The organism is Streptomyces sp. Tue6028 (assembly GCF_002300165.1).
Lineage (GTDB): Bacteria > Actinomycetota > Actinomycetes > Streptomycetales > Streptomycetaceae > Streptomyces > Streptomyces siamensis.
The window spans coordinates 57,152-111,507 of record NZ_MLCE01000023.1 but is presented as its reverse complement, the minus strand read 5'-3'; the positions used below and the strand labels follow the sequence as shown (position 1 = coordinate 111,507).

Sequence of the window (54,356 nt, the reverse complement as noted above, 5' to 3'; positions counted from 1 at the left end):
CGCGAACGCGGCGAGCGCCGCGGTCGCCACGGTGAGCAGGGTGGCGCCCACGGCGATCACCGTGCTGCTTCCGACGGACCGCCAGAACGCGCCCGAGCCGAGCAGGGACGTGTAGTTCGAGGTCACCCAGGGCGACGGCAGCCCGAACGGGTTGCTGGAGAGCTGATCGGTCGACTTGAAGCCGGAGACGAGCGTGTACAGGAGCGGGGTGACCATGAAGACGCCGACCACCCAGAGGACCACGTACACGGGGAGGGTGCGCAGCCTGCGCCGGCGCACGAGGCTCTTCGGGACGCCCGTCGCGCCGCTCATCGGTTGGCTCGCATGGTGGTGAGGGCTCCTTCGGTGTCACGGCGCAGCACGAAGCGCTGGTAGGCGAGGGCGAAGACCAGGCTGATGAGGAACATCACGACGCTGATGGCGCTCGCGTAGCCCATCTGATAGCGCTTGAAGCCGTACTGGACCATGCTGATCGCCATCGTCTCGGAGGCGTGGTCGGGGCCGCCCGTGGTGATCACCCAGACCAGGTCGAAGAGCTGGATGGAGAAGATGACGGACAGGAACGCGCTGATCCGCAGGGTCGGCGCGAGCAGCGGCAGCGTGATGTGGCGGAAGCGCTGCCAGGTGCCGGCGCCGTCGATGCGGGCGGCCTCGTACAGCTCGGCCGGGATGCCCTGGAGGCCGGCCAGGTAGAGCATCATGTGGAAGCCGAAGTACTTCCACGTCATGACGAGGAAGAGCGTGGGAAGGACCGTGTCCCGTCCCGCGAACCACTCCCCGCCGAGGCCGTCGAGCCCCACCGCGCCGAGCAGCCGGTCGGCGAGTCCGTCCCCCGGCGCGAAGATCATGCCGAACAGCACGCCCGTGATGACCTCGGACAGGATGTACGGGGCGAAGAACAGCATCCGGTAGACGGCCCGGCCGCGCAGCTCCTGGTTGAGCAGCACGGCCATGGCGAGCGCGAACGGCAGCTGGAGGGCGATGGAGAAGCCGATCAGCAGCCCGCCGCGCCACAGGTCCCCGAGGAACACCGGGTCCTCGAACAGCCGGGTGTAGTTGCCGAACCCCGTGACGTCCGTGGGTGAGCCGAATCCGCCCCAGTCGAAGAAGCTGACGTAGAACGCGTAGCCCATCGGCACCAGCACCAGGAGGCCGAACAGGGCGAGCGCGGGGACCGTGAAGACGACCGCCGAGAGCCAGTCGCCCAGGCGGCGCAGCACGGGCCTGCGCGGCCCGGCGGCCGGGGGCACGGACCCCGGCTCCGCCACCTTGCCGAGCTCGGGCGCGTACGGGGTCGATGTCGTCGAATGCGTCATCGGTGGCCGCTAGCTCTTCTCGCTCTTGGCCACCTCGGTGACCGAACGGGTCACCTGCTGCGGGGACTTGGAGCCCGCGATGAGTGCGGCGACGCTGTCGTTGATCTCCTGGCCGACGGCGGGGGCGTACGCCTGGTCGAGGTAGAGCTGGAAGCCGGTGGCCGAGTTCAGCGCGTCGGACACGGCGGTGAGATTGGCGTCGGTCAGCGCGGAGCGCACGTCCTTGGACACCGGGATCAGTCCGGTGTCCTTGACCAGCTTGGCGGCGAACTCCTTCTCGGCGAAGAACTTCAGGAACTCCACCGCCGCGTCGGGCGCGCCCTTGCGCACCGCGTGGCCGCCGCCTCCGCCGAACACCTCGGTGAGCGCGCCCTGTCCGCCCTCGACGGCGGGGAAGGAGAAGAAGCCGAGGTCCTTGCCGATGCCCTTGCCGGCGTCGCCCTCGACGACGGGCGCCCACTGCCCCATCAGTTCCATGGCCGCCTTGCCGTTGCCCATCGCGGCCGCCTCGCCGTTGGGCGTGGAGTAGGCCGCGCCGAGGAAGCCCTTCTGGAACGGTTCGAGGGCGACGAGTTCCTTGAGGTGTTCGCCCGCCTTGACGAAGCCCTCGCCGGTGAAGTCGGCGTCGGTGGCGGCCTTCTGCATCGCGTCGAGTCCGGCGACCCGCATCGCGAGGTACGCCCAGTAGTACATGCCGGGCCACTTCTCCTTGCCGGCCAGGGCGATGGGCGTGATCCCCGCGCTCTTCAGGGCCTTGACGGCGTCGAGGTAGGCGGACCAGGTGGTGGGCGGGCTCGCGATCTCGGCCTTGGCGAAGAGCGCCTTGTTGTACCAGAAGCCGACCATGCCGATGTCGAACGGGACGGCGTACGTCTTGTCGTCGAAGCGGTAGGCCGCCAGGGCGGCGGGCACGTACTGCTTCGTCCAGGGGGCCACCTTGTCGGTCAGGTCCTCGACCAGGCCCGCGTCGATCTGCTGCTGGAGGACGCCGCCGCCCCAGGTGTGGAAGATGTCCGGCAGCTTTCCCGAGGTGGTCAGCGCGGTCATCTTCGACTTGTACGCCTCGTTCTCCAGCGTGACGACCTTGATCTTCACGTCGGGGTGCGCCGCCTCGAACTCCCTGGCGCGCTGGGCCCACAGCTTCTTCGCGGGCTGGGTGGTGGTGATGTTCCACCACTCGACGGTGGTCTTGCCCGAGCTGTTCCCGCTGTCGGAGGAGCCGCACGCGCTCAGGGCGGCCGCACCCAGTCCGGTCGCCGCTGAGGCCGCCATGAACCCGCGGCGGGAGAGAGAGGTGTTGCCCAACGCTCGCATCGCACACCTTCCGGAAGAGAGCCGAAAATTATCGGTCGAGTGCGCACGGAAGTTACGGGCGCGCGACAGGTATGTCAACGCTCCTGACAAATATGGGAGTCGGCGGGCCACGGCCCCCTCGCCGACCTCGGGGAACGGCCCGCCGAAAGGGACGCGAGCGGCCGCGGCGGATATCCGCAACGGGATGCGGACGGGCCCCGGGGACGGCTCACCGGAAGGACGCAGGCGAGCCCGAGGACGGCTCACCGGAAGGACGCAGGCGAGCCCGGGGACGGCTCACCGAAAGGACGCAGGCGAGCCCGAGGACGGCTCACCGGAAGGGCATGGGCGGCCGCGGGCCGAGGCCCGCCGGCGTCGGGGCGGTCCGCGGCGGCGGAGACCCGAACCGGCGCGCCCGCGAGCCGGTCGAACGGCGACGGGCGGCCGGCTCAGACGGCCGGCGCCGCCGTGCTCGCCCGCACGACCAGCTCGGTCGCGAGCTCCACCCGGGGCGAGGCCGGCTCCTCGCCGAGTGCGAGCCGCAGCACCGTGCGCGTGGCCAGCTTGCCCATGTCGGCCAGCGGCTGGCGCACGGTCGTCAGCGGCGGCGACGACCAGCGGACCTCGGGCAGGTCGTCGAACCCGACGACGCTCATGTCCTCGGGCACCCGCAGGCCGCGGCGGCGCAGCGCCTCGATCGCGCCGAGCGCCATCTGGTCGCTGGCGGCGAACAGCGCGGTCGGCGGTCCGGCCAGGTCGAGCAGGGTGTTGCAGCCGTCGAAACCGGCCTGGTGGTAGAAGTCGCCCGGCACGATCAGGGCGTCGTCGACCTCGACACCCGCGCCCTCCAGCGCGGCCCGGTAGCCGTCGAGGCGGGCCCGCGAGCAGAGCAGCCGCGGGGGCCCGGCGACGAAGCCGATCCGGCGGTGGCCGAGACCCAGCAGATGCTCCGTGGCGGCCATGCCGCCGGCCCAGTTGGTGGCGCCGACGGTGGGCGCGTCCAGGGACGGCGACCCCGCGGGGTCGATGACGACGAGCGGCACACCGAGGCGCCGCAGCTCCTCGTGCAGCCGCGGTTCGAGGACGGAGGTCACCAGGATCACGCCGTCCGAGGCGCGGGCGCGCAGATTGGTCATCCACTGCCGGGCGGAGCCCGAGGCGCCGTGGATCGCGGAGACCACCGTGCCCACGCCCGCGGCGTGCGCGACGTCCTCGACCCCTCGGATGATCTCCACCGCCCAGGGGCTGTCGAGGTCGTTGAAGACGAGGTCGACGAGGGCGGCCCGGTCCCCCGGCGCGGACGGCTTGCGCCGGTAGCCGTGGTGCCGCAGCAGGTCCTCGATCCGGGCCCGGGTCTCCGGGGACACGTCCGAGCGGCCGTTGACGACACGCGACACGGTGGGCACCGAGACCCCGGCCTGCCGGGCGATCTCGGTGATCGTCACCTTGTTCCTGATGCTCTCCCGGGCCACTGCGCCCACCTCCGTCGACGTGTCAGGTCGCCCCCTACGGTTCCATACGCGCAGGCGAAACTTTGCAGGAGTCTTCCGGAAAACAGTGGTCCACGGGAAGTCCGGACCGGCCGACCCCGAGGCACCCGTCCCGGACACCGTCCGGGACTCCCCCGCGGAACGCGCTCAGGACACCGCCTCGAACCTCCACCGGTGCACCGCCCGGGTCACCAACCCCCCGTCGGGTTCGGGCAGTTCCGGCAGCACCGCGTCGTACGCGGCGTCCCACCAGGTGATGACGAGCACCCGGTCCTGGGGAGCCCGCAGGGTCTCCCGGCGCAGCGGTGCGCCGGACAGTTCCTGCGCCCGCACCCAGGCGAGCAGGTCCTCCCCGCGCCCCGGCACGGCCCGTGCCTCCCACATCAGGGCGACGGTCACGAGTACAGGTTCTCCTTGCTGACCTCGTGCACGTGGTCGTGGGAGTGGGTGTGTGCCTGGCCGGGCACGTGCGGGTCGGTCACCGGGAGGGACGAGTCGGCGGAGAGGTCCCAGTCGGAGGCGGCCCGGTTGCGCGCCACCATCTCCGCGCCGAGGGCGGCCACCATGGCGCCGTTGTCCGTGCACAGCTTGGGCCGCGGCACCCGCAGCCGGATCCCGGCCGCCTCGCAGCGCTCCGCGGCGAGCGCACGCAGCCGGGAGTTGGCGGCCACACCGCCGCCGATCATGAGGTGGTCGACGCCCTCGTCCTTGCAGGCCCGTACGGCCTTGCGGGTCAGCACGTCCACGACCGCCTCCTGGAAGGAAGCCGCCACGTCACGCACCGGCACCTCCTCCCCCGCCGCCCGCCGCGCCTCGATCCAGCGGGCCACGGCGGTCTTCAGACCGGAGAACGAGAAGTCGTACGCGGGATCGCGCGGCCCGGTGAGCCCGCGCGGGAACGCGATCGCCTGCGGGTCACCCTCCTTGGCGTACCGGTCGATGACCGGGCCGCCCGGGAAGCCGAGGTTCAGCACGCGCGCGATCTTGTCGAACGCCTCGCCCGCGGCGTCGTCGATGGTCGCGCCCATCGGCCGCACGTCGGACGTGATGTCCGAGGACAGCAGCAGCGAGGAGTGCCCGCCCGAGACGAGGAGCGCCATGGTCGGCTCCGGCAGCGCACCGTGCTCCAGCTGGTCCACGCAGATGTGGGAGGCGAGGTGGTTGACGCCGTACAGCGGCTTGCCGAGCGCGTACGCGTACGCCTTCGCCGCGGAGACGCCGACGAGCAGCGCACCGGCGAGGCCGGGGCCCGCGGTCACCGCGATGCCGTCGAGGTCACGGGCGCTGACCCCCGCCTCCTTCAGCGCGCGGTCGATGGTCGGCACCATCGCCTCCAGGTGGGCCCGGGAGGCGACCTCGGGCACGACCCCGCCGAACCGGGCGTGCTCGTCGACGCTGGACGCGATCGCGTCCGCGAGCAGCGTGGTGCCGCGGACGATGCCGACGCCGGTCTCGTCGCAGGAGGTCTCGATACCGAGGACGAGTGGTTCGTCAGCCATTGCTCTCTGTTCCTTGTCCGCCGTTTGCTGAGGGGGAGCCCGCTCCCGGGCCGCTGTCCGCAGCCGTGTTGAGTCGCATGACCAGGGCGTCGACGTTCCCCGGCTGGTAGTAGCCGCGCCGGACGCCGATGGCTTCGAAGCCGAAGCGCTCGTAGAGCTTCTGCGCGCGGACGTTGTCCACCCGGCATTCGAGCATCACCTGGGCGCACTCGAACGCGGTCGCGGCACGCAGCAGCTCGGTGAGCAGCCGGGCGCCGAGCCCGGTGCCCCACTGGTCGCGGGCGACGGCGATGGTCTGCACGTCGCCCAGGTCGCCCGCGGCGGCGAGTCCGGCGTACCCGACGAGCCGCCCCCCGTCGAGGGCCACGACGTACCGACGCGTCGCCTCGGGCCCGCGCGCGTGGGCCAGCTCGGACCAGAACATGCCCCGGGACCAGGCGTCCTCGGGGAAGAGGTCCTTCTCCAGTTCCAGTACGGGATCGATGTCCCACCAGCGCATCTCGCGCACGTCGACCCCGCCGGGCGGCGGCGTGGTCGGAGGGCGGCTTCCAGGAGACGGGTGGTCGGTCACTTGGGGGTGACCACCTTGTAGTTCTTGGGCACCTGGGCGTCCGGCCGGCGCAGGTAGAGCGGCCGGGGCGCCTCCAGTTCGACGCCCGCGGCGAGCCGTTCCGCGGCCAGCGAGGCCATCGCCGCCGCCGAGACGTGCTCGGGCGCGTGCGCGTCCGGGAAGGTGTCGGGGTAGAGCAGCGCGCCCGCTCCGACAGCGGGCAGCCCGCCGACGTCCAGGTCGCCGGGGCGGTCCACGGCGGGGTCGGTGACGCGGGTGCGCCGGTCGGCGTAGCGCGCCCAGTAGACCTCCTTGCGGCGGGCGTCCGTCGCCGCGACGAAGGGGCCGTCGATGTCGGCCGCGTACGCGAGCGCGTCGAGGGTGCACACGCCGTGCACCGGCACGCCGAGTGCGAGTCCGAAGGTGTCGGCGGTCATCAGGCCGACGCGCAGGCCGGTGTACGGGCCGGGGCCCACGCCGACGACGATGCCGGTGACGGCGTCGAGCCGGTGGCCCGCCTCGGCGAGCACGCGGTCCACGGCCGGGAGGAGCAGCTCCCCGTGGCGGCGCGCGTCGACCTGGCTCGACGAGGCGATGACGGACGTGCCGTCGTGCAGCGCGACGGTCACGGCGGGGGTGGCGGTATCCAGAGCGAGCAAGAGCACGCAAACAGCCTACGGCGCCCGAGCCGGACGTACGGCCGCCCCGGTCTCCCGCATCCCTGCTGCTACCGTCACAGCAAGGACGTACGAAGTACGAGAGGTGGGCACACAAGGTGGCTAGGAGCAGCTCGGGATTCGTGGCCGGGCTCACCGTGGCGGCGGTCGCCGCAGTCGGCTTCCTCGCCTACCAGGCGTCCGCGAGCGTGCCGGACACCCTGGGCAAGCCGCAGGCCGGCGCCTCCCCCAAGGCCGCCACCTCGAAGGCCCCCCGCGACAAGAAGAACCCGGCGGCCCTGCCCGCGCAGTCCGGCCGGGGCGAGCGGGTCGTGTACTCGACCGACGACGACCGGGTGTGGCTGGTCGGCGCGAACAACAAGGTCCGGCGCACCTTCAAGGTGACGCCCGGGACGCTGGACCCGGCCGCGGGCACCTACGCCGTCACCTCACGGGCGCGGGCGGTCTCCGGATCGGACGGCGCGCAGATCGAGCACGTCGTGCGGTTCCACCTGGTCGACGGCATCGCCATCGGCTTCAGCGCGGCGGTGAACGGCTCGACGGAAGCCCCGGACCCCACCAAGAAGCTCGGCGGCATCCGCGAGACCCGTGCGGACGGTGACGCGATGTGGTCGTTCGCGACGATCGGCGTGAAGGTCGTCGTCATCCGCTGACCGGGAGACGGGCCGCCGGACCGGTTCGCAGACCACTTGTCGGCCACCGCCTGCCGTCCACGGGCCCGGTCGCGGGCCGCTCGACCGTCCATGGACACGGTCGCGGACCACCCGACCGTCCACCGGCCCGGTCACTCGTTGCCCACGGTCCACCGGCCCGCCCGAGGGCCGTCACGGCCGCGCCGTGCCGCCCGTCGCGGGGCGTCGGCGGGCCCTCGGCGAAGAGGTCTCGCAGAACAACCCTTTCGTGGGACGTCAAGCGGCCTTGCGGGGCTGTCCGGTCACCGGAACCTCGGGGAGCGGCTCCGGCTCCCTCGGCGGGCGGGACACCGCCTCGGCCGCGGCGCACGACGCCAGCAGGTCCCGCATCGACACCCCGGCCACCCCGCGCGGCTGAGCCGGCACGTCACGTTCTGAAGCCGACATGGACGCCTCCTGGGGCTTCGGCGGCAAGCGTGGTTAGGTAGCCCTAACTACGGTCTTGCTCCATGTCACCATGCCCGGGACACCGAACGCAATATCTTGCCGACGTCTTGTCGGAACGTTCACCGGCAGCGATGCCGTCGAAGAGCGGACCGGGCGCACCCGCAGGGGTACTGCCGTCAGGACGCGAGCACGCTCAGGTCCACCGGCGCCCAGCGGTCGCCCAGGCCCGTCACGGTGACGTGCCGGACCTCGTCGGTGGTGTCGCCGACGGCGCGGTGGATGACGACGTGCAGACGGTCGTCCGTCAGCTCCTCGACCTTGCCCTCGCCCCACTCCACGACGATCACCGAGTCGGACAACGAGACGTCGAGGTCGAGGTCCTCCATCTCGTCGAGCCCGCCGCCGAGGCGGTACGCGTCCACGTGCACGAGCGGGGGTCCGTCGCCCAGCGACGGGTGGACGCGGGCGATGACGAAGGTCGGGGAGGTGACCGCGCCCCGGACGCCGAGCCCCTCGCCGAGACCGCGGGTCAGCGTGGTCTTGCCCGCGCCGAGCTCGCCGTTGAGCATCACGAGGTCGCCCGGGCGCAGCAGCTTGGCGAGCCGGCGGCCCAGCTCCTGCATCTGTTCGGGGGAGCTGACGGTGATCTGCACGCCGACTCCGTGCTGCGCGGGCTCAGCCGGGTTGTGCGGTGCTGCTGGTGCTTCCATAGCCACCCACGGTAGCCCCTGCCGGCACGGCACCCGCGCGCATCAGCAGGTCGGCAAGGCGGTCTATGACGACCTCGGGGTGCTCCAGCATCACCAGGTGCCCCGCGTCGGGCACGAGGACCAGCTCGGCGTCCGGCAGCAGATCGGCGATGGCCTCGCTGTGCTCGCTCGGCGTCACCAGGTCCTTGACCCCGGCGAGGACGAGGACGGGCAGGTCGGCGAAGCGGGCGAGCGCCTCGGTCTTGTCGTGGTCGGTGAACGCCGGGTAGAACTCGGCGACCACGTCGATCGGGGTGCCCTCGATCATCCGCTCCGCGAAGCGCTCCACGGCGGGATCGACGTCCCGGCCCGCGAACGAGTACCGCTTGATGACCCCGGCGAACAGGTCGGCCGTCGCCCGGCGTCCCCGCTCCACCAGCGCCGCCTGCTGCCCGAGCGCGCGCAGCACGCCCGGCAGCACCCGCCGTACGGCGTTGACGCCGGCGAGCGGCAGTCCGAAGTTGACCTCTCCGAGCCGTCCCGACGACGTGCCCACCAGGGCGACCGCGACGACCCGGTCGCGGACCAGTTCGGGGTACTGGTCGGCGAGGGCCATCACGGTCATGCCGCCCATGGAGTGCCCGACGAGCACGATCGGGCCCTCGGGGACGGCCGCGTCGATGACGGCCTTCAGGTCGCGGCCGAGCTGGTCGATGGTGACCGGGGTGCGCTCCTCCAGCTGGGCGGTACCCCGCCCGGACCGTCCGTGGCTGCGCTGGTCCCAGTGCACGGTCCGTACGACACCTCGCAGCGCGGCGCGCTGGAAGTGCCAGGAGTCCTGGTTGAGGCAGTAACCGTGGCTGAAGACGACGGTGACGGGCGCCGGGGCCTTGCGGCCGAAGAGCCGGCGGCGGCGCGGGGCGAGCGGGGCCTCCGGCTCGGGGTCGTCGACCTCGTAGTAGAGCTCGGTGCCGTCGTCGGCGTACGCCTTGCCGGGAGTGCCGCGCAGCGCGCCGTACGGACCCGCCGAGTCGAGCGCGAGGCGGGCCTTCCTGCGCATGCTCCGGCCGACCGTGAGCCGCTCTATGGCGACTCCCGCGGCGGCGCCCGCGGCCACGACACCTATCGCGGCACCGGCCACACCGGCCTTGCGCCAGTTCCCGGCGGAGGCGGCGGCCGAGGCCGCACTCGCGACGGCCCCCGCGCTGCTCTCGCTCACGTCCAGCTCCTCTTCGCTCTGGGCTCTCGGCCTTGCGCCACGTGCTGTTCGCTCCGGGCTCCCGGGCCTGTGCTCCTGGCCGTCCGCCCGCCGCGCCGCTCATGGCCGCCGGGGTCAGGCGCGTATCCGGCCGCCCGTGTCACCCGTCCTGCTACCCGTCTCGTTCCTCGTTCACCTTCACGTAGACGCGGGGAACGCGGGTTCCGATCCGGGTGACGATTTCGTAGGCGATCGTGCCCGCCGCGCGGGCCCAGTCCTCGGCGGTCGGCTCGCCGCGGTCGCCGGGGCCGAACAGGACCGCCTCCGCGCCGGGCTCGGGCTCGTCCCCGCCGAGGTCGACGACGAACTGGTCCATGGCGACCCGGCCCGCCACCGTGCGCCACTTGCCGCCGACCAGGACCGGTCCGGTGCCGGAGGCGTGCCGCGGGATGCCGTCCGCGTAGCCCACGGGCACCAGGCCGAGGGTGGTGTCGCCGGGTGTCGTGTAGTGGTGGCCGTAGCTCACGCCGTGCCCCGCCGGGACGTGCTTGACCAGCGCGAGCGACGCGCTCAGCGTCATCACCGGGCGCAGCCCGAAGTCGGCCGGTGTGCCGAGCTCCGGGCTCGGTGAGACGCCGTACACCGCGATCCCGGTGCGGACCAGGTCGAAGTGGCTGTCGGGAATCGTCAGTGTGGCGGGCGAGTTGGCGATGTGCCGCACCTCGGGGCGGGCGCCCCGCTGTTCGGCGTACGCCACCATCTCGCGGAACAGGGCGAGTTGGGCCTGGATGGACGGGTGTCCCGGCTCGTCCGCGCAGGCGAAGTGCGACCAGAGGCCGGTGACCTCGACGAGTCCCCGGGCCTGCGCGTCCAGGGCGTGGGCGACCAGTTCCGGCCAGTCGGCGGGCTGGCAGCCGTTGCGCCCGAGGCCGGTGTCGGCCTTGAGCTGGACGCGGGCCGCTCTGCCGACGCGTCCGGCCGCCTCCACGACCTCCCGCAGGGCCCACATGCCGCTGACGGAGACATCGAGGTCGGCCTCGACGGCGCGCTCCCAGGGGCCGCCCGGTGTCCAGAGCCAGCACATGATGCGCCCGGGCAGTCCGGCCTCCCGCAGGGCGAGGGCCTCCTCGGGCGTGGCGGTGCCCAGCCAGGTGGCGCCCGCCTCGCGCGCCGCGCGGGCACAGGGCACCGCCCCGTGGCCGTACGCGTCGGACTTGACCACGGCCATCAGGGCAGCGGACGGCGCGTGGGCACGCAGGGTCCGTACGTTGGCACGCAGGGCGGCCAGGTCGATCTCGGCACGGGCGCGCAGGGGTGCTGTCTCGTTCATCGCGCCCCCAGTGTCTCAGAGGGGTCGGACAGCCCTTCGGCGCCGGTACCGCCGGCGCCCGTCCGGCGGCTCCTCATCAGGTCCCCGGCCTGCGGCCCCACACGTACACATGGTCGCCCTTCTTCAGGACGTCCCACAGCTTGCGGGCGTCCGCGAGCCGGAGATTGACGCAGCCCCACGAGCCGTCGGGGTTGTGGACGCTGCCCCGGACGGCGTGGAAGGCCTGTCCCCCGCTGAAGAACTGGCTGTACGGCATGGGGGTGTTGTACAGCGTCGACCAGTGGTTCTCGTGCTTCCAGTAGACCGTGAACCAGCCGGTGCGGGTCCGGTAGCCGGCCTGCCCGCTGCGCATCGGCACCGGGCCCCACAGCACCTTCGTCCCCTTCTGCACCCAGGAGAGCTGGCGGGTCAGGTCCACGCAGGCGACGCGGTACGAGCGCACCGGGCACTTGCCCGCCGCGTTCGGGTTCTTCATGCCCGCGAGCTGTTGGATCCGGGTCCAGGTGACGGGTCCCGCGAAGCCGACGTCCGGTTTGATCGCGTACCGCTTCTGGAACGCACGGACGGCCCGGCAGTCGGCGGGCGACTGCTTTCCGTCCGCCTTCAGGCCGAGCCCGCGCTCCACCTGCCGCTGATAGGGGCCCGTCTGCTTGGTGCACGCCGCGGCGGCGCCCGCGACAGTGTGGTCGGACCCCGGGCCGGGGGCCACGGGTCCCGGCTCCGCCGCCGCCGGGACCGCGGGCAGGGCGACCAGTGTGGCCAGCAGCACCGCGGCGCCGCGGCGCGTCATTCGTCCGCTCATCATGCGATCAGCGAACGCAACGGGCCCGCGCGGGCGGGTGCGCCGCGCGGACCGGGTCCCCCGATCCGGTCAACACCGCTCCACGAACGCCGGAAGACCCGCGCCGGCCCGCCGCCCTCTCAGGCGCGGACGTCGCGCCACGCCTCCGGGAGGGCCTCGGCCACGTCGTGGGCGCCGGCGGGCGCGCCGTCCGCGGCGAAGCGTCCCGCGAGCCCGTGGAGGTAGGCGGCGACGCTGCCCGCGTCCAGCGGGGACAGCCCGGCCGCGAGCAGCGACCCGGCCAGGCCCGAGAGCACGTCACCGCTCCCCGCGGTGGCGAGCCACGCCGTCCCGGTCGGGTTCACCCGCACCGGCCCGCCGTCCGCGTCGGCGACCAGCGTGGTCGCCCCCTTGAGCAGCACCGTCGCCCCGTACAGCCGGGCGAGCTCCCGTGCGGAGGACAGCCGGGAGGCCTCGACCGACTCGCGCGGGACACCGAGCAGCGCGGCCGCCTCCCCGGCGTGCGGGGTCATCAGGGTGGGCGCGGTGCGGGCGCGGACGGCGGCCCGGTCGGCGAGCCGCAGTCCGTCCGCGTCCACCAGCACCGGCACGTCCGCGGCGAGCACCTCGGCGACCGCCGACGCGTCGTCCCCCGCCCCGGGCCCCACGACCCAGGCCTGGACCCGTCCGGCCCGCGCGGGGCCCCCGTCGGACACGAGCGTCTCGGGGAAGCGGGCGATGACGGCGTCCCCGGCGGGCCCGACGTACCGTACGGCGCCCGCTCCGCCGCGCAACGCGCCGGAGACGGCGAGGACGGCCGCTCCGGGGTAGCGCGCGGACCCGGCGGCGATTCCGACGACACCGCGCCGGTACTTGTCGCTCGCCGCCCCCGGCAGTGGCAGCCGGGCGGCGACGTCGGCGTGCTGGAGCGCCTCCAGTCCGGCCTCGGCGGGCAGCGTGAGCCCGATGTCGACGAGGCGTACGGAACCGGCGTACTCGCGTGCCGGATCGACGAGCAGCCCCGGCTTGTGCGTCCCGAAGGTCACCGTGAGATCGGCGCGGACGGCCTCGCCGAGGACCTCTCCGGTGTCCGCCTCGACGCCGCTGGGCAGGTCGACGGCGACGACGACCGCGCGGGAGTCGCGCAGGAGCGCGGCCAGCGGTGCGGCGTCGGGGCGCAGTCCGCCCTTGCCGCCGATGCCCACGATGCCGTCGACGACAAGGTCGGCGCGGCCGATCGGCTCCTCGACGGCCCGCGGCGCGGCCCCGGCGCCGTCGGCCGGGACCCCCGATGTCACGGCACCGCCCGCGCGGCGCAGCGCGGCCAGTCCCCCGGGGTGCGTCCGGTCGGGGGCGAGCAGCACCGCCGTGACGCCCGCCCCGCGGCGGGCGAGGCGCGCCCCCGCGTAGAGGGCGTCGCCGCCGTTGTCGCCACTGCCGATCAGCAGCACCACCCGGCTGCCGTACACCCGCCCCAGCAACTCCGCGCACGTCGCGGCCAGTCCGGCGGCGGCGCGTTGCATCAACGCTCCCTCGGGCAGCCGTGCCATCAGCTCCCGCTCGGCGGTTCTCACGGTCTCCACGCTGTACGCAGTACGCATACGCCGAGTCTCCCGCACCGGCGCCCGCCGCGCGGCCCGCGCGCGTCACCCGCGCCCGCCCCGCGCACCGGGCCGGGCTTGGGGGGTTTCGTTCGGATCAGGTCGGATCAGGCCGCGGCGTCCGGTGCGGTGCATCGCAAGGCGGAGGATCACCTGCGTACTGGGTGTACTCGGGTGCTCCGACAACGCGGCGAGGTGCCGTGCCGGGCGTCGCGGACCCGGGCCGATCCAAACGAAACCCCCTACCCTTCGGCCACCACCACCGCCGAGGCCACCCCGGCGTCATGGCTCAGCGACACGTGCCACGAGCTCACGCCGAGTTCGGCCGCCCGGGCGGCCACCGTGCCCTTCACCCGCAGGCGCGGCTGGCCGCTGGTCTCGACGTAGACCTCGGCGTCGGTCCAGTGCAGTCCGGCCGGGGCACCCAGCGCCTTGGCGAGCGCCTCCTTGGCGGCGAAGCGGGCGGCCAGCGAGGCGATGCCCCTGCGTTCGCCGCTCGACAGGTACAACTCCTGTTCCACAAAGACCCGTTCGGCCAGTCCGGGCGTGCGTTCCAGCGCCGCCCGGAACCGGTCGATCTCGGCCACGTCGATACCGACCCCGATGATGCTCATGCCCCGCACCCTAAAGGGGCGGGCCGTGCCACGGGCCCGCTCACTCCACCGTCACCGACTTGGCGAGGTTCCGCGGCTGGTCCACCTCGTTCCCGCGGGCCGTCGCCAGCTCGCAGGCGAACACCTGGAGGGGAACCGTGGACACCAGCGGCTGGAGCAGGGTCGGGGTGGCCGGGATGCGGATCAGATGGTCCGCGTACGGGACCACCGCCTCGTCGCCCTCCTCCGCGATGACGATGGTGCGGGCGCCGCGGGCCCGGATCTCCTGGATGTTGGACACGATCTTGTCGTGCAGGACCGAGCGCCCGCGCGGGGACGGCACCACGACCACGACCGGCATGTCCTCCTCGATGAGCGCGATCGGCCCGTGCTTGAGCTCGCCCGCCGCGAAGCCCTCGGCGTGCATGTACGCCAGTTCCTTCAGCTTGAGGGCGCCTTCGAGGGCGACCGGGTAGCCCACGTGGCGGCCCAGGAAGAGGACGGTGTCCTTGTCGGCGAGGGAGCGCGCGAGTTCCCGTACCGGCTCCATGGTCTCCAGGACCCGCTCGACCTCGCGGGAGATCCGGGACAGCTCGCGGATGACGGCCTGGATCTCGTCACCCCACTTGGTGCCCCGCACCTGGCCCAGGTAGAGCGCCACCAGGTAGCAGGCGACGAGCTGCGTCAGGAACGCCTTGGTGGACGCGACGGCGACCTCGGGGCCGGCGTGCGTGTACAGCACGGCGTCCGACTCTCGGGGGATGGTCGAGCCGTTGGTGTTGCAGATCGCCAGCACCTTGGAGCCCTGCTCGCGGGCGTGCCGCAGCGCCATCAGGGTGTCCATCGTCTCGCCGGACTGCGAGATGGCGATGACGAGGGTGCGCGGGGCGAGGATCGGGTCGCGGTAGCGGAACTCGCTGGCCAGCTCGACCTCGCAGGGGATGCGCGTCCAGTGCTCGATGGCGTACTTCGCGATCATCCCCGCGTGGAAGGCGGTGCCGCACGCGACGATGACGACCTTGTCGACCTCGCGCAGCACCCCTGTGGGAATGCGCACCTCGTCCAGGGTCAGCGAACCGGCCGTGTCGATGCGCCCGAGCAGGGTGTCGGCGACCGCCTTGGGCTGTTCGGCGATCTCCTTGAGCATGAAGTAGTCGTAGCCGCCCTTCTCGGCGGCCGAGGCGTCCCAGTCCACATGGTACGAGCGCACTTCGGCGGGCCGGCCGTCGAAGCCGGTGACGGTGACGCCGTCGCGGCGCAGCTCCACGACCTGGTCCTGGCCGAGTTCGACGGCGGAGCGGGTGTGGGCGATGAACGCGGCGACGTCCGAGGCGAGGAAGGCCTCGCCCTCCCCGACACCGACGACGAGGGGCGAGTTCCGGCGCGCCCCGACGACCACGTCCGGCTCGTCGGCGTGCACCGCGACGAGGGTGAACGCGCCCTCCAGGCGCAGGCACACCAGCCGCATGGCCTCCGCGAGGTCGGCGCAGGAGGAGAACTCCTCGGCGAGCAGGTGGGCGACGACCTCCGTGTCGGTCTCGGAGGCCAGTTCGTGCCCGCGCTCGGCGAGTTCGGCGCGGAGCGCGGCGAAGTTCTCGATGATGCCGTTGTGGACGACGGCTACGCGGCCCGCGTTGTCGAGGTGCGGGTGCGCGTTGGCGTCGGTGGGACCGCCGTGCGTGGCCCAGCGGGTGTGCCCGATGCCCGTCGTGCCGGTCGGCAGCGGCCGGTCGACCAGCTCCTTCTCCAGGTTGACGAGCTTGCCCGCCTTCTTCGCGGCGGCGAGCCCGCCGTCCGATGTCACGGCGACGCCCGCCGAGTCGTATCCCCGGTACTCCAGCCGCTTCAGTCCGGCCATCACCACGTCAAGCGCCGACTGCGACCCCACGTATCCCACGATTCCGCACATGGCGGCAGCGTACGGGCCCACGCCCGCCCGTTCCCGGCATCCCGTGCCCGATATCGGAAATTGCGGCCGCCTTTCGCACGACCGCAGGGCGCCGTTGCGGGCGGCCGGGTCACCCCGCGTGACGGACCCCACCCTCCATCGCGTCCATACTCCCGTAACAATGGACTGTGATCTCTCCGGTCTCCTCCTCGTCGCCGCGGAGCGCCCACCGGTCCAAGCCGGAGGCGACTCCCTACGTCGACCTCACCCGTGCCGAGTGGAGCGCGCTGCGCGACAAGACGCCGCTCCCGCTGACCGCCGAGGAGGTCGAGAAGCTGCGCGGCCTGGGCGATGTCATCGACCTCGACGAAGTGCGGGACGTCTATCTGCCGCTGTCCAGACTGCTCAATCTGTACGTCGGCGCCACGGACGGGCTCAGAGGCGCCCTGAACACGTTCCTCGGCGAGACGGGCTCCCAGGCGGGCACCCCGTTCGTCATAGGCGTCGCCGGTTCGGTCGCCGTCGGGAAGTCCACCGTCGCCCGTCTGCTCCAGGCCCTGCTCTCCCGCTGGCCCGAGCACCCGCGCGTCGAACTGGTCACCACGGACGGCTTCCTGCTCCCCACCAAGGAGCTGGAGGCCCGCGGGCTGATGTCGCGGAAAGGTTTCCCCGAGTCCTACGACCGCCGGGCCCTGACCCGGTTCGTCGCGGACATCAAGGCGGGCAAGGACGAGGTGACGGCGCCCGTCTACTCGCACCTGATCTACGACATCGTGCCCGGCCGAAAACTCACGGTCCGGCGCCCCGACATCCTCATCGTCGAGGGCCTGAACGTGCTCCAGCCCGCGCTGCCCGGCAAGGACGGCCGCACCCGCGTCGGCCTCGCCGACTACTTCGACTTCAGCGTGTACGTCGACGCCCGTACCGAGGACATCGAGCACTGGTACCTCAGCCGCTTCAAGAAGCTGCGCGCCACCGCCTTCCAGAACCCGTCGTCGTACTTCCGCAAGTACACGCAGGTCTCCGAGGAGGAGGCGCTCGACTACGCCCGCACGACCTGGCGGACCATCAACAAGCCCAACCTGGTGGAGAACGTGGCCCCCACCCGCGGCCGGGCGACCCTCGTCGTGCGCAAGGGCGCGGACCACAAGGTGCAGCGGCTCAGCCTGCGCAAGCTGTGACCACTACGCTGCGGCCATGCTGCATCTGCGTCTGATCACTCCCGCCGACCGGACCGACGACGTGGTGCGCCTGATCGAGGGAACGGTCGGCACCGCCCATGTCGTGGTGCTGCCGGGCGCCGCCCGCAACCCGGCGGGCGACGTGGTGATGTGCGACGTCGCGCGCGAGGCGGGCGACGCGCTCATCGGCGGCCTGCGGGGGCTGGGACTCGACAGCACCGGCTCGATCGCGGTCGAGGACATCGACCTGTCGCTGTCGAGGCGCGCCGACAAGGCGGAGGAGGAGGCACCCGGCGAGGGCGCGGACGCGGTGCTGTGGGAGCACCTCCAGGACGCCACGCACGAGGAGTCGACGTTGTCGGTGACATACGTCGCCTTCATCACGATCGCCACGATGATCGCGGCCTGCGGTGTGGTCCTCGACAACGCGGTCCTGATCGTGGGCGCGATGGCGGTGGGCCCGGAGTTCGGGCCGCTGGCCGGCTTCTGCACGGCACTCGTACAGCGGCACGCGCGGCTCGCCCTGCGGTCGCTGACGGCGCTGCTCGCCGGCTTCGCGATAGCCATGGCGGCGACGGTGCTGTTCAGCCTGTTCATGGACGCGGTGGGCCTGTTCAGCGAGGCACAGCTGGAGGCGGACCGGCCCAACACGGGCTTCATCTACGCGCCCGACTGGTTCTCGTTCGTCGTCGCCGTGCTCGCGGGCGCCGCCGGCATGCTGTCTCTGACGTCCGCGAAATCCGGGGCCCTGGTCGGCGTCGCGATCTCCGTGACCACGGTGCCGGCCGCCGCGAACGCCGCCGTGGCCCTGAGCTACGGGGACATGGGCCAGACCTGGGGGTCGGCCAAGCAGCTCCTGCTGAACCTGCTGGGCATCGTCCTGGCCGGTGCCCTCACCCTGCTCGCCCAGAAGTGGTTCTGGGCGAGGCAGCGCGAGGGCAGCGAGTCCCCGGTGGCGGCTTCCTAGCCGAGCGCCGACTTCACCGCGTCGGCGAGCCGGCCGGCCACCGACCGGGCGTGGTCGATGTCGGCGGCCTCGACCATGACCCGCACCAGCGGCTCGGTGCCGGAGGGGCGCAGCAGCACCCGTCCGGTGGAGCCGAGTTCGCGTTCGGCGTCGGCGACCGCGGCGGACAGCTCGGCCGAGGTCTTCACCCGCGACTTGTCGACGTCGGGCACGTTGATGAGCACCTGCGGCAGCCGCTCCATGACGGAGGCGAGGTCCTGGAGCGTACGGCCCGTCTGGGCGACCCGGGCCGCGAGGAGCAGGCCGGTCAGCGTGCCGTCGCCGGTGGTGGCGTGGTCGAGGACGATGACGTGCCCGGACTGCTCGCCGCCGAGGGCGTATCCGTGCCGCTTCATCTCCTCCAGGACGTAGCGGTCGCCGACCGCGGTCTGCAGGAGGGTGAGGCCCTCGCGCTCCATGGCGAGCTTGAAGCCCAGGTTGGACATGACCGTGGCGACGACGGTGTCCGAGCGCAGCGCGGACCGCTCGCGCATCGCCAGCGCGAGGACGGCGAGGATCTGGTCGCCGTCGATCTCGGCGCCGGTGTGGTCCACGGCGAGGCAGCGGTCGGCGTCGCCGTCGTGCGCGATGCCGAGGTCGGCGCCGTGCTCGACGACGGCGGCCTGGAGCTTGCCCAGGTGGGTGGAGCCGCAGCCGTCGTTGATGTTCAGGCCGTCCGGCTCCGCGCCGATGGTGACGATCTCGGCGCCCGCGCGGGCGAAGGCCTCGGGCGACACCCGGGCGGCGGCGCCGTGGGCCTCGTCGAGGACGACCTTCAGGCCGTCGAGACGGTTCGGGAGGACGCCGATGAGGTGGGCGACGTACTGGTCGAAGCCCTGGTCGTAGGAGTTCACCCGGCCGACGCCGGCACCGGTGGGCCGGTCCCAGGGGGCGCCGGTGCGGTGCTCCTCGTAGACGGCCTCGATCTTGTCCTCAAGCTCGTCGGCGAGCTTGTGGCCGCCGCGGGCGAAGAACTTGATCCCGTTGTCGGGCATGGCGTTGTGGCTGGCGGAGAGCATGACGCCGAGGTCGGCGCCGAGCGCTCCGGTGAGGTACGCCACCGCGGGGGTGGGCAGCACTCCTACGCGCAGGACGTCCACGCCGGCGCTGGCCAGGCCCGCGACCACGGCGGCCTCCAGGAACTCCCCGGACGCGCGCGGGTCCCGCCCGACCACCGCCACCGGCCGGTGGCCCTCAAAGGTGCCCGCCTCGGCCAGTACGTGCGCCGCCGCCACGGAGAGCCCGAGCGCAAGCTCGGCCGTCAGATCCGCGTTGGCGACACCGCGCACGCCGTCCGTGCCGAAGAGTCGTCCCACTTGTCCTCCTGAGGAAGCTTCAGAATTCGGAAGTCATCCGATCACATGAGCCTTTGAGCGCCTTGTGCCGTTATACGCCCAAGGCTAGTGATAAACGAACGCCCCGGCGGCACTGTGGCGTGCCGCCGGGGCGTTCGGACGTACTACGAGTACGAGCAGGCAGCGAAGATTAGCGCTTGCTGTACTGCGGGGCCTTGCGGGCCTTCTTGAGACCGGCCTTCTTGCGCTCGACCGCACGGTCGTCGCGCTTGAGGAAGCCGGCCTTCTTCAGGGCGCCGCGGTTGTTGTCGACGTCGGCCTCGTTCAGCGCACGGGCGACACCGAGGCGCAGGGCGCCGGCCTGGCCGGAGACGCCGCCGCCGGAGATGCGGGCGATGACGTCGTAACGGCCCTCGAGCTCGAGCACCTTGAAGGGCTCGTTGACTTCCTGCTGGTGCACCTTGTTGGGGAAGTAGTCCTCAAGGGTGCGGCCGTTGATCTTCCACTTGCCGGTGCCCGGGACGATCCGGACGCGGGCGATGGCGTTCTTGCGACGGCCCAGGCCGGCGGCCGGCTGCGGGTCGCCGAAGCGGGAGGCCAGGGACTCCGAGGTGTACTCGCCCTCGACGGGGACCTCGGACTCGGTGGTGTAGTTCTCGATGTCGACGAGCTCAGTCTCTTCGACCGGCTGCTCAACGGTGGTCTCGGCCACGATTCTCCTCAGATTCTTTTTCGTCTTAGGGGGTGGCCGGAACTACTGCGCGACCTGGGTGATCTCGAACGGGACCGGCTGCTGCGCAGCGTGCGGGTGGTTCTCGCCCGCGTAGACCTTCAGCTTCGAGAGCACCTGACGGCCCAGGGAGTTCTTGGGAACCATGCCCTTGATGGCCTTCTCGACGGCCTTCTCGGGGTTCTTCGCCAGCAGCTCGTCGTAACGGACGGAGCGCAGACCACCCGGGTAACCGGAGTGGCGGTACGCCAGCTTCTGGGTCTTCTTGTTGCCGGAGAGGTGCACCTTGTCCGCGTTGATGATGATGACGAAGTCACCAGCGTCGACGTGGGGGGCGTAGATCGGCTTGTGCTTGCCCCGCAGGATGTTCGCGGCAGTGGTCGCCAGACGGCCCAGGACGACATCCTGGGCGTCGATGACGTACCACTGGCGAGTGATGTCGCCGGGCTTGGGGCTGTACGTACGCACGGTCGTAGCCTTCGCTTCTTCAGTGAGTGGGTCCTGACATGGCCACCACGGACGATCACGACAGCCCTGACCGCACTGCGGTGACGCATACCGCGCGCTGGTCGCTGGTCATCGGCCCCGGTGGACCGGTGTAAGGGCCCCTCACGTGAGAATGAGAAAGCCAATACACATAACGAACTGCAAGCCTACCCGCGACGGCCCGGACGGGTCAAAACGCGCGTGGGCAGGTTCGCCCCCGGCCGCGGCACCGGTGGAGGCACGCCCGGCGCGGGACGCCGGGCCGTCGCCACGGCGGCAGCCAGTACACAAAGGGTAAGGCAGTCCCGGAAGGCCCGCCGCGTCACGGGCTCCAGCCAGGGCCAGGCAAGACCGGGCACCTGCGGCACCAGGGCCATCCAGAACCAGGGGCCGCGGGCCGCCGAGCCGGGCAGCGGCAGCCCCGCGAGCAGCAGCGGCAGCACGACCAGCAGGTAGTGGTCGTACGACGGGCGGGACACCAGGAACGCGGAGAGCATCAGCAGGGTCGCGGTCTCGACGAGCCGCAGTGGCCCGGGATCGTCGCGCCGCCAGCGCCGGCGGGCGCACCAGCACCCGGCGAGCGCCGCCGCCGCGGCCAGCGCGACGGCCACCGGCCGGGGCACCCCGGCCCGCGGCAGCACCGCCGCCGGCGACGCCTCGTACAGACGTACGAACGCGTCGTGCCCCCGCAGCAGGAAGGGCAGCGTCCGCGTGACGAAACCCGCGGGATCGGGCATCAGCAGGGCCGCCGCGCCGGAGACCGCGCCCGGCAGTGCCACGAGGGCGGCCAGCCCCCGCCACTGCCGGGCGAAGAGGAAGAGGAGCGCGACCGGCGCGAGGAGCGGCTTCAGGGCGATCGCGCTCCCGATCACCACCCCGGCCGCCACCCAGCGCCCCCGCACCGCGCACAGCAGCCCCAGCGGAAGGGCAGCCGCCGCCGTCACGGTCCAGTTGCCGAGCGCCACCAGGTGACCGAAGGGTGCGAAGCCCAGCGCGAGCGCGGTGAGGCCGAGCGCGGCGAAGCGGCTGCGCGGCGACGTCCCGTGGATGCGCAGCGCGCAGACCCAGCCCGCCACCAGCAGACAGGTCACCGCCAGCGGGACCAGCACACGCAGCGCGACCTGCGGCAGGAGTGCCTGCGGCGCCGCGGCGACGACGGCGCCGGGCAGATAGAGGAAGTGCGGGTCGGCGTAGGGCGAGCCGCCGTGCAGCCAACTCCGGGCCGCCCGCACGACGATCGCGTTGTCCATCCCGCCGTCCGAGCTCGCCCGCGCGACATTTACGACGGGGACGCACAGCGCGAACGCCAGCACTGTCCACATATGCCAGGTCGCGGGCCGCACCAACCACCCGCAGATGTCACTTTTGCCCGTGTTCATGCAGGTCACGCTAGGGGCTCAAGTGCGCCCTGACGCGGAACGGCACCCCCCGACGCACGTCTAAGATGCGGCGCATGAGTTATGGGCAGGGTGGGCAGGGACAGGCCCCGTGGGATCCCTGGAAGCCGGGTTCTCAGCAGCCTCAGTGGAGCGGTCAGAACGCGGGCGGGACTCCTGACTGGGCGGCACTCGCCGAGGCGTCGGAAACGCGGAACAAGCGCCGCAGGCTGCTGTTCATCGCCGGTGGAGCGCTCGCGACCGTCGCGGTCGGCGCGGCCGTCGCCGTGGCCGTGGTCTCCGCGAACGGCAACAACCAGGCCTCCAACCAGCCTTCCAACCTGCCGGCCACCGCGGACATCCCCAACTCCAGTACCGCGCCCGCCCCGTCCTTCGAGCCGACCTCGGCCCCGCCGCCGCTGGACCCGAAGGACTTCATATCCAGCGCGAAGAAGGACACGGCCCCGCTCAGCCCGGACATCCTCTTCCCGGGTACGCAGCTCACGATGGGCGACCGCGTCTACCGCAAGGGTCCGACGGCCGACACCAAGAAGTGCGCCTCGGCCGCGAAGGCCACGCTCCCCACGGTCCTCACCAAGAACGACTGCACCCGCATGCTGCGCGTCACCTACGTCAAGGACGGCGTCGCGGTGACGGTCGGCGTAGCCGTGTTCGACACCGAGGCGGAGGCGACCAAGGCCCGGCGCGAGGCGGACAAGAAGAGCATCGTCGCCTCGCTGTCCGGAAACGGCGTCAAGCCCTTCTGCGACTCCGCCGTCTGCCGCTCGACCACCAACGTCTACGGCCGCTACGTCTACTTCACGCTCGCCGGGTTCACCGACGGCAAGAACGTGACGGCCAAGGACACCAAGGTCTTCACGACCGGCGACGACCTCGGCGAGTTCGCCTTCCGGCAGATCCGCCGTCGCGGCGAGGCCCAGGCCTCCGCCGCGGCCAACGAGTGAGGCACGCCGGCCCCGCGCGCGAGCGGCACACCGGGCGCTGACCGAGAGCCCGCACGGCGTCGGCGCGGTACCCCGGGCGGCGGCCGAGAGCCCGCCCGACGTCCGCGCGGCGCCCGGCACGCCCCGCGCCCGTCTCCCACAGCAGGCCGACAGGCGGCACGGCGAGCGGTGCAACGGGCCGCAGCCGCGTCAGCGACGGCGCTCCAGCAGCTGCACCGTGACATGGTGCAGCCGCTCGGTGCGCACCACCCTGTACCGCTCGTCCAGCACCGCGGCCGTGCTCGCCCGCAGGGGAGTGCGGGTGGCGCCCGGCCCGGTCGACACCAGCCACAGCCGCCGGCGGCCCGACAGGCAGTCGGCGGGCACGGAGCACTCGACGGCCGCGTACGAGCCGGTCTGCCGGGCCGTCCGCCGCGCCAGGACGTCGTCGGGACGGGTGCCCCCGCGCAGCTCGTACGCCATGGCCTTGCGCTCCCCGAACACCCCGCTGTAGAGGATGCCGTCTCCCGGGCGCTGGGCGGCCCGCACCACGCGCCCGGCGCCCGCGAAGTCCGGCTCGCCCGGCAGGTCCTGACGTGCCGCCAGCACCGCCGGCCACACCTGGACGACGAACCCGGCGACGGCCCCGGTCAGCAGCAGCGCGCCCGTCACCCGCCCCCGGCGGCCCGTCCGTGCCGCGCCGGTCACCAGGTCCGCGCACCGGACGGCACCGGCCGCCGCGAGCAGCAGCCAGGCCGGGACGGTGAACAGCAGGTACCGGGGCAGGAAGAGATGCAGCTGGTCGGAGGTGGCGAAGGTCAGGACGGGCGGCAGCAGCGCCCACACGCCGGGCACGGCTGCCCGGCGGCCGGCGGTCAGCAGCCCCACGGCGCCGAGGCCCAGCACCGCGACGGCGGCGGGCCAGGAGCCGAGGAGTTCCACCGGGTACTCGGCCAGATCGCTCAGGACCGGATTGTTCCAGGCGATCTGGCCGACCTGGCCGGCTCCCTCGGTCGCCATCGGGACCACCGCTGACGTCCCGAGCACCGTCGCGCACCCGAACGCCCAGTGCGCGACCGGATCACCGGCGCGCCGGGCCCGTACGACCGCGACGGCGTGGGCGGGCAGCACGCTCAGCGCGACCAGGTGGCTGAAGCCGGTCAGGGCGACCGCCAGGGCGTAGAGCGTCCAGCGCCCGAGGCTCGGCCGGTCGAGAGCGCGCAGCAGGACCAGGGTGGCGAGCAGGGCGAAGAGCACCGCGAAGGCGTAGGGACGCGCTTCCTGCCCGTACCGCGTCACCGTCGGCAGCACGGCGAACAGCAGGCCCGCCACCAGCCCCGTACGCGCGTCGGACAACTGCCGTCCGAGCAGCGCGAGCAGTCCGGCGGACGCGGCCATGGCCAGTGCCCCGGGCAGCCGCAGGGCGGCGGGCGAGGTGCCGGCGAGAGCGGTCCACAGGTGCATGACGACGTAGAACGGTGTGAGGACGACGTCGATGTGCCCGGTCAGCCGGCCGAGGTCGGGGTAGCTGAGCGTCGACGCCCACCAGGTCGCGTGCTCGTCGCGCCACAACTGGCGGTGTCCGATGCCGGGCAGGACGACGGCCAGCGCGAGCACGGTGGGCGGCCCGGACACCAGCAGGGGAACCCGCCGACCCCCGCGCACGGCGCCGCGGGCGGCGCCGGCGGTGCCGGCCGCGGCGCCGCGGGGCACGCCGGCGAGTGCGGCGCTCGGGGAGGTCATCGCTTCACCCAGATCCGGTAGTGCCCCCGGCCCTCGCCGGACGGCGCGGTGCGCGAGGGGCGGTACGCGGCGGTGTCGTCCCCGCCGTGGAAGGGCACGTGGGCGAGCAGCCGGTAGTGCGGATTCCCGCGTACCGCGTCCGTGACGACGGCGTCCACCCTCGGGTTCGTGAATCCGTCGAGCACGATCAGGTCGAACTCGCCGTCGCGCAGCGCCGCCCGGTAGGCGTCGTCGCCGGTGTGCCGGGTGTGGTTGCGGTCCGTGTACTCCATGCCGAACACGCTCTGCCACTGCCGCTGCGTGGTTCTGTCGCGCAGGTAGTAGGCGGGCACCTCCGGCGTCGAACTGAGGTAGTGGCCCGTGCCGTTCACGTCGGCGGAGATGGTCCGGATCATCAGGGACGAGTCGGGCCAGTTGCCGAAGCGCCAGTCCGCCTGCGAGATGCCCAGGCACAGCGTCGCCGTCCACAGTGCGATGCCGAGATGCGGGTGCCGCACATGCGCGCCCATCAGCCGGGTGAGGCCGACGCCGGCCATCGGAGCCGCGAAGAGCAGACCGAAGCCGATGTGCTTGAACAGCGACACCACGGTCCCCAGATGCATCTGGTAGGCGGGGGCGAGCAACGCCGTGGCGCACAGCAGCAGACCCAGCATCGCCCGCCGTCGACGGCTCGGGCCGCCGAGGCGCCGGGCAAGAGGCGACTCGTGCATGCGGCCTTGCCGGGCGTACGCGATCGCGCCGCCGACGGCGGTGAGGAACAGCAGGCCGCCCCACTCGACCGACCGCCGCAGCAGATACACGGCGCCGTCCGTGCCGTGCGCGCGGGCGGTGGTGGTGTGTCCGACGCCGGCCAGCACGTCGCCGCCGTACGCGCCGGCCGCGAGCAGGGCACCGGTGCCGAGCAGCAGGAGCAGCGGCCGCGCGAGCGCCTTGCGGCCCCGGTGCGGCTGTGCGGTGAGCAGCGCCAGACCGAGAAGAGTCGGCAGGTACAGGCCGGCCGCGTACTTCACGCCGACCGCGAGCGCCGCGACGGGCGCGGCGAGCAGCACGGCGTGGGTGGGCGCCCGGTCGGTGCGCACCACGATCCAGGTGGCCAGCGCGAGAAGGAACAGCGCGGGCGCGTCGTAGGTGGCGAAGTACCCCATGACGACGGTCGACTGGAGCACCGCGAACAGCGCGGCGGCGGCCAGCGCGGCCCGTTCGTTGAACAGCCGGCGGGTGAAGGAGTGCAGCAGCCCGGTGGTGCCCAGCATGAGGAGCAGGCTCAGCGTCCGCGCGCCGGGCAGTCCGAACCACCCGTCCACGATCGCGGCCGGCACCGGGTACAGCTGCGGCGAGCCGGAGAAGTAGGCGGCGTAGTCCATCGGCAGCGGGGTGCCGTGCAGCAGGTGCCGCAGTTCGGCGTGACCGGCCGTCAGGTAGAGGGCCTCGTCCTGGAACGCCGTGTTCTCCAGTCGCAGCGACAACGCCGCCTGGAACGCCAGGACGCACAGCAGGACCGCCCGGCCGACCCAGGTGCGCCGTGCGCTGCCCGCCATGCTCCAGGCCGCCTCCGGCACCTTCGGGAGGTGGTAGCCCGACGGCTGTTGCTCGCCGGGCTGGGCCGGGACCGGGGAGACGACACGCGGTCCGCGCTCCGTCGACGTCATCTCACCTTCCGCACGTCGAAGCCGTAGAGGTCGTCCGCGGCGAGGCGCCGGAACTCGGCGACGCCCTCCGGGTCCGTGGCGAGCCGCCAGTCGGCGCGCGCCTTGTGGTCGAACCAGGCGAACCCGATGATGTCGCGGGAGGCGCTGACGCCGTCGAAGAGGGCCCGTACGTGCTCCTTGCGGTGCGGCCCGGGCATGGCGCCGGTCTCCAGCAGGAGCCGCGGCTTCTGGCTGAACCGGTCGATCTCCGCCAGCGTCGATCCGAACAGGCCGTCGAAGGAGTGCGGGTCCCAGTCGGTGAAGTATCCGACCAGGCCGACCCAGTCGACGTAGTTGTCGCCCGGGTAGTAGGGCCGCAGGTCCTTGTGGGTGCCCGGTTCGACGATGTTCGGCGACCAGGTCCAGATCACGTTGGTGGCGCCGACGTCCTCGAAGACGTCGTGGAGGTGCCGCCAGGCCCTGACGTACTCCCGGGGCGTGGTCTCGGTGGTCCCCCACTCCTCCCAGTCGCCGTTCATCTCGTCCGCGAAGCTGATCGCGACCGGGATGTTCAGGGTGCGGACCGCCTTGGCGTACTCCTGGAGGTAGTCGTCGGATGCCCCGTCGGCGACCTGGGTGAGGGAGATGTCCCGCGGCTCCCAGGACACGACGGTGAGCGCCCCGGAGTTCCAGGCGTTGCGCACGCCGGTCGCGTCGAACCCGTCGTTCCAGGCGGCGTAGTACGCGATGAGGTTCGGCTGCTTGCCGACCGTCCGGGTCCAGTCGTGCACCGGATCCATGGAGGTCGGTGCCTTGGGCCGGGACACCCCGAGGTACTTCTTCGCGGGCTGGAGCAGCGGGCGTACGTCGTAGGGCAGCCCCTCGGGGGCCGCGGCCCCGGCACGGTGGGCAGTGGAGCCCGGGGCGCAGGCGGTCACCGCGAGGACGAGGGCGGCGAGCGGCACGAGCAGGGCGGCGGTGGCGCGCGAGACGCGCATCAGGTGGCTCCCATCGCACGGGGCGGCAGCAGGACCCTTCCGACGATCAGCGCGTAGAAGAGTCCGGAGGACAAGAGGAGGGCGAAGTCGGCGGGATCGAGCGTGAGCGTGCGCCACGCGGCGGCACCGACCCAGAGCAGCGCGGTGCCGCCGCCCCACAGCCGGACACCGGCCCGGCGCCGTCCGGTCCCGCTCCGCTTCGCCGCGGCGGAGCCGGTCGCCTGCCAGCCCATGCGCCGGCCGCGCAGGATGTCCCAGATCGCGAAGGCGTGCGCCCAGCCGTACATCATGCGGACCGCCCAGGCCTCCAGGCGGTAGGGAACGCGGTGCCAGAGCGGGAACACGACCGTGGTGTAGAGGACGCCGGGCAGGACCAGCCAGAGGTTCGCGACGACGGGCTTGTCCGGGAACGCCAGCAGCAGCAGGATCGGCACGACGGGCGCCACGAAGGTGAACAGGGCCGTGTGGATGTAGTAGAGGAAGCCCGACAGGTAGCAGAGCCGGCTGACGGTCCGCAGCCTGGCCTGCCAGAACTTGGCGCTGCCGAGCAGGCTCATCGAGCCGGCGCACCAGCGGTACTGCTGGTTGAGGAAGGCCTCGGGGTCGTCGGGGCAGACGCCCGCCGACAGCGCGACCGGCACATAGCGCAGGTCCCAGCCCAGCCGCCGCAGGTCGAAGCCGGTGTGCACGTCCTCCGAGTGCTCGATGAGGGTGGTGCCGCCGTTCTCCTCCAGCGCGGCGCGTCGGTAGACGGCGCAGCTGCCGACGCAGATCGCCCCGTCCCGGCTCTGCCGGGAGACCTGGACGGCTCGGTAGAACAGCTCCTGGACGGCCCCCGCCCCGCGCTCGATCCAGTTCTGCGCGTCGAGGACGCGGAAATACTGCGGGGACTGGACGATGGCGAGCCGTTCGTCCGCCGCCAGGTACGGGAGCAGCTCGTCGAGCAGGTCGGCGCGGGGGGCGAAGTCGGCGTCGAGAACGAGGATGTACGTGCCGTCGGTGCGTTCGAAGCCGAAGTGCAGGTTGCCGGCCTTCTTGAACCAGCCGCGGTTGCTGCGGGTGGCGTAGCGGAAGCCGAAGTCGGCAGCCATCGCGCGCAGTTCGGGACTGGCCGAGTCGTCGAGGACGAACGGTTCGCAGACGCCCGGGTAGTGGTCGGCGAGCGCGCGCACGTGGGTCCAGGTGTTGTGCAGCACCTCGATGGGCTCGCCGCACACCGGCAGGAAGACGTCGACCGTGGGAGGGGTGTCGGGGCGCCAGTCGCCCACGAGTCTTCGGTGCCGTCCGAGGTCGAAGTCGCGGCTGAACAGGTTCACCCGCAGCGAGATCAGGTAGTAGAGCAGAGTGAACGCCAGGAACGGGGCGAACAACCACAACAACGGTGTGGAGGACGCCAGTCGGTACTGGCTCACCACCAGGCAGCAGACGCTGATCAGCGAGGTGCCGGTCAGGACCCACAGGCGACGCCCGGCGTAGGCGTACTTCTCGGTGTCCGACGGCGGGACCGGCAGCAGGCCGGAGGCCGCCGGTGCGCCCGGCCGATCCCTGAGGGTCTGCCGGCCTCGCTCGCCCGGCCGCACCACACGGGCGGCCTCCACTGAACTCATACGGGTCTCCCGGACCGCCCGCCCCGTACGGATCGAGGCGATGTGCCGGGAAATGTAGGACGAGCCCCCCGGAGCTCCGGGGCGACGCGATCGAACACGCCCGCAGTTGACCCGAAATAATGGAACGCTTACCCGAAACGCCCCAAAGTGCCGCTCATATGACAAGTCGAGCTCGCTGCGGCCGACGGGAGCGACGGCCCGTCACATCGGCCAACCACCGTGCCCTCACGTCCGCTTGGGATCCGCCCGTACTCCGTCCCGCCGGTGCCGCGGGACCGTCACCCGCAGGGAGCACTCCGCGTGACGGCGCAGGCGGTCAGCAGGCTTCGCACTCCGGGGCCCCGGGCAGCGTCCGCTTGTTCCGGGCCTCCTTGTTCCGCGCGGCCAGCAACGCGTCGGCGGGGTACCCCACTTCTTCGAGCGTCAGCCCGTGCGGCCGTACGACATGCACGGCCGAGTCCCGTACGCCCGCGGCGAGCACCTTGCCGGGCCAGTCGGCACCCCGGTGCCCGTCCCCCACGAACAGCAGCGCCCCGATCAGCGATCGCACCATGTTGTGGCAGAAGGCATCGGCGCGGACGGTGGCCGTGATGATCCCGTCGTGACCGCGGACCATGCTCAGTTCCTGGAGCGTGCGGATCGTCGTCGCGCCCTCGCGCTTCTTGCAGTAGGCGGCGAAGTCGTGCTCGCCGAGGAGCCGCCCGGCCGCCTCGTTCATGGCGTCGACGTCCAACGGCCAGTCGTGCCACAGGACATGATTGCGCAGCAGCGGGTCCACACCGCCGGGGTTGTCGGTGACCCGGTAGGCGTAGCGCCGCCAGATCGCGGAGAAGCGGGCGTTGAACCCGGCGGGCGCCTCGGCCAGCCGCCAGATGCGCACGTCCTTGGGCAGCCGTCCGGCCAGCCGCTTCAGCAGCTTCTCCTGGTGCTCGGCCCACAGCGCCTCGGGCAGATCGACGTGGGCCACCTGGCCGCGGGCGTGCACCCCCGCGTCCGTGCGCCCGGCCACGGTCAGCTCGTACGTGGTGTCCTTCGACCGGGTCACCGTCCGCAGGGCGTCCTCGATCTCCGCCTGCACGGTCCTGCGACCCCCGGCCTGCTTGGCCCAGCCGGAGAACTCGGTGCCGTCGTACGACAGATCCATCCGCACCCGCACGAAACCGGGCGCCGCCTCATCACTCACAAACAGATCCTCTCAAGGCTCGGTCCCCTGCCGGGGAACGCGAAAGCGGGCCCGCCCCGCAGGGGCGGACCCGCTCAACGCAAGGCGATGCCTCAGGCGTCCTTGGACTCCTCGGCGGCCTCCTCGGCCGGCTTGGCGTCCTCGACGACCTCGGCCGGAGCCTCGGCCTTGACCTCGGCGTCCTTGGCGGCACGCTTGGTGGCCGCCTCGGCCTCACCGGTGGCCTGCTGGGCCACGGTCAGGGCCTCCACCAGCTCGATGACAGCCATGGGCGCGTTGTCGCCACGGCGGTTACCGATCTTGGTGATACGGGTGTAACCACCCGGGCGGTTCTCGTAGCGCGGGCCGATCTCGGTGAAGAGCGTGTGCACGACGCTCTTGTCCGTGATCACCGCGAGCACCTGGCGGCGGTTGTGAAGGTCACCCTTCTTCGCCTTGGTGACCAGACGCTCGGCGTACGGGCGCAGGCGGCGGGCCTTCGCCTCGGTGGTGGTGATGCGGCCGTGCTCGAAGAGCGACTTCGCGAGGTTCGCGAGGAGCAGCTTCTCGTGCGCGGCGCTGCCGCCCAGACGGGCACCCTTGGTGGGCTTCGGCATTGTTCTTCTCCTGTGTGTCTGCCCCGGCCGTATCAGGTACCGAGGTCAGTATCCGAGCAGGCGGTCGCCTGTCGAAGATCCAGGCTCCCGAAGGGGCCTGGAAGGGGCGCGGGGAACTGCGCGATCAGCCACAGCGCACCCGCGCCCGGGTGCGGACCGGTGGTCCCGAGCTCAGTACTGCTCGGTCTCCACGAAGCCCGCGTCCGCGTCGTCGTCGGCGCCGAAGGCGTCGGCGGCGGCGGTCGGGTCGAATCCGGGCGGGCTGTCCTTCAGGGCCAGGCCCATGCCGGCCAGCTTCGCCTTGACCTCGTCGATGGACTTCGCACCGAAGTTGCGGATGTCCAGGAGGTCGGCCTCGGAGCGGGCGACGAGCTCACCCACGGAGTGGATGCCCTCACGCTTGAGGCAGTTGTACGAGCGGACCGTGAGCTCCAGCTCCTCGATCGGCAGCGCGAGGTCGGCGGCAAGGGCGGCGTCCGTGGGGGACGGGCCCATGTCGATGCCCTCGGCGTCGATGTTGAGCTCGCGGGCCAGACCGAACAGCTCGACCAGGGTCTTACCGGCCGACGCCATGGCGTCACGGGGACGCATGGCCTGCTTGGTCTCGACGTCGACGATCAGCTTGTCGAAGTCGGTGCGCTGCTCGACACGGGTCGCCTCGACCTTGTACGTGACCTTCAGCACGGGGCTGTAGATGGAGTCGACCGGGATCCGGCCGATCTCCTGGCCCACCTGCTTGTTCTGCACGGCGGAGACGTAGCCGCGACCGCGCTCGACGGTCAGCTCCATCTCCAGCTTGCCCTTGCCGTTGAGCGTGGCGAGGACCAGGTCGGGGTTGTGCACCTCGACGCCGGCCGGGGGCGCGATGTCGGCGGCGGTGACGAGACCCGGGCCCTGCTTGCGCAGGTACATCACGACGGGCTCGTCGTGCTCCGAGGAGACGACCAGCTGCTTGATGTTGAGGATCAGGTCGGTGACGTCCTCCTTGACGCCCGGCACGGTGGTGAACTCGTGCAGAACGCCGTCGATGCGGATGGACGTGACCGCCGCACCCGGGATCGAGGAGAGGAGCGTACGACGCAGGGAGTTGCCGAGGGTGTAACCGAAGCCCGGCTCCAGCGGCTCGATCACGAACCGGGAGCGGAACTCGTCGACGACCTCTTCGGTCAACGAGGGACGCTGAGCGATCAGCATGTGTGGATCAGATCCTTCTTTCGTGGACGCCCGCTATTTGACGCCCGACGGAACCGCACGTTTCACAGTGCGGGTATTGCAAGGGTACGGGCGGTACCGCTCCGAAGAGCCGTACCGCCCGAAACCTCAAGACAACCGAGCCTCAGACGCGGCGGCGCTTGGGCGGACGGCAGCCGTTGTGCGGGGTGGGGGTGACGTCCTGGATGGAGCCGACCTCGAGGCCCGTGGCCTGGAGGGAGCGGATCGCGGTCTCGCGACCGGAGCCCGGGCCCTTCACGAAGACGTCGACCTTGCGCATGCCGTGCTCCTGCGCGCGGCGGGCGGCCGACTCGGCGGCCATCTGCGCGGCGAAGGGGGTGGACTTGCGCGAGCCCTTGAAGCCGACGTGGCCGGCGGAGGCCCAGGAGATCACGTTGCCCGAGGGGTCCGTGATCGAGACGATCGTGTTGTTGAACGTGCTCTTGATGTGCGCGTGGCCGTGAGCGACGTTCTTCTTTTCCTTGCGGCGCACCTTCTTGGCAGCGCCCTGACGACCCTTGGGGGGCATCTATTACTCCTACGGGAGGTGGTCGGTCCTACAGCGAAGACCGCTGATGAGCGTCCGCTGAGGACTACTTCTTGCCCGGCTTCTTCTTACCGGCGATGGCGCGACGCGGGCCCTTGCGGGTACGAGCGTTCGTGCTGGTGCGCTGACCGTGGACGGGCAGGCCACGGCGGTGGCGCAGACCCTGGTAGCAGCCGATCTCGACCTTGCGGCGGATGTCGGCCTGAATCTCACGACGGAGGTCACCCTCGGTCTTCAGATTGGCGTCCACGTACTCGCGGATCTTGACCAGCTCCTCCTCGGAGAGGTCACGAACGCGGGTGTTCGGGTTCACGCCGGTCTCGGCCAGCGTCTGCTGGGAAAGGGTCCGGCCGATGCCGAACACGTAGGTGAGGGCGACCTCCACACGCTTGTCGCGCGGGATGTCAACACCGGAAACGCGTGCCATTCAATGGCTCCAGTTGTCGTTCGGAGGTCTTCCGCAGAACCGGCTCCCAGCCGCCGTACCAGGTACGAACTGGGTCCCCGGCCTCCGCCCGGGGGTGTCGGAACCGAAGTGGACTGATCTGCGATCTGAACGTTCGGGTCCGGGTTCTGCGTATGAACATGTACTGCTATGCGTCGCGCGAGATCTGCGGGTGCAGAAGGTGCGGTCGTGCGTCAGCCCTGGCGCTGCTTGTGGCGCGGGTTGTCGCAGATGACCATGACCCGGCCGTGACGGCGGATCACCCTGCACTTGTCGCAGATCTTCTTGACGCTCGGCTTGACCTTCATTGGGTGAGGTTCTCCGGGTCAGTGCCACCCCCCGCGCCCCGGAACGGGAACACGGAGTAAAGGCAAGATCTACTTGTACCGGTAGACGATCCGGCCACGCGTCAGGTCGTACGGAGACAGCTCCACCACGACCCGGTCGTCAGGGAGGATGCGGATGTAGTGCATACGCATCTTGCCGCTGATGTGTGCCAGGACCTGGTGGCCGTTCTGGAGCTCGACCTTGAACATGGCGTTCGGAAGAGACTCGACGACAGTGCCCTCGATCTCGATGGCACCTTGCTTCTTGGCCACGCTTCGCCCTTCGAATCGACTACCTTGATCGGCTCCCCGCGGGTGCATGCAGGCATGCGGGTGCACGGGAGCCGACGAGTCAGTCTACGTCAGTGGTCTCGGAAAGACGAATCGAGAAAGAATGCCCAGCTGGGGAGATCTTTAAGCCAGCGGGTGAAAGCGACGGCGCGGCCGGCAGGGCCGTGCGCCGTCGGAACAGGTCGCGCGCCGATCAGGCGAGCGGGTCCGGGGCGGCGGTGATGCCGTACTCGGCCAGCTTGGCCTTGCCCCCGTCCGGGGCGGTGAGGACCAGCGGACCCTGCTCCGTCAGCGCGACGGAGTGCTCCCAGTGCGAGGACCAGGTGCCGTCCGTCGTGATGACGGTCCATTCGTCCTCGAGGACCTCGGTCTTCGGCGTGCCGAGCGACACCATCGGCTCGATGGCGAGACAGAGACCGGGGATCAGCTTGGGACCCTTTCCGCGCCTGCGCTCGACGTAGTTCAGCAGGTGCGGGTCCATGTGCATCTCGGTGCCGATGCCGTGGCCGCCGTAGTCCTCGATGATCCCGTAGCGGCCGCCGCCGGGCTTGGGCTGACGGCGGATGTACGTCTCGATGGCGCGGGAGACGTCCACGAGGCGGTTGCCCTGCTTCATCGCCGCGATGCCCGCCCACATCGACTCCTCGGTCACCCGGGAGAGCTCGACCAGCTCCGGGGCGTGACCGCTGCCGACGAACGCCGTGAACGCGGCGTCGCCGTGCCAGCCGTCCACGATCGCGCCGGCGTCGATGGAGATGATGTCGCCGTCCTTCAGGACGGTCTTCTCGTCCGGGATGCCGTGGACGACGACCTCGTTGGCCGAGGTGCAGATCGTCGCCGGGAAGCCGCCGTACCCGAGGAAGTTCGACTTCGCCCCGTACTCGGCGAGCACCTTGCGGGCCACTTCGTCGAGGTCCTTGGTGGTGGCGCCGGGCACGGCCGCCTCACGGGTGGCCGCATGAATGGCGGCGACGACCAGCCCCGCCTCGCGCATCTTGGCGATCTGCTCGGGGGTCTTGATCTGCACCATGGCGGCTGCGGCCTTTCTGACCGGAGAGTACGGACGCTTCAGCTTCAACGATACGGGGGGTTGCGGCGCGGCCGGCGCCGGAGGGGCGGGACCGTCCGCCGGCGCGGGAGTGTCTCCGCCGACGCGGGATTCCGCCGCCTGCGGGCTCGGGGGCGTTCCCCCGACGCGGGACTCCCGTCGACGCGGGGACAGCTCCCACACCTCGGCCGCGACACCCTCTCAGGATGCCGCGGCCGAAGTGACGTGCCGGCTGTGCGTTCCCGCGTCCCGCGGGACTACGCGGCCTCGCGGGCCAGGGCCTCCATCGCGCGACCCGTGACCTCCTCCACCTTGCCGAGCGCGGAGATCGTGACGACCAGGCCCTGGGCCTTGTAGTAGTCGATGATCGGCTCGGTCTGCGTGTGGTAGACCTCGAGGCGCTTGCGGACGGTCTCCTCGGAGTCGTCGTCCCGCTGGTACAGCTCGCCGCCGCAGACGTCGCAGACGCCTTCCTTCTTCGGCTGCTTGTACGTGACGTGGAAGACGTGCGCCGAGTCGTTGCGGCAGATGCGGCGGCCGGCGATGCGCTTGACCACCTCGTCCTCGGGGACCTCCAGGTCCAGAACCGCGTCCAGCTTCATGCCCTCGGACTGCAGCATCTCGTCCAGCGCCTCGGCCTGCGAGACGTTGCGCGGGAAGCCGTCCAGGAGGAAGCCGTTCTCCGCGTCGGGCTGCTCCATGCGGTCCTTGGCCATCGCGATGGTGACCTCGTCGGGTACCAGCTCGCCCTTGTCCATGTAGGACTTCGCCAGTTTGCCCAGTTCCGTCTGCCTGCTGATGTTGGCGCGGAACAGGTCGCCCGTGGAGATGTGCGGGATCGACAGGTTCTTGGCGAGGAACGCAGCCTGCGTTCCCTTGCCGGCACCGGGCGGCCCGACGAGGACGATTCGCATCAGCGGAGGAACCCTTCGTAATTGCGCTGCTGAAGCTGGCTCTCGATCTGCTTCACCGTCTCGAGACCGACACCCACGATGATCAGGATGCTGGTGCCACCGAACGGGAAGTTCTGGCTTGCCCCGAAGCCAACCAACGCCATCGTCGGTACGAGAGCGATCAGACCCAGATACAGCGAACCCGGCCAGGTGATCCGGTTGAGCACGTAGCTGAGGTACTCAGCGGTCGGTCGGCCAGCCCGGATACCCGGGATGAAGCCACCATACTTCTTCATGTTGTCCGCGACTTCCTCGGGGTTGAACGAGATCGCCACGTAGAAGAACGCGAAGAAAACGATCAGAAGGAAGTACATACTGATGTAAATCGGATGGTCGCCCTTGGTCAGATTCTGGGTAACCCAGGTCTTCCAGCCGGAATCGCCCTTCGAGAACTGCGCGACCAGTGCCGGAATATAGAGCAGCGACGAGGCGAAGATGACAGGAATCACACCCGCCTGATTCACCTTCAACGGGATGTAGGTGGACGTACCACCGTAGGAACGGCGGCCGATCATGCGCTTCGCGTACTGGACCGGAATGCGGCGCTGAGCCTGCTCGACGAAGACGACCAGGCCGACCATGACGAGACCGACGAGGATCACGGTGCCGAACTCGATCCAGCCGTCGGCCAGCGAGCCCTGCTCCTTGATGGCCCACAGCGCGGACGGGAACGTCGCGGCGATCGAGATGAACATCAGGATCGACATGCCGTTGCCGATACCGCGGTCGGTGACGAGCTCACCGAGCCACATGACGACGGCCGTACCGGCGGTCATGGTGACGACCATGGTGATGGTCGTGAAGATCGACTGGTCCGGCACGATCTGGTTGGCCACCGGGCAGCCACTGAACAGGGCGCCGCTGCGCGCGGTCGCGACCAGGCCGGTGCCCTGGAGGATGGCGAGGGCCACCGTCAGGTAACGGGTGTACTGCGTGATCTTCGCGGTGCCGGCCTGGCCCTCCTTCTTGAGGGCTTCGAGGCGCGGGATCACCACCGTCAGCAGCTGCAGAATGATGCTCGCCGTGATGTACGGCATGATGCCGAGCGCGAAGATCGTGATCTGCAGCAGCGCGCCACCACTGAACATGTTGACCAGGCCGAACAGACCCTGGTTGCCCTTGGCCACGTCGATACAGGTCTGGACGTTCTTGTAGTCGACGCCCGGGATCGGGATGTGGGTACCGACGCGGTAGACCACGATGATGCCGAGCGTGAAGAGCAGCTTCTTGCGCAGGTCGGGCGTCCTGAACGCCCGGGCGAACGCGGTGAGCACGGTGCCTCCTGCGACCCCCGCGCTACTGCGTCAGAGGTGACGGTCTTGAGGTTCGACGGATTACTGACAGCTAACCAACAGTCAAAGACCGTCCGGAGTTCCCCAAGGGCCACGCCGGACGAAAATCAACAGTGCAGGCCACCTTACCGGCGACACTGCCCCCCTTGGAACGACCAACCGGGGATGCCCCATTTGTGGGGCATCCCCGGTCGGGATCGCTCAAGTCATCGAGACGCCTGATGGATTCAGACGAGCTCGGTGACGGTACCGCCGGCGGCGGTGATCTTCTCCTTGGCGGAGCCGGAGACGGCGTCGACCGTCACCTGCAGCGCCACGGAGATCTCGCCCTGGCCGAGGACCTTGACGAGGCTGTTCTTGCGAACGGCACCCTTGGCGACGAGACCCTCGACGGTGACCTCGCCACCCTCCGGGTACAGCGCGGCCAGCTTGTCGAGGTTCACGACCTGGAACTCGGTCCTGAACGGGTTCTTGAAGCCCTTCAGCTTCGGGAGACGCATGTGGAGGGGCATCTGGCCACCCTCGAAGCGCTCCGGAACCTGGTAGCGGGCCTTCGTGCCCTTGGTACCACGACCGGCCGTCTTACCCTTCGACGCCTCACCACGACCCACACGGGTCTTGGCGGTCTTGGCGCCGGGGGCGGGACGGAGGTTGTGGATCTTGAGCGGGTTGTTCTCCGCCATGATCAGTCGACCTCCTCGACCGTCACGAGGTGGCGGACGGTGTGCACCATGCCGCGGAACTCGGGGCGGTCCTCCTTGACGACCTGCGTGTTGATGCCCTTGAGACCAAGGGAGCGCAGGGTGTCACGGTGGTTCTGCTTGCTGCCGATGTACGACTTCACCTGCGTGATCTTGAGCTGCGCCATTACGCACCAGCCCCGGCACGCGCACGGAGAAGAGCCGCGGGGGCGACGTCCTCGAGGGGCAGACCACGGCGAGCCGCGATCTCCTCGGGACGCTGCAGGCCCTTGAGGGCCTCCACGGTCGCGTGCACGATGTTGATCGCGTTGGAAGAACCGAGCGACTTCGACAGGATGTCGTGAACGCCGGCGCACTCGAGCACTGCACGCACCGGGCCACCGGCGATAACGCCGGTACCGGGGGAAGCAGGCTTGAGCAGGACGACGCCCGCCGCCTTCTCACCCGTGATCGGGTGCGGGATGGTGCCCTGGATACGGGGGACCTTGAAGAAGTGCTTCTTGGCCTCCTCAACACCCTTGGCGATGGCGGCCGGCACCTCCTTGGCCTTGCCGTAACCGACACCCACGGTGCCGTCACCGTCGCCCACCACGACCAGCGCGGTGAAGCTGAAGCGACGACCACCCTTCACAACCTTGGCGACGCGGTTGATCGCGACAACGCGCTCAACGTACGCGGTCTTCTCGGCAGCAGCTGCGCCGCCGTCACGGCCCTTCCGGTCCCGCCGCTCGCCGCCACCGGCACCGCCACCGCGGCGCTGGGGTCCAGCCATTGGAATTACCTCTCTCTGTTTCCGCTAGCTACGGAACCGACTCAGAACTTGAGTCCGGCTTCGCGGGCGGCGTCCGCCAGGGCGGCGATGCGCCCGGCGTACTGGTTTCCACCACGGTCGAATACGACAGTCTCGACACCGGCGGCCTTGGCGCGCTCGGCGACCAGGGCGCCGACCGACTTGGCCTGCGCGGACTTGTCGCCCTCGCCACCGCGGATCGTGGTGTCCAGGGTCGACGCCGACGCGAGGGTGTGACCCTGCACGTCGTCGATGACCTGGGCCACGATGTGACGGTTGGAGCGCGTCACGACCAGGCGCGGACGCTCAGCCGTACCCGAGATGTGCTTACGGATCCGGATGTGACGACGCTTGATGGCAGCACGCTTGTAAGCGTCGCCCTTAGCAATCTTGACACCGTATGCCATGGCTTACTTACCCGCCTTTCCGACCTTGCGGCGGATGACTTCGCCTTCGTACTTGACGCCCTTGGCCTTGTACGGGTCGGGCTTGCGCAGCTTGCGGATGTTGGCCGCAACCTCGCCGACCTTCTGCTTGTCGATGCCCTCGACCGAGAAACGGGTGGGGGCCTCCACCTTGAAGGTGATGCCCTCGGGGGCCTCGACGGTGATCGGGTGGCTGTAGCCGAGCGAGAACTCCAGGTTGGAGCCCTTGGCGACAACGCGGTAACCGACACCGCTGATCTCGAGCTTCTTCACGTAACCCTGGGTCACGCCGGTGATCATGTTCGCCACCAGCGTGCGGGACAGGCCGTGGAGGGCCTTGTTCTGACGCTCGTCGTTCGGGCGGGTGACGTTCAGGACGCCGTCCTCACCCTTAGCGATCTCGATCGGCGACGCGACGGTGTGGGTGAGGTTGCCCTTGGGGCCCTTCACCTGGACCGTACGGCCGTCGATGGTGACGTCCACGCCGGCGGGAACCGTGATGGGGAGCTTGCCAATACGCGACATAGCTGTTTCCTCCGTTCCCTTCCGCTACCAGACGTAGGCGAGAACTTCTCCGCCTACGCCCTTCTTGCCGGCCTGCTTGTCGGTGAGGAGCCCGTGAGACGTGGAGATGATCGCCACGCCGAGGCCGCCGAGCACCTTCGGCAGGTTGGTGGACTTCGCGTAAACCCGGAGACCGGGCTTGGAGATCCGCTTGATGCCCGCGATGGAGCGCTCACGGTTCGGGCCGAACTTCAGCTCGAGGACGAGGTTCTTGCCGACCTCGGCGTCCTCGACCTTCCAGCCCGTGATGAAGCCCTCCTGCTGGAGGATCTCCGCGATGTGCGACTTGATCTTGCTGTGCGGCATCGACACGGAGTCGTGGTATGCCGAGTTCGCGTTACGCAGACGCGTAAGCATGTCTGCGATCGGATCAGTCATGGTCATGAATTGGCCTTCGGCCTCTCTCGCCGGGGTTTCCTGTATGCGCCATCCCTCTCCCCACTCATGGGCGGGACGGGTGCGGCGCGGGGACCTACGGCGTAGTAAGTCGTACGGGCGTCGGGCGCCCAACCCTCCTAGCCTAAGCCATGGAGGGGTGGGCCCCCGACAGTGCCCTTTGCTTACCGAGAGCCTCTGGAATCCCGAATTAGGGGATTACCAGGAGCTCTTGGTCACGCCCGGCAGCTCGCCACGGTGAGCCATCTCACGAAGGCACACGCGGCACAGGCCGAACTTGCGGTACACGGAGTGCGGGCGGCCGCAGCGCTGGCAGCGGGTGTAGCCGCGCACACCGAACTTGGGCTTACGAGCAGCCTTGGCAATCAGAGCCTTCTTCGCCATCTCGCTTACGCCTCCTTGAAGGGGAAGCCGAGGTGACGGAGAAGGGCACGGCCCTCAGCGTCGTTGGCCGCCGTGGTCACCACGGTGATGTCCATGCCCCGGGTACGGTCGATCTTGTCCTGGTCGATCTCGTGGAACATGACCTGCTCCGTGAGACCGAAGGTGTAGTTGCCACGGCCGTCGAACTGCTTGGGGGACAGGCCGCGGAAGTCGCGGATGCGCGGCAGCGCGAGCGACAGGGTACGGTCCAGGAACTCCCACATGCGGTCGCCACGGAGCGTGACGTGGGCACCGATCGGCTGACCCTCACGCAGCTTGAACTGCGCGATGGACTTGCGGGCCTTGGTGACGGCCGGCTTCTGACCGGTGATCGTGGTGAGGTCGCGGATGGCGCCCTCGATCAGCTTGGAGTCGCGGGCGGCGTCGCCCACACCCATGTTGACCACGATCTTGACGAGGCCGGGAACCTGCATGACGTTCTCGTACGAGAACTCCTCACGCAGCTTGCCCGCGATCTCCTCGCGGTACTTCGTCTTGAGACGCGGAGTGGTGGTGGTAGCCATCAGATGTCCTCACCCGTCCGCTTGGCAACGCGGATCTTGTTGCCCTCGTCGTCGAAGCGGTAACCGACACGCGTGACGACCTTGTTGCCGTCCTTCTCCACGACGAGCTGAACGTTGCTCACGTGAATCGGGGCCTCGGTGGTCACGATGCCGCCGGCCTGCGAACCGCGAGCGGTAGGGCCGGCCTTGGTGTGCTTCTTGACCCGGTTGACACCCTCGACCAGGACGCGCTCGTCGCGCGGGTAAGCGGCAATGACCTTGCCCTGCTTGCCCTTGTCCTTGCCGGTGATGACCTGGACCAGGTCGCCCTTCTTGATCTTCATGCTTACAGCACCTCCGGCGCGAGCGAGATGATCTTCATGAACTTCTTCTCGCGCAGCTCACGGCCGACGGGGCCGAAGATACGGGTGCCGCGAGGGTCGCCGTCGTTCTTCAGAATGACGGCGGCGTTCTCGTCGAAGCGGATGTACGAGCCGTCCGGACGGCGGCGCTCCTTGACGGTGCGAACGATGACCGCCTTGACGACGTCACCCTTCTTCACGTTGCCACCGGGGATCGCGTCCTTGACGGTGGCGACGATGACGTCACCGATGCCCGCGTAGCGGCGACCGGAGCCACCGAGCACACGGATGCAAAGGATCTCCTTCGCACCAGTGTTGTCGGCGACACGCAGTCGCGACTCCTGCTGGATCACGTCTATCTCCTGATTGTCTGCCGGTTCCCGGCAGGGGCCGCCCGCATGGACGGGCCCCTGCCGAGCCTGGCGGAACTGTTCCTAGGGGGTCCCCCTAGGAGGGATTACTTGGCCTTCTCGAGAATCTCGACGACGCGCCAGCGCTTCGTCGCGGACAGCGGCCGGGTCTCCATGAGGAGGACGCGGTCGCCGACGCCCGCAGCGTTCTGCTCGTCGTGGGCCTTGAGCTTGTTCGTACGGCGGATGACCTTGCCGTACAGCGCGTGCTTGACGCGGTCCTCGACGGCGACGACGACGGTCTTGTCCATCTTGTCGCTGACGACCAGACCCTCACGGGTCTTGCGGAAACCGCGCTCGGTCTTCTGCTCAGTCACGTTGCTCTCGCTCATCAGGCGCTCTCCACCGTCTCGATGCCCAGCTCGCGCTCACGCATCAGGGTGTAGATCCGCGCGATGTCCTTACGGACGGCCTTGAGCCGACCGTGGTTCTCGAGCTGACCGGTCGCCGCCTGGAAGCGGAGGTTGAACAGCTCTTCCTTGGCTTCGCGAAGCTTCGCAAGAAGCTCCTCGTCACCCAGTTCGCGCAGCTCGGACGCCTTGGTACCGGCCGACATCACGCTTCACCTGCCTCGCGCTTGACGATCCGGCACTTCATCGGCAGCTTGTGGGCTGCGCGAGTCAGGGCCTCACGGGCGATCTTCTCGTTGGGGTAGGACAGCTCGAACATGACCCGGCCCGGGTGCACGTTCGCGACCCACCACTCGGGGGAACCCTTACCGGAACCCATGCGGGTCTCGGCGGGCTTCTTCGTCAGCGGGCGGTCCGGGTAGATGTTGATCCAGACCTTGCCGCCACGCTTGATGTGGCGGGTCATCGCGATACGAGCCGCCTCGATCTGGCGGTTGGTCACGTACGCCGGCGTGAGGGCCTGGATGCCGTACTCGCCGAACGCAACCTGCGTACCGCCCTTGGCCTGACCACGGCGCTTCGGGTGGTGCTGCTTGCGGTGCTTGACCCTACGGGGGATCAGCATGTCGGTCAGGCCTCCGTTCCGGTGCTCTCAGCCGGAGCAGCGGCGGTCGCCTCGGCCTTGGGGGCCTCGGCGGCGGGAGCCTGCTGCTGCGGCTTGCGGCCGCGACCGCCACGCTCGCCACCACGGCCACCACGGCCGGCCGGGCGGTCGTTGCCACCACGGGCCGGGCGGTTGCCGGCGCGGGCAGCGGCGTTCTCGGCGCGGACCTCGGCGATGTTCTTGACGTCGCCCTTGTAGATCCAGACCTTCACGCCGATGCGGCCGAAGGTCGTCTTGGCCTCGAAGAAGCCGTAGTCGACGTTCGCGCGGAGCGTGTGCAGGGGCACGCGGCCCTCGCGGTAGAACTCCGAGCGGGACATCTCGGCGCCACCGAGGCGGCCACCGCACTGGATCTTGATGCCCTTGGCGCCCGCCTTCATCGCCGACTGCATGCTCTTACGCATGGCGCGGCGGAAGGAGACGCGGGAGGAGAGCTGCTCGGCAACGGCCTGGGCAACCAGCTGAGCGTCGGTCTCGGGGTTCTTGACCTCGAGGATGTTCAGCTGGACCTGCTTGCCCGTGAGCTTCTCGAGGTCGCCGCGGATGCGGTCGGCCTCGGCGCCACGGCGGCCGATGACGATGCCCGGACGAGCGGTGTGGATGTCCACACGCACGCGGTCACGGGTGCGCTCGATCTCAACCTTCGAGATACCGGCGCGCTCCATGCCGGACGTCATCATCCGACGGATGGCGACGTCTTCCTTGACGTAGTCCTTGTACAGCTTGTCGGCGTACCAACGCGACTTGAAGTCGGTCGTGACACCGAGCCGGAACCCATGCGGGTTAACCTTCTGGCCCATTACCGGGTTCCTTCCTTGCTGCTGACGACCACGGTGATGTGGCTGGTCCGCTTGCGGATCCGGTAGGCGCGGCCCTGGGCGCGCGGACGGAACCGCTTCAGGGTCGGGCCCTCGTCGACGTACGCCTCGGAGATGAAGAGGCTGTCGGCGTCGGTGTGGTCGTAGTTGTGCGCGGCGTTGGCGATGGCGCTGTCAAGCACCTTGCCGACCGGCACGCTCGCGGCCTGCGGGGCGAAACGCAGGACCGCCTGAGCCTCCGTGGCATCCATGCCACGGATAAGGTCCACCACGCGGCGGGCCTTCATGGGCGTGACGCGGATGTACCGCGCCTGGGCCCTGGCTTCCATGGTTGTCCTTCCAGTGTCTGTCATGGTCATTCCACCCCGCTGTTAGCGGCGCTTCGACTTCCGGTCGTCCTTGACGTGACCCCGGAAGGTGCGCGTCGGCGAGAACTCGCCGAGCTTGTGGCCGACCATCGACTCGGTGACAAACACCGGAATGTGGGTCTTGCCGTTGTGCACCGCGATCGTGTGGCCGAGCATGGCCGGGATGATCATCGAGCGACGGGACCAGGTCTTGATGACGTTCTTGGTGCCGGCTTCGTTCTGTACGTCCACCTTCTTGATCAGGTGGTCGTCGACGAAGGGCCCCTTCTTGAGACTGCGCGGCATCTAAACCCGCTCCTAGCGCTTCTTGTTCGTCTTGCGGCGGCGGACGATGTACTTGTTCGAAGCCTTCTTCGGCGAACGAGTACGACCCTCCTTCTGACCCCACGGGGAGACCGGGTGGCGACCACCGGAGGTCTTGCCCTCACCACCACCGTGCGGGTGGTCAACCGGGTTCATCGCCACACCGCGAACGGTCGGGCGAACGCCCAGCCAGCGCTTGCGGCCGGCCTTACCCCAGTTGATGTTGCTCTGCTCGGCGTTGCCGACCTCGCCGACCGTCGCGCGGCAGCGCTGGTCGACCAGGCGGATCTCACCGGAGGGCATGCGGAGGTGGGCCATGGTGCCCTCCTTCGCGAGCAGCTGCACCGAGGCACCGGCGGAGCGGGCGAACTTGGCACCGCCACCGGGACGGATCTCGATCGCGTGGATCGTGGTACCGACCGGGATGTTGCGGAGCGCCAGGTTGTTGCCCGGCTTGATGTCGGCCCCGGGACCGTTCTCGACGCGGTCACCCTGCTGCAGGTTGCGCGGGGCGAGGATGTAGCGCTTCTCGCCGTCCGCGTAGTGCAGCAGCGCGATGCGCGCGGTGCGGTTGGGGTCGTACTCGATGTGCGCGACCTTCGCCGGCACGCCGTCCTTGTCGTGACGACGGAAGTCGATCACACGGTAGGCGCGCTTGTGTCCGCCACCCTGGTGGCGAACGGTCACACGACCGGCGTTGTTACGGCCGCCCTTGCTGTGCAGCGGGCGGACCAGCGACTTCTCCGGCGTGGACCGCGTGACCTCGACGAAGTCGGCGACGCTGGAGCCACGACGGCCCGGCGTAGTCGGCTTGTACTTGCGGATTCCCATTTCTCAGTCCTCGTCCGATATTCGGACCAGGGCGCTCCGTTAGGAGGCCTGGCCGAAGATGTCGATACGGTCGCCCTCAGCGAGGGTCACGATCGCGCGCTTGCTGTCCGCACGCTTGCCGAAGCCGGTGCGGGTGCGCTTGCGCTTGCCCTGACGGTTGATCGTGTTGACCCCGGTGACCTTGACCGAGAAGACCGCCTGGACGGCCTCCTTGATCTGGGTCTTGTTGGCCCGCGGGTCGACGATGAAGGTGTACTTGCCCTCGTCGAGCAGCGCGTAGCTCTTCTCCGAGACGACCGGCTTGAGGAGCACGTCACGGGGGTCCGTGAAGGACTTGCTCAGCGGGGTCTCGACGGTGTTCTTGCCCTCGGTGGCGTGGCGCTTCGCCTTGGCGACGCGCGCAGCCTTCGCGGCCTTGGCGGCCTTCGAGGCGATGCTCGGGTGACGCGTAGCCATCAGGCTTCGCTCCCTTCGGTGTCAGCGGCCTGGGGGCCAGACACGAAGGACTCGAAAGCGGCCTGGGTGAAGACCACGTCGTCCGAGACGAGAACGTCGTACGTGTTCAGCTGGCCCGGCTCCAGGATGTGGACCTGGGGCAGGTTGCGCGCGGAAAGCAGCGCGGCCTCGTCGGAGCGCTCGATGACCAGGAGCACGTTCTTGCGCTCCGAGATCTTGCCGAGCAGGCCCTTCGCGGCCTTGGTGGAGATCCCGCCGTCGACCACGCCGGTGACGACGTGGATGCGGTTGTTGCGGGCCCGGTCGGTGAGGGCGTGGCGCAGGGCCGCGGCCTTCATCTTCTTCGGGGTCCGCTGCGAGTAGTCACGCGGCACGGGACCGTGCACGACGCCACCGCCGGCGAACTGCGGCGCACGAGTCGAACCCTGACGGGCGCGGCCGGTGCCCTTCTGGCGGTAAGGCTTCTTGCCACCACCGCGGACCTCGCCACGACGCTTGACCTTGTGCGTGCCCTGACGGGCAGCGGCCAGCTGCGCAACGACGACCTGGTGAAGCAGCGGGATGCTGATCTTCTCTACGTCGAAGATCTCGGCCGGGAGCTCAACGGTCCCGGCGGTGTCGCCGGAGGGCGACAGAATGTCAATGGTGCTCATAGTCCTCAGGCCCCCTTGGCCGCGGTGCGGACCAGGACGAGGCCGCCGTTCGGACCAGGAACCGCGCCCTTGATAAGGAGCAGGCCCTTCTCCGCGTCAACGGCGTGAACGGTCAGGTTCTGGGTGGTGACCCGCTCGTTGCCCATGCGACCCGCCATGCGGAGGCCCTTGAACACACGGCCCGGGGTGGCACAGCCACCGATGGAACCGGGAGAGCGGTGCTTGCGCTGGGTGCCGTGTCCGGCGCCGAGGCCCTTGAAGTTGTGACGCTTCATGACACCGGCGAAGCCCTTGCCCTTGCTCTTGCCGGTCACGTCCACCTTGACGCCGGCCTCGAAGACCTCAGCGGAGATCTCCTGACCCAGCGTGTACTCGGAGGCGTCCGCGGTGCGGATCTCGACGAGGTGACGACGGGGGGTGACGTCGGCCTTGGCGAAGTGGCCCTTGAGGGGCTTGTTCACCTTGCGCGGGTCGATCTCGCCGAAGGCGATCTGGACCGACTCGTAGCCGTCGGTGTCGTTCGTACGGACCTGGGTGACGACGTTGGGGCCGGCCTTGACGACGGTGACCGGAACAACACGGTTGTTCTCGTCCCACACCTGCGTCATGCCGAGCTTCTCGCCCAGGATGCCCTTGATCTGCTTAGCCATTCTCAGATCACCGATCCCTAGAGCTTGATCTCGATGTCGACACCGGCCGGGAGGTCGAGTCGCATCAGAGAGTCAACGGTCTTGGGCGTCGGGTCGAGGATGTCGATCAGGCGCTTGTGCGTGCGCATCTCGAAGTGCTCGCGCGAGTCCTTGTACTTGTGCGGCGACTTGATGACGCAGTACACGTTCTTCTCAGTGGGCAGCGGCACCGGGCCCGCGACCGACGCACCAGTGCGGGTCACCGTCTCGACGATCTTCTTCGCCGAGGAGTCGATGACCTCGTGGTCGTAGGCCTTGAGCCGGATGCGGATCTTCTGTCCCGCCATGGCTACTCAGTAGTCCTTTGTCTCGTAAAAACGCTCTGGAACCCGAGGGTCCGCGTCCTGACCTCCGACCCACGCGGTCGGGCGTGTCGCGCTCCCACTGACAGAGATATCCACAAGGGATTTCCCTGCTCGGGACGCGGCTCAGCCCTGAAGGCAACCGCTGGACCGGGGGCTGAACACCCACCGGGCGCCTGGTCGGCACCCCGCTGACACTTCCCGGAAGATTCCCGTACGTCCGCCCCAGCGCTGCCTTCCGACAGATTGGGCGACGAGTACTGTGGGACTCGCTTCCAGTCCTCCCGGCGGGAGGCGCGCAGCATCGGCACTCGACCGAGCAACCCCGCTAGTCTGCCATACACGACAGCGGGCTGGCCAATCGAGCCGGAGAGAATACCCCGAGCGTGACGTAGGTCAAACCGGGGGCCCGACCTCCCGCCCCGTCCGTGATCAGCAGCCGACTTCCGGACGAACCGGCCTGGTGAGCTTTTCCAGGGCCTCGTCGGGTGTTGCGGCCCACAGCGAGACCGTGTCCATGCCCATGTAGACCGCGCCGTCGTCCGCCATCGCCAGGTACCGGTTCCGGCGGTCGACCATGCCGAGGGGATAGAGATCGACTCCGGCCTGCTCACCGAGGTCGTCGAGAATCTCGGCGTCCCACATGGCCAGGAGCGGGTCCAGCCGGAAGTCCATCCACGGCATGGTGTCCAAGGGTGTACGGGAGGGAATCCCGACGTGACCGAATTCAGCGAGGAACCGGCGCGCGGCATCGTGCATCTCGTATTCACCGGTCTCCCGCAGGATGCTTTCCCAGGTCGTCACGGGGATCGACCTGCTCTGAAACCAGCCGCCCGCCCGCAGCACGCGATCCGTCCGGAGAGGCCACCGCAGTTCGGCTGCGGCGTCGTCGGTCTCCGTGGTTTCGAGCCGCCGCCAGAACGCCTGGGCGCCCGGGGGCACCTCGACGGCCTTGGAGACGGTCCGAGGATCCACCCCCGCCTTCATGGCGTCCGACAGCGCCTCCGCCTCACCACACTTCGAATGCGCTCCGCCGACGCTGCCGAGCCGATGCCGGGGCCCGCCGGGCGGGCCTGCGCCTCACACCCCCGGAGCGAGCAGGCGCTCCAGCTGTTCGTCGTACGCCCGGTAGCCCGTCTTGCCCCACTCGGGTGCGTGGCTCCCGGGGCGGAGGATGGCGGGCAGACGAGCCACCCGCCACATGCGGAAGACCGTCTCGGCGGAGCTGCGGCCCGTGGCGTCCGCCAGGTCGCAGGCGGTGCGGAGGATGCCGGCGATGCGCTCCGCTCCCTCCCCGGGCTCCACCCGTGCCGTGATGGCGGCCGCTGTCAGTGCCTCCAGGAAGCAGGTCGACTGGAGGTCCGCGCCCATACGGCACATGCGCCGCACGACCTCCGGTTCCTCAAGCCGTTCGAGGGGCTGCGGGACCCCGGTCACGGCCCCGGACCACAGCAGGAGGGACGCCGAGGTCACCGGGTGTTCGCGCAGGTACCCGAGCTCCTCCGCGATCGCCATCGCCGGTGCGCCGAACCGCCCCACCGCCCGGATGCCGTCCAGCAGGCGTGCCACCTCGCCACTCCTGGCCGCCAGGAAGCCTCCCACCGAGACGTCGGCGAGTCTCCACGTGCCCGTCGCGTTCACCGCGGCGATCTCCACGATGCCGCCGAGCGAGGCGAAGGCGGTGCGCGCGAGCAGGGACTCCGGGACGGGGGTGACCTGCCGCCCTGACACGGTCACGCGTCCCAGGGGGCGCGCACGGTCCTGCGCGTCCACCGGGCGCCGGGCTCGGCGCCCGGCTCCCCCTTCGCCGGACGTGTCCACGGACGCGGCGAGCGCTCGGGGTCCGGGACACCGGCTGCGCGAAAGCGTGCGTCCGGCCGGCCCGGCGCGCCCGCCTCCACCGGCAAGGCCCGCATCGACCGTGCCGCCCAGAACACGTCGCGCAGCGCCCTCATACCGCCTCGCCGTGCCCGCCGGAGCCGCGCTTCGTCCGTCAACTCGGCCCCTCCTCAAGCTGCTTCAAGCCTCGTGGCCACCCCACCGGTCGGTCCTGCCCTTCCGATCGCCCCCGCGGACGCGCGGCACACTTCGGTTCGCCGTCGGCGCGATCACGGATACGGGTCGACCAGATCCTCCAGCACGTGGGCGTAGGTGCGGAGACCGGCCTTGACGCCGTTCTCCGCGGGCGAATCGGGACGCAGTACGTCCGGCAGGAAGGTGACGCGCCACATCCGGAAGGTGTCGGATGCAGCCCGCTCGGGGTCGGCGTCCAGCAGGGATCCCGCCGTCCGCACGGTGTCGACCAACAGCGGCGCGACGGCCTCAGGGCCCGGGTTTCTCACCGTGGCCGCTCCGACAAGGGCGTTCAGGAGGGTGGTCGACTGAAGATCCCCGCCCATGTGAACCATGCGTCGCAGCACGACAGGGTCGTCGGTGTCGGGAGGATACCCCTCGATGCATCCGGAGTACATCGACAAGGACTCGGCCGTCACCTCGCGCCCGTCGTTCCACCCTCCCTGCGTCTCGAAGATCGCCATCGTCTCGGGACAGAAATCACCGATGCCCCTGATCAGCTCCAGCAGACGATCGATCTCGCGCCGGTGCCCGCCACGAAGTCGGCGAGGGAGACATCCCGCAGAGGCCGTGCCCCCGATTTCCTCACCGCACCGATCTCCAGAATCGCCCACAGAGGAGCGAATACGTCATAGCCCAGTCCGGTCTCCGAAATCGGCGCGCGCTTTCCGGTCATACCGAAGAACCTCGCCTCCATCGGACAAGTCCCATGACGTGCTTCGTCAGCGCCGTGTCGTGAACAGCTCAGGGGGCAACTTCCCATGGAACGGCATCGCGGTGGAAGCGAACCGGCACCCGTCGACATCACGATCACGTGCCCCGTCGAGCGCCATGGCCCCACGGTGCCCCACCTCGACGGCACGCGCCGAGCAGCAACCACCAGTACAGGCAAGGGCGTTCGCGGCACGTAGCCTCTTCCCATGTCCCGTACCACTCCGCCCCGTCCGCTCGACGTCACCGCGCTCTTCCCGGAGGTCGCGCCGCTGGCCCGTAGTGCCGTCCGGCTGCATCCGCGTGCGGGTGCCCCCACGGTCGCGGACAGTTCGATCGGCGGGCCCCTGCTGTGGCCCGCCGAGGAGCCATGGCCGACCTGCTCGGACCATGTCGGGGGCCGGCTGCGCGGGATCGCCCCCGACGACGTACGGCTGCGGCGACGCACTCTCGCCGAGGCGTGGAGCCGGCCGCGTGCCGAGGGTGCCGAGCTGCTCACCCCGGAGGAGCGTGTCGTCGTCGACCGGGGCTCGGCCGAGGTGCGGATATCGCAGGCCGGACCGGTCCCCCTGATCCCGGTGGCGCAGCTGTACGCCGCCGACGTCCCTTCGCTGCCCCGCCCGCCCGGCACGGACCTGCTGCAAGTCCTGTGGTGCCCCTTCGACCACGAGGACTACGTCCCCGCCGCCCGGCTGCGCTGGCGGGCCTCCGCCGAGGTCACCGACCCGCTCACCGCCGCCCCGCGGCCGGAGCTGATCGGCAACAGCGACTATCTGCCCGAGCCGTGCCTCCTGCACCCCGAGACGGTCACCGAGTACCCGGCGCCGCACGAGCTGCCCGAGGACCTGGCGGAGCGGATCGAGCTCTGGGAGGAGAGCCAGTACCCGGACGAGGACGCCGAGGACGCCGAGGACTGCGACACCGTCGACTACCAGTACGACCTCAGCGTCGCCCCCGGCTGCAAGCTCGGCGGTCATGCCCCCTGGAGCTTCAGCGATCCCTTCCCGATGGCCTGCCCCGAATGCGGTGCGGACGTACGGCCCCTGCTGACCCTCGACGGTGCCGAATGGGACGGCGGCAGCGGGAGCTGGCGGCCGGTCGAGGACGCCGGCTACACGGGCCTGCACTCCCTCGGCCCGGCCTGCTCCACCCAGCTCACCATCGGCCGGAGCTACAACCTGCAGATCTACGTGTGCACGGCCTCGTACGACCATCCGCACGTGCAGAACATGCAGTGACCGATGCGGCCGTCGGTGCCACCGGCGGCCGCGTCCGCGCGGCCGCACCGGGCCGTCTCTTCCGGGCCCCCACCTGGAGCACCCCCCCGCGACACCCCACCACCCCCGTCCGATGGTGGACCCATGGCAGAAGACACCACCACCCTGGCCGGACCGCCCGACGAGGGGTCGCTTCCTCCCGTGCGGGACTGGCCGGACGTCGGGACGAACGCGACCGACTTCGACCCGGTGCTCGCGGAGCTGATGCGGGAGGGGCCACTGACCCGGATCCGGCTGCCGCACGGGGAGGAGGACTGGGCGTGGCTGGCGACGCGCTACGAGGACGTCAAGACGATCACGAACGACGCGCGGTTCAGCCGAGCCGAGGCGTCCGTACGGCAGTTCACGCGGCTGGCGCCGCACTTCGCGCCCCGGCCCGGCGCGCTGGCCTGGGCCGATCAGCCGGACCACAACCGGCTCCGCCGCGCCGCCTCGACCGCCTACACGGTGAGCGCGGTACGGCGGCTGCGGCCCCGTGCCCAGGAGATGCTCGACGAGCTGGTCGACGCGATGGTGCAGGACGGGCCGCCCGCCGACCTGGTCGAGCGGGTGCTCGAACCCTTCCCGATCTCCGTGGTGTGCGAGGTCATGGGCGTCCCCGCCGACGAACGCCGGAAGGTGCACGACTGGACGCGGGAGATCATCTCCACCGCGGGCGGCGCCGAGGCCTCCGAGCGGGCCAAGAAGGGCCTGTTCGGCTGGATCGCGCAGGCCGTCCGCGACCGCGGCGACAGTGACGGCCAGGACGTGCTGTCGCTGCTCGGCGCGGCGGTGAAGAGCGGTGAGCTGCGGCACGAGGAGGCGGTCAGCGTCGCCGGCCCGCTGCAGATCGGCGGTGAGGCGCTCACCAACAACAGCGGCCAGATGTTCTTCCTGCTGCTGACCCGGCCCGAGCTGCTGGAGCGGGTGCGCGAGGACCCGGCGTCCCGCCCGGCCGTCGTCGAGGAACTGCTGCGCTACATCCCGCACCGCACCGCGGTGGGCCTCCCCCGCATCGCCCTGGAGGACGTCGAGATCGGGGGCGTCCGCGTCAGCAAGGGCGACCCGGTCTACGTGTCCTACCTGGCCGCCAACCGTGATCCGGCGGTCTTCCCGGATCCGGACCTCGTCGACGTCGACCGGGACGCCGGCGCGCACATGGCGTTCGGCAACGGCCCGCACTACTGCACGGGTGCCGTCTTCTCCCGCATGCAGATCGAGCTGCTGCTCGACACCCTGCTGGAGCGTCTGCCCGGACTGCGGCTCGCCGTGCCCCCGGACGAGGTCCCGTTCCGGCAGCGCACGATGATCCGCGGTCCGGAAGCCCTGCCGATCGCCTGGTAGGCAGAGCCGGGAAGCCTGGTAGGCAGAGATGGGGGAAAACAGCGGAAGGGCCCGTACGACCGAAGTCGTACGGGCCCTTCCAGGAGCTCTGTCAGGAGCTACCAGGTCGGATCAACTTACTTGTTGATCTTGGTGACCTGGCCGGCGCCGACGGTCCGGCCACCCTCACGGATGGCGAACTTGAGGCCCTCCTCCATGGCGACGGGCTGGATGAGCTCGACCTTCATCTCAGTGTTGTCGCCCGGCATGACCATCTCCGTGCCCTCGGGGAGGGTCACAACACCGGTCACGTCAGTCGTACGGAAGTAGAACTGCGGACGGTAGTTGTTGAAGAACGGCGTGTGGCGGCCACCCTCGTCCTTGGACAGGATGTAGGCCTGGGCCTCGAACTCGGTGTGCGGGGTGACCGAGCCCGGCTTGATGATGACCTGGCCGCGCTCGACGTCCTCGCGCTTGATGCCGCGGAGCAGCAGACCGACGTTCTCACCGGCCTGGCCCTCGTCGAGCAGCTTGCGGAACATCTCGATGCCGGTGACCGTGGTGGTGGTCTTCTCCTGCTTGATGCCCACGATGTCGACGGTCTCGTTGACCTTGAGGACACCACGCTCGATACGGCCGGTGACGACCGTACCGCGACCGGTGATCGTGAAGACGTCCTCGATCGGCATCAGGAACGGCTTGTCGACGTCACGCTCGGGCTGCGGGATGTTCTCGTCGACGGCCTTCATCAGGTCGAGGACGGACTGGCCCCACTCCTTGTCGCCCTCAAGGGCCTTGAGCGCCGAGACCTTGACGACCGGCAGGTCGTCGCCCGGGAACTCGTACTCGGAGAGGAGCTCACGAACCTCGAGCTCGACGAGCTCCAGGATCTCCTCGTCGTCCACCATGTCGGCCTTGTTCAGGGCGACGACGATGTAGGGAACGCCGACCTGGCGGGCCAGGAGCACGTGCTCCTTGGTCTGCGGCATCGGGCCGTCGGTGGCGGCAACCACGAGGATGGCGCCGTCCATCTGCGCCGCACCCGTGATCATGTTCTTGATGTAGTCCGCGTGACCGGGGCAGTCGACGTGGGCGTAGTGACGCGTCTCGGTCTGGTACTCGACGTGCGCGATGGAGATGGTGATACCGCGCTGGCGCTCCTCAGGAGCCTTGTCGATCTGGTCGAAGGCCGAGGCCTCGTTCAGGTCCGGGTACGCGTCGTGCAGCACCTTGGTAATGGCGGCCGTGAGGGTCGTCTTACCGTGGTCAATGTGACCGATGGTGCCGATGTTGACGTGCGGCTTAGTCCGCTCGAACTTCGCCTTCGCCACTGGGGTCCTCCTGTGGAGTGGTTCTGTACGCCTTACTCATCGGCGCCAGGGTGATCTTTGCTGGGGTGCCGCCCGCCGGGGTTCTTCCCTGGGGTCGGAACCCCGGCGTTCGGTGTCAAGCCTAAAGCGTGTGAACGGGGTGCGTTACTCGCCCTTGGCCTTCGCGATGATCTCCTCGGCGACGTTCCGCGGAACCTCGGCGTAGGAGTCGAACTGCATCGAGTAGCTTGCGCGACCCGACGTCTTGCTGCGGAGGTCTCCGACGTAGCCGAACATCTCCGAGAGGGGCACGAGGCCCTTCACGACGCGGGCACCGGCCCGCTCCTCCATGGCCTGGATCTGACCACGGCGGGAGTTGATGTCGCCGATGACCTCACCCATGTAGTCCTCGGGCGTGGTGACCTCGACGGCCATCATCGGCTCAAGGAGCACGGGGGACGCCTTGCGCGCGGCCTCCTTGAAGGCCTGCGAACCGGCGATCTTGAACGCGAGCTCGGAGGAGTCGACCTCGTGGTAGGCACCGTCGAGAAGCGTGACGCGGACGCCCGTCATCTCGTAGCCGGCGAGGATGCCGAACTGCATGGCCTCCTGCGCACCGGCGTCGACCGAAGGGATGTACTCCTTCGGGATGCGACCACCGGTCACCTTGTTCACGAACTCGTACGAGGCGTCGCCGCCCTCGATGGGCTCGATCGCGATCTGCACCTTGGCGAACTGACCGGTACCACCGGTCTGCTTCTTGTGGGTGTAGTCCACGCGCTCGACGGCCTTGCGGATCGTCTC

Annotated in this window: 66 protein-coding genes (2 of these 66 running past the window's edge); 6 read left to right on the top strand and 60 right to left on the bottom strand. The window is 70.1% G+C overall.

What is annotated here, in order from left to right; genetic code table 11:
* The 8 genes from BKI49_RS22515 to tsaB all read right to left on the bottom strand — a co-directional run.
* Positions 1-312 carry the 5' portion of a carbohydrate ABC transporter permease gene (locus BKI49_RS22515; protein WP_095936076.1) on the bottom strand. It extends 549 nt beyond the left edge of the window, so only the first 312 of its 861 coding nucleotides appear in the window; the start codon lies at positions 310-312; the stop codon falls past the left edge of the window.
* On the bottom strand, positions 309-1,316 hold the full coding sequence (locus BKI49_RS22510) for a carbohydrate ABC transporter permease (RefSeq protein WP_095936075.1): 1,008 nt from the start codon (positions 1,314-1,316) through the stop codon (positions 309-311). The genes BKI49_RS22515 and BKI49_RS22510 overlap by 4 nt, the downstream gene beginning before the upstream one ends.
* 9 nt (positions 1,317-1,325) lie before the next feature.
* Complete coding sequence (locus tag BKI49_RS22505; RefSeq protein WP_095936074.1) at positions 1,326-2,621, bottom strand: extracellular solute-binding protein; 1,296 nt, start codon at positions 2,619-2,621, stop codon at positions 1,326-1,328.
* 437 nt (positions 2,622-3,058) lie between these two features.
* On the bottom strand, positions 3,059-4,081 hold the full coding sequence (locus BKI49_RS22500) for a LacI family DNA-binding transcriptional regulator (protein WP_095936073.1): 1,023 nt from the start codon (positions 4,079-4,081) through the stop codon (positions 3,059-3,061).
* A gap of 165 nt (positions 4,082-4,246) precedes the next feature.
* On the bottom strand, positions 4,247-4,498 hold the full coding sequence (locus BKI49_RS22495; RefSeq protein WP_095936072.1) for a hypothetical protein: 252 nt from the start codon (positions 4,496-4,498) through the stop codon (positions 4,247-4,249).
* Positions 4,495-5,598: a tRNA (adenosine(37)-N6)-threonylcarbamoyltransferase complex transferase subunit TsaD gene (tsaD, locus tag BKI49_RS22490; protein WP_095936071.1), complete on the bottom strand. Its 1,104-nt coding sequence runs from the start codon at positions 5,596-5,598 to the stop codon at positions 4,495-4,497. Before tsaD ends, BKI49_RS22495 begins: the two co-directional genes overlap by 4 nt.
* Entirely contained in the window at positions 5,591-6,097 is a 507-nt protein-coding gene (gene rimI, locus BKI49_RS22485; protein WP_095936070.1) for a ribosomal protein S18-alanine N-acetyltransferase, read from the bottom strand. Before rimI ends, tsaD begins: the two co-directional genes overlap by 8 nt.
* Before the next feature lie 68 nt (positions 6,098-6,165).
* Positions 6,166-6,813: a tRNA (adenosine(37)-N6)-threonylcarbamoyltransferase complex dimerization subunit type 1 TsaB gene (tsaB, locus tag BKI49_RS22480; RefSeq protein WP_095936069.1), complete on the bottom strand. Its 648-nt coding sequence runs from the start codon at positions 6,811-6,813 to the stop codon at positions 6,166-6,168.
* Between the two features lie 110 nt (positions 6,814-6,923).
* Here tsaB and BKI49_RS22475 point away from each other — a divergent pair, with 110 nt between their 5' ends.
* On the top strand, positions 6,924-7,478 hold the full coding sequence (locus tag BKI49_RS22475) for a hypothetical protein (protein ID WP_095936068.1): 555 nt from the start codon (positions 6,924-6,926) through the stop codon (positions 7,476-7,478).
* Positions 7,479-7,733: 255 nt separating this feature from the next.
* Here the strand turns inward: BKI49_RS22475 and BKI49_RS35375 are convergent, their stop codons facing one another.
* From BKI49_RS35375 to glmS, 8 genes are all read right to left on the bottom strand, one after another.
* Complete coding sequence (locus tag BKI49_RS35375; protein WP_179332536.1) at positions 7,734-7,904, bottom strand: hypothetical protein; 171 nt, start codon at positions 7,902-7,904, stop codon at positions 7,734-7,736.
* 176 nt (positions 7,905-8,080) lie between these two features.
* Positions 8,081-8,614 (bottom strand): tRNA (adenosine(37)-N6)-threonylcarbamoyltransferase complex ATPase subunit type 1 TsaE, encoded by a 534-nt coding sequence (gene tsaE / locus BKI49_RS22470; RefSeq protein ID WP_095936067.1) that lies wholly within the window; start codon positions 8,612-8,614, stop codon positions 8,081-8,083.
* Positions 8,580-9,812 (bottom strand): alpha/beta fold hydrolase, encoded by a 1,233-nt coding sequence (locus BKI49_RS22465; protein ID WP_095936066.1) that lies wholly within the window; start codon positions 9,810-9,812, stop codon positions 8,580-8,582. The genes tsaE and BKI49_RS22465 overlap by 35 nt, the downstream gene beginning before the upstream one ends.
* Before the next feature lie 151 nt (positions 9,813-9,963).
* Complete coding sequence (gene alr / locus BKI49_RS22460) at positions 9,964-11,121, bottom strand: alanine racemase (RefSeq protein WP_095936065.1); 1,158 nt, start codon at positions 11,119-11,121, stop codon at positions 9,964-9,966.
* 76 nt (positions 11,122-11,197) lie between these two features.
* Positions 11,198-11,926 carry a L,D-transpeptidase family protein gene (locus tag BKI49_RS22455; RefSeq protein WP_257004912.1) on the bottom strand — a complete coding sequence of 243 codons (729 nt, stop codon included), beginning with the start codon at positions 11,924-11,926 and terminating at the stop codon, positions 11,198-11,200.
* Between the two features lie 116 nt (positions 11,927-12,042).
* Positions 12,043-13,503 (bottom strand): NAD(P)H-hydrate dehydratase, encoded by a 1,461-nt coding sequence (locus tag BKI49_RS22450; RefSeq protein ID WP_095936064.1) that lies wholly within the window; start codon positions 13,501-13,503, stop codon positions 12,043-12,045.
* Positions 13,504-13,745: 242 nt separating this feature from the next.
* The gene (locus BKI49_RS22445) at positions 13,746-14,117 is read right to left on the bottom strand and encodes a holo-ACP synthase (RefSeq protein WP_095936063.1); all 372 of its coding nucleotides are present in this window, start codon (positions 14,115-14,117) and stop codon (positions 13,746-13,748) included.
* Positions 14,118-14,157: 40 nt separating this feature from the next.
* On the bottom strand, positions 14,158-16,005 hold the full coding sequence (gene glmS / locus BKI49_RS22440) for a glutamine--fructose-6-phosphate transaminase (isomerizing) (RefSeq protein WP_095936062.1): 1,848 nt from the start codon (positions 16,003-16,005) through the stop codon (positions 14,158-14,160).
* 167 nt (positions 16,006-16,172) lie between these two features.
* Here glmS and coaA point away from each other — a divergent pair, with 167 nt between their 5' ends.
* Both coaA and BKI49_RS22430 read left to right on the top strand, forming a co-directional pair.
* Complete coding sequence (coaA, locus tag BKI49_RS22435; protein ID WP_095936061.1) at positions 16,173-17,165, top strand: type I pantothenate kinase; 993 nt, start codon at positions 16,173-16,175, stop codon at positions 17,163-17,165.
* Between the two features lie 16 nt (positions 17,166-17,181).
* Complete coding sequence (locus tag BKI49_RS22430; RefSeq protein ID WP_095936060.1) at positions 17,182-18,132, top strand: DUF389 domain-containing protein; 951 nt, start codon at positions 17,182-17,184, stop codon at positions 18,130-18,132.
* Here BKI49_RS22430 and glmM read toward each other — a convergent pair.
* The 4 genes from glmM to BKI49_RS22410 form a co-directional block, all read right to left on the bottom strand.
* Positions 18,129-19,487, bottom strand: coding sequence for a phosphoglucosamine mutase (gene glmM / locus BKI49_RS22425; protein WP_095936059.1), 1,359 nt, complete (start codon positions 19,485-19,487; stop codon positions 18,129-18,131). The genes BKI49_RS22430 and glmM overlap by 4 nt on opposite strands.
* 169 nt (positions 19,488-19,656) lie before the next feature.
* On the bottom strand, positions 19,657-20,178 hold the full coding sequence (gene rpsI, locus BKI49_RS22420; RefSeq protein WP_095936058.1) for a 30S ribosomal protein S9: 522 nt from the start codon (positions 20,176-20,178) through the stop codon (positions 19,657-19,659).
* A gap of 42 nt (positions 20,179-20,220) precedes the next feature.
* On the bottom strand, positions 20,221-20,664 hold the full coding sequence (gene rplM, locus BKI49_RS22415) for a 50S ribosomal protein L13 (RefSeq protein WP_095936057.1): 444 nt from the start codon (positions 20,662-20,664) through the stop codon (positions 20,221-20,223).
* 185 nt (positions 20,665-20,849) lie between these two features.
* A complete protein-coding gene (locus BKI49_RS22410; RefSeq protein WP_095936299.1) occupies positions 20,850-22,061 on the bottom strand; it encodes a glycosyltransferase family 87 protein in 1,212 nt (403 codons plus the stop codon).
* Between the two features lie 74 nt (positions 22,062-22,135).
* Between BKI49_RS22410 and BKI49_RS22405 the strand changes: the two genes are divergently transcribed.
* Positions 22,136-23,023 (top strand): hypothetical protein, encoded by an 888-nt coding sequence (locus BKI49_RS22405; RefSeq protein ID WP_095936300.1) that lies wholly within the window; start codon positions 22,136-22,138, stop codon positions 23,021-23,023.
* A 189-nt stretch (positions 23,024-23,212) separates the two neighbouring features.
* Here the strand turns inward: BKI49_RS22405 and BKI49_RS22400 are convergent, their stop codons facing one another.
* The 38 genes from BKI49_RS22400 to BKI49_RS22210 all read right to left on the bottom strand — a co-directional run bounded on the left by BKI49_RS22400 (position 23,213) and on the right by BKI49_RS22210 (position 49,416).
* A complete protein-coding gene (locus BKI49_RS22400) occupies positions 23,213-24,745 on the bottom strand; it encodes a glycosyltransferase family 39 protein (protein WP_095936056.1) in 1,533 nt (510 codons plus the stop codon).
* On the bottom strand, positions 24,742-26,394 hold the full coding sequence (locus BKI49_RS22395) for a glycosyltransferase family 39 protein (protein WP_095936055.1): 1,653 nt from the start codon (positions 26,392-26,394) through the stop codon (positions 24,742-24,744). The genes BKI49_RS22400 and BKI49_RS22395 overlap by 4 nt, the downstream gene beginning before the upstream one ends.
* Positions 26,391-27,371 (bottom strand): glycoside hydrolase family 26 protein, encoded by a 981-nt coding sequence (locus tag BKI49_RS22390; RefSeq protein WP_095936054.1) that lies wholly within the window; start codon positions 27,369-27,371, stop codon positions 26,391-26,393. Before BKI49_RS22390 ends, BKI49_RS22395 begins: the two co-directional genes overlap by 4 nt.
* Positions 27,371-28,978 carry a glycosyltransferase family 2 protein gene (locus BKI49_RS22385; protein ID WP_179332535.1) on the bottom strand — a complete coding sequence of 536 codons (1,608 nt, stop codon included), beginning with the start codon at positions 28,976-28,978 and terminating at the stop codon, positions 27,371-27,373. The genes BKI49_RS22390 and BKI49_RS22385 overlap by 1 nt, the downstream gene beginning before the upstream one ends.
* A 316-nt stretch (positions 28,979-29,294) precedes the next feature.
* Complete coding sequence (gene truA, locus BKI49_RS22380; protein ID WP_095936053.1) at positions 29,295-30,161, bottom strand: tRNA pseudouridine(38-40) synthase TruA; 867 nt, start codon at positions 30,159-30,161, stop codon at positions 29,295-29,297.
* Between the two features lie 92 nt (positions 30,162-30,253).
* On the bottom strand, positions 30,254-30,757 hold the full coding sequence (rplQ, locus tag BKI49_RS22375) for a 50S ribosomal protein L17 (protein WP_095936052.1): 504 nt from the start codon (positions 30,755-30,757) through the stop codon (positions 30,254-30,256).
* A gap of 171 nt (positions 30,758-30,928) precedes the next feature.
* Entirely contained in the window at positions 30,929-31,951 is a 1,023-nt protein-coding gene (locus tag BKI49_RS22370) for a DNA-directed RNA polymerase subunit alpha (RefSeq protein ID WP_003966937.1), read from the bottom strand.
* Positions 31,952-32,093: 142 nt separating this feature from the next.
* Entirely contained in the window at positions 32,094-32,498 is a 405-nt protein-coding gene (gene rpsK / locus BKI49_RS22365) for a 30S ribosomal protein S11 (protein WP_003956432.1), read from the bottom strand.
* Positions 32,499-32,562: 64 nt separating this feature from the next.
* Positions 32,563-32,943, bottom strand: coding sequence for a 30S ribosomal protein S13 (gene rpsM, locus BKI49_RS22360; RefSeq protein ID WP_028805755.1), 381 nt, complete (start codon positions 32,941-32,943; stop codon positions 32,563-32,565).
* A gap of 212 nt (positions 32,944-33,155) precedes the next feature.
* On the bottom strand, positions 33,156-33,269 hold the full coding sequence (rpmJ, locus tag BKI49_RS22355; protein WP_003974245.1) for a 50S ribosomal protein L36: 114 nt from the start codon (positions 33,267-33,269) through the stop codon (positions 33,156-33,158).
* Between the two features lie 69 nt (positions 33,270-33,338).
* Positions 33,339-33,560 carry a translation initiation factor IF-1 gene (gene infA, locus BKI49_RS22350; protein WP_003948620.1) on the bottom strand — a complete coding sequence of 74 codons (222 nt, stop codon included), beginning with the start codon at positions 33,558-33,560 and terminating at the stop codon, positions 33,339-33,341.
* Between the two features lie 211 nt (positions 33,561-33,771).
* Positions 33,772-34,608: a type I methionyl aminopeptidase gene (map, locus tag BKI49_RS22345; protein WP_095936051.1), complete on the bottom strand. Its 837-nt coding sequence runs from the start codon at positions 34,606-34,608 to the stop codon at positions 33,772-33,774.
* A gap of 275 nt (positions 34,609-34,883) precedes the next feature.
* Positions 34,884-35,540, bottom strand: coding sequence for an adenylate kinase (locus tag BKI49_RS22340; RefSeq protein ID WP_028805753.1), 657 nt, complete (start codon positions 35,538-35,540; stop codon positions 34,884-34,886).
* On the bottom strand, positions 35,540-36,853 hold the full coding sequence (gene secY / locus BKI49_RS22335; protein ID WP_095936050.1) for a preprotein translocase subunit SecY: 1,314 nt from the start codon (positions 36,851-36,853) through the stop codon (positions 35,540-35,542). The genes BKI49_RS22340 and secY overlap by 1 nt, the downstream gene beginning before the upstream one ends.
* Positions 36,854-37,098: 245 nt before the next feature.
* Positions 37,099-37,554 carry a 50S ribosomal protein L15 gene (gene rplO / locus BKI49_RS22330; RefSeq protein ID WP_028805749.1) on the bottom strand — a complete coding sequence of 152 codons (456 nt, stop codon included), beginning with the start codon at positions 37,552-37,554 and terminating at the stop codon, positions 37,099-37,101.
* 2 nt (positions 37,555-37,556) lie between these two features.
* On the bottom strand, positions 37,557-37,739 hold the full coding sequence (rpmD, locus tag BKI49_RS22325) for a 50S ribosomal protein L30 (RefSeq protein ID WP_003974250.1): 183 nt from the start codon (positions 37,737-37,739) through the stop codon (positions 37,557-37,559).
* A complete protein-coding gene (rpsE, locus tag BKI49_RS22320; protein WP_046704422.1) occupies positions 37,739-38,344 on the bottom strand; it encodes a 30S ribosomal protein S5 in 606 nt (201 codons plus the stop codon). The genes rpmD and rpsE overlap by 1 nt, the downstream gene beginning before the upstream one ends.
* A gap of 41 nt (positions 38,345-38,385) precedes the next feature.
* Positions 38,386-38,769, bottom strand: a complete 384-nt coding sequence (rplR, locus tag BKI49_RS22315) for a 50S ribosomal protein L18 (protein ID WP_095936049.1) — start codon at positions 38,767-38,769, stop codon at positions 38,386-38,388.
* Positions 38,770-38,772: 3 nt separating this feature from the next.
* A complete protein-coding gene (gene rplF, locus BKI49_RS22310) occupies positions 38,773-39,312 on the bottom strand; it encodes a 50S ribosomal protein L6 (protein WP_095936048.1) in 540 nt (179 codons plus the stop codon).
* A gap of 24 nt (positions 39,313-39,336) precedes the next feature.
* Positions 39,337-39,735 carry a 30S ribosomal protein S8 gene (gene rpsH, locus BKI49_RS22305; protein ID WP_014674378.1) on the bottom strand — a complete coding sequence of 133 codons (399 nt, stop codon included), beginning with the start codon at positions 39,733-39,735 and terminating at the stop codon, positions 39,337-39,339.
* 210 nt (positions 39,736-39,945) lie between these two features.
* Positions 39,946-40,131 carry a type Z 30S ribosomal protein S14 gene (locus BKI49_RS22295; protein WP_003948630.1) on the bottom strand — a complete coding sequence of 62 codons (186 nt, stop codon included), beginning with the start codon at positions 40,129-40,131 and terminating at the stop codon, positions 39,946-39,948.
* A gap of 5 nt (positions 40,132-40,136) precedes the next feature.
* A complete protein-coding gene (gene rplE / locus BKI49_RS22290) occupies positions 40,137-40,694 on the bottom strand; it encodes a 50S ribosomal protein L5 (RefSeq protein ID WP_095936047.1) in 558 nt (185 codons plus the stop codon).
* Positions 40,694-41,017 (bottom strand): 50S ribosomal protein L24, encoded by a 324-nt coding sequence (gene rplX, locus BKI49_RS22285; protein WP_053674523.1) that lies wholly within the window; start codon positions 41,015-41,017, stop codon positions 40,694-40,696. Before rplX ends, rplE begins: the two co-directional genes overlap by 1 nt.
* A gap of 2 nt (positions 41,018-41,019) precedes the next feature.
* Positions 41,020-41,388 carry a 50S ribosomal protein L14 gene (gene rplN / locus BKI49_RS22280; RefSeq protein WP_003998823.1) on the bottom strand — a complete coding sequence of 123 codons (369 nt, stop codon included), beginning with the start codon at positions 41,386-41,388 and terminating at the stop codon, positions 41,020-41,022.
* A gap of 104 nt (positions 41,389-41,492) precedes the next feature.
* Positions 41,493-41,777 carry a 30S ribosomal protein S17 gene (rpsQ, locus tag BKI49_RS22275; RefSeq protein ID WP_095936046.1) on the bottom strand — a complete coding sequence of 95 codons (285 nt, stop codon included), beginning with the start codon at positions 41,775-41,777 and terminating at the stop codon, positions 41,493-41,495.
* Entirely contained in the window at positions 41,777-42,001 is a 225-nt protein-coding gene (rpmC, locus tag BKI49_RS22270) for a 50S ribosomal protein L29 (RefSeq protein WP_003998824.1), read from the bottom strand. The genes rpsQ and rpmC overlap by 1 nt, the downstream gene beginning before the upstream one ends.
* Complete coding sequence (rplP, locus tag BKI49_RS22265) at positions 42,001-42,420, bottom strand: 50S ribosomal protein L16 (protein WP_028805743.1); 420 nt, start codon at positions 42,418-42,420, stop codon at positions 42,001-42,003. Before rplP ends, rpmC begins: the two co-directional genes overlap by 1 nt.
* A gap of 5 nt (positions 42,421-42,425) precedes the next feature.
* Positions 42,426-43,259: a 30S ribosomal protein S3 gene (gene rpsC, locus BKI49_RS22260; protein WP_028805742.1), complete on the bottom strand. Its 834-nt coding sequence runs from the start codon at positions 43,257-43,259 to the stop codon at positions 42,426-42,428.
* Positions 43,259-43,606: a 50S ribosomal protein L22 gene (gene rplV / locus BKI49_RS22255; protein WP_003974262.1), complete on the bottom strand. Its 348-nt coding sequence runs from the start codon at positions 43,604-43,606 to the stop codon at positions 43,259-43,261. The genes rpsC and rplV overlap by 1 nt, the downstream gene beginning before the upstream one ends.
* Before the next feature lie 42 nt (positions 43,607-43,648).
* Positions 43,649-43,930, bottom strand: a complete 282-nt coding sequence (gene rpsS, locus BKI49_RS22250) for a 30S ribosomal protein S19 (RefSeq protein ID WP_005481224.1) — start codon at positions 43,928-43,930, stop codon at positions 43,649-43,651.
* 12 nt (positions 43,931-43,942) lie between these two features.
* A complete protein-coding gene (gene rplB, locus BKI49_RS22245; protein ID WP_030039757.1) occupies positions 43,943-44,779 on the bottom strand; it encodes a 50S ribosomal protein L2 in 837 nt (278 codons plus the stop codon).
* 39 nt (positions 44,780-44,818) lie between these two features.
* The gene (gene rplW, locus BKI49_RS22240; RefSeq protein ID WP_095936045.1) at positions 44,819-45,235 is read right to left on the bottom strand and encodes a 50S ribosomal protein L23; all 417 of its coding nucleotides are present in this window, start codon (positions 45,233-45,235) and stop codon (positions 44,819-44,821) included.
* The gene (gene rplD / locus BKI49_RS22235; protein WP_095936044.1) at positions 45,235-45,888 is read right to left on the bottom strand and encodes a 50S ribosomal protein L4; all 654 of its coding nucleotides are present in this window, start codon (positions 45,886-45,888) and stop codon (positions 45,235-45,237) included. Before rplD ends, rplW begins: the two co-directional genes overlap by 1 nt.
* 5 nt (positions 45,889-45,893) lie before the next feature.
* The gene (gene rplC, locus BKI49_RS22230; RefSeq protein ID WP_095936043.1) at positions 45,894-46,538 is read right to left on the bottom strand and encodes a 50S ribosomal protein L3; all 645 of its coding nucleotides are present in this window, start codon (positions 46,536-46,538) and stop codon (positions 45,894-45,896) included.
* Positions 46,539-46,555: 17 nt separating this feature from the next.
* Positions 46,556-46,864 (bottom strand): 30S ribosomal protein S10, encoded by a 309-nt coding sequence (rpsJ, locus tag BKI49_RS22225; protein ID WP_003948644.1) that lies wholly within the window; start codon positions 46,862-46,864, stop codon positions 46,556-46,558.
* Positions 46,865-47,311: 447 nt separating this feature from the next.
* Positions 47,312-47,854, bottom strand: a complete 543-nt coding sequence (locus tag BKI49_RS22220) for an SUKH-3 domain-containing protein (RefSeq protein ID WP_257004911.1) — start codon at positions 47,852-47,854, stop codon at positions 47,312-47,314.
* A 105-nt stretch (positions 47,855-47,959) separates the two neighbouring features.
* On the bottom strand, positions 47,960-48,616 hold the full coding sequence (locus BKI49_RS22215; RefSeq protein ID WP_143658494.1) for a hypothetical protein: 657 nt from the start codon (positions 48,614-48,616) through the stop codon (positions 47,960-47,962).
* A gap of 371 nt (positions 48,617-48,987) precedes the next feature.
* Positions 48,988-49,416, bottom strand: a complete 429-nt coding sequence (locus BKI49_RS22210) for a hypothetical protein (RefSeq protein WP_095936040.1) — start codon at positions 49,414-49,416, stop codon at positions 48,988-48,990.
* Between the two features lie 456 nt (positions 49,417-49,872).
* Between BKI49_RS22210 and BKI49_RS22200 the strand changes: the two genes are divergently transcribed.
* Together BKI49_RS22200 and BKI49_RS22195 are read left to right on the top strand one after the other, a co-directional pair.
* Entirely contained in the window at positions 49,873-50,901 is a 1,029-nt protein-coding gene (locus tag BKI49_RS22200) for a DUF1963 domain-containing protein (protein WP_095936038.1), read from the top strand.
* Between the two features lie 123 nt (positions 50,902-51,024).
* Positions 51,025-52,263, top strand: coding sequence for a cytochrome P450 (locus tag BKI49_RS22195; RefSeq protein WP_095936037.1), 1,239 nt, complete (start codon positions 51,025-51,027; stop codon positions 52,261-52,263).
* Positions 52,264-52,379: 116 nt separating this feature from the next.
* On the opposite strand, the gene tuf is transcribed toward BKI49_RS22195, so the two are convergent.
* Positions 52,380-53,573, bottom strand: coding sequence for an elongation factor Tu (tuf, locus tag BKI49_RS22190; protein WP_093905285.1), 1,194 nt, complete (start codon positions 53,571-53,573; stop codon positions 52,380-52,382).
* A gap of 144 nt (positions 53,574-53,717) precedes the next feature.
* Positions 53,718-54,356 carry the end of an elongation factor G gene (fusA, locus tag BKI49_RS22185; protein ID WP_095936036.1) on the bottom strand. Its footprint extends 1,488 nt past the window's final position, so 639 of the gene's 2,127 nt are visible here — the last part of the coding sequence; the start codon falls outside the window, past its right edge; its stop codon occupies positions 53,718-53,720.

Bases quoted from the DNA above. Each gene is read 5' to 3' on its own strand.
- BKI49_RS22510 (WP_095936075.1), bottom strand. From the start codon at position 1,316: ATGACGCATTCGACGACATCGACCCCGTACGCGCCCGAGCTCGGCAAG.
- tsaD (WP_095936071.1), bottom strand. From the start codon at position 5,598: ATGGCTGACGAACCACTCGTCCTCGGTATCGAGACCTCCTGCGACGAG.
- rimI (WP_095936070.1), bottom strand. From the start codon at position 6,097: ATGCGCTGGTGGGACATCGATCCCGTACTGGAACTGGAGAAGGACCTC.
- BKI49_RS35375 (WP_179332536.1), bottom strand. From the start codon at position 7,904: ATGTCGGCTTCAGAACGTGACGTGCCGGCTCAGCCGCGCGGGGTGGCC.
- tsaE (WP_095936067.1), bottom strand. From the start codon at position 8,614: ATGGAAGCACCAGCAGCACCGCACAACCCGGCTGAGCCCGCGCAGCAC.
- alr (WP_095936065.1), bottom strand. From the start codon at position 11,121: ATGAACGAGACAGCACCCCTGCGCGCCCGTGCCGAGATCGACCTGGCC.
- BKI49_RS22455 (WP_257004912.1), bottom strand. From the start codon at position 11,926: ATGATGAGCGGACGAATGACGCGCCGCGGCGCCGCGGTGCTGCTGGCC.
- BKI49_RS22450 (WP_095936064.1), bottom strand. From the start codon at position 13,503: ATGCGTACTGCGTACAGCGTGGAGACCGTGAGAACCGCCGAGCGGGAG.
- BKI49_RS22445 (WP_095936063.1), bottom strand. From the start codon at position 14,117: ATGAGCATCATCGGGGTCGGTATCGACGTGGCCGAGATCGACCGGTTC.
- glmS (WP_095936062.1), bottom strand. From the start codon at position 16,005: ATGTGCGGAATCGTGGGATACGTGGGGTCGCAGTCGGCGCTTGACGTG.
- BKI49_RS22430 (WP_095936060.1), top strand. From the start codon at position 17,182: ATGCTGCATCTGCGTCTGATCACTCCCGCCGACCGGACCGACGACGTG.
- BKI49_RS22410 (WP_095936299.1), bottom strand. From the start codon at position 22,061: ATGAACACGGGCAAAAGTGACATCTGCGGGTGGTTGGTGCGGCCCGCG.
- BKI49_RS22405 (WP_095936300.1), top strand. From the start codon at position 22,136: ATGAGTTATGGGCAGGGTGGGCAGGGACAGGCCCCGTGGGATCCCTGG.
- BKI49_RS22400 (WP_095936056.1), bottom strand. From the start codon at position 24,745: ATGACCTCCCCGAGCGCCGCACTCGCCGGCGTGCCCCGCGGCGCCGCG.
- BKI49_RS22395 (WP_095936055.1), bottom strand. From the start codon at position 26,394: ATGACGTCGACGGAGCGCGGACCGCGTGTCGTCTCCCCGGTCCCGGCC.
- BKI49_RS22390 (WP_095936054.1), bottom strand. From the start codon at position 27,371: ATGCGCGTCTCGCGCGCCACCGCCGCCCTGCTCGTGCCGCTCGCCGCC.
- BKI49_RS22385 (WP_179332535.1), bottom strand. From the start codon at position 28,978: ATGAGTTCAGTGGAGGCCGCCCGTGTGGTGCGGCCGGGCGAGCGAGGC.
- rplQ (WP_095936052.1), bottom strand. From the start codon at position 30,757: ATGCCGAAGCCCACCAAGGGTGCCCGTCTGGGCGGCAGCGCCGCGCAC.
- BKI49_RS22370 (WP_003966937.1), bottom strand. From the start codon at position 31,951: ATGCTGATCGCTCAGCGTCCCTCGTTGACCGAAGAGGTCGTCGACGAG.
- rpsK (WP_003956432.1), bottom strand. From the start codon at position 32,498: ATGCCCCCCAAGGGTCGTCAGGGCGCTGCCAAGAAGGTGCGCCGCAAG.
- rpsM (WP_028805755.1), bottom strand. From the start codon at position 32,943: ATGGCACGCGTTTCCGGTGTTGACATCCCGCGCGACAAGCGTGTGGAG.
- rpmJ (WP_003974245.1), bottom strand. From the start codon at position 33,269: ATGAAGGTCAAGCCGAGCGTCAAGAAGATCTGCGACAAGTGCAGGGTG.
- map (WP_095936051.1), bottom strand. From the start codon at position 34,608: ATGGTGCAGATCAAGACCCCCGAGCAGATCGCCAAGATGCGCGAGGCG.
- BKI49_RS22340 (WP_028805753.1), bottom strand. From the start codon at position 35,540: ATGCGAATCGTCCTCGTCGGGCCGCCCGGTGCCGGCAAGGGAACGCAG.
- rplO (WP_028805749.1), bottom strand. From the start codon at position 37,554: ATGGCGGAGAACAACCCGCTCAAGATCCACAACCTCCGTCCCGCCCCC.
- rpmD (WP_003974250.1), bottom strand. From the start codon at position 37,739: ATGGCGCAGCTCAAGATCACGCAGGTGAAGTCGTACATCGGCAGCAAG.
- rpsE (WP_046704422.1), bottom strand. From the start codon at position 38,344: ATGGCTGGACCCCAGCGCCGCGGTGGCGGTGCCGGTGGCGGCGAGCGG.
- rplR (WP_095936049.1), bottom strand. From the start codon at position 38,769: ATGGCATACGGTGTCAAGATTGCTAAGGGCGACGCTTACAAGCGTGCT.
- rplF (WP_095936048.1), bottom strand. From the start codon at position 39,312: ATGTCGCGTATTGGCAAGCTCCCCATCACGGTTCCCGCCGGCGTGGAC.
- rpsH (WP_014674378.1), bottom strand. From the start codon at position 39,735: ATGACCATGACTGATCCGATCGCAGACATGCTTACGCGTCTGCGTAAC.
- BKI49_RS22295 (WP_003948630.1), bottom strand. From the start codon at position 40,131: ATGGCGAAGAAGGCTCTGATTGCCAAGGCTGCTCGTAAGCCCAAGTTC.
- rplE (WP_095936047.1), bottom strand. From the start codon at position 40,694: ATGGCTACCACCACCACTCCGCGTCTCAAGACGAAGTACCGCGAGGAG.
- rplX (WP_053674523.1), bottom strand. From the start codon at position 41,017: ATGAAGATCAAGAAGGGCGACCTGGTCCAGGTCATCACCGGCAAGGAC.
- rpsQ (WP_095936046.1), bottom strand. From the start codon at position 41,777: ATGAGCGAGAGCAACGTGACTGAGCAGAAGACCGAGCGCGGTTTCCGC.
- rpmC (WP_003998824.1), bottom strand. From the start codon at position 42,001: ATGTCGGCCGGTACCAAGGCGTCCGAGCTGCGCGAACTGGGTGACGAG.
- rplP (WP_028805743.1), bottom strand. From the start codon at position 42,420: ATGCTGATCCCCCGTAGGGTCAAGCACCGCAAGCAGCACCACCCGAAG.
- rpsC (WP_028805742.1), bottom strand. From the start codon at position 43,259: ATGGGCCAGAAGGTTAACCCGCATGGGTTCCGGCTCGGTGTCACGACC.
- rplV (WP_003974262.1), bottom strand. From the start codon at position 43,606: ATGGAAGCCAGGGCCCAGGCGCGGTACATCCGCGTCACGCCCATGAAG.
- rpsS (WP_005481224.1), bottom strand. From the start codon at position 43,930: ATGCCGCGCAGTCTCAAGAAGGGGCCCTTCGTCGACGACCACCTGATC.
- rplB (WP_030039757.1), bottom strand. From the start codon at position 44,779: ATGGGAATCCGCAAGTACAAGCCGACTACGCCGGGCCGTCGTGGCTCC.
- rplW (WP_095936045.1), bottom strand. From the start codon at position 45,235: ATGGCTACGCGTCACCCGAGCATCGCCTCGAAGGCCGCCAAGGCCGCG.
- rplD (WP_095936044.1), bottom strand. From the start codon at position 45,888: ATGAGCACCATTGACATTCTGTCGCCCTCCGGCGACACCGCCGGGACC.
- rplC (WP_095936043.1), bottom strand. From the start codon at position 46,538: ATGGCTAAGCAGATCAAGGGCATCCTGGGCGAGAAGCTCGGCATGACG.
- rpsJ (WP_003948644.1), bottom strand. From the start codon at position 46,864: ATGGCGGGACAGAAGATCCGCATCCGGCTCAAGGCCTACGACCACGAG.
- BKI49_RS22210 (WP_095936040.1), bottom strand. From the start codon at position 49,416: ATGGCGATCTTCGAGACGCAGGGAGGGTGGAACGACGGGCGCGAGGTG.
- BKI49_RS22200 (WP_095936038.1), top strand. From the start codon at position 49,873: ATGTCCCGTACCACTCCGCCCCGTCCGCTCGACGTCACCGCGCTCTTC.
- BKI49_RS22195 (WP_095936037.1), top strand. From the start codon at position 51,025: ATGGCAGAAGACACCACCACCCTGGCCGGACCGCCCGACGAGGGGTCG.